Raw genomic sequence first — 56,634 nt, 5'->3', positions numbered from 1 at the left:
CCGGCAGCGGGCCCATCAACATTGTGGGAAGAACGGATCTGACCGGATTGGTACGCCCATACCATCACTGACCCAACCTTGATGCCCTCACCATGGCGTCTGCGCTGCGCCACTCTCAACAGGGTGACGACCCCGGAGTTCATTCCCCCGCCCAAATGCGCTGCGAGCGTTGAGCAAGCAAGGGCATTGAGATACCTCCACCACCCGACCACCACCCCATGGCAGCTCAATTTATTGATCTTGCCCGAGAAATCACCCACTCCCCCTTCCCTAACCGGCTCCGTTCGGTAACATGGTCATCAGGATCACCTCTCGTCGGAGTCGGCCATGTACCAGACCAGAGCCAAGCCACAGGTAACAAGCAGCAGACTGGAGGCTGGAATTCAGGGGCGGTAGCTTTGCCTGATGGAATAGGTAAGTGAATGGCGACATGAAACGAGTCACTCAATATGGGACTGTCTTGATTTCTTGCTGCGCGAAAAAAACTGAGCTAACAACAGTAAATCAACGAGTGAGTCACTAAATATTTTTTTAGGAAGGCAAGGGTGAAAGGGTGAAAGGGTGAAAGGGTGAAAGGGTGAAAGGGTGAAACTTGAAAAACAAACTCCGAGTAAAGCTACACCATATGCAAGATGTTATCAATTTATTTGATACCATAAGCCCAGCAGCGAAATTACCCGCAATATGCTACCAGAACACCCGTTATATTCGTTGGTCTGAGTTTGATGATATGGTTGTATATGAGCTTGATTTTGAACCTTATCTATCTATAGCTGAACTATGTGATATGTATTATTTTACCCTACACAAAAGTCAACAACGCTTGTATCTTACCCATTGTAACGATGCGGGCCACCCTCCACCGCGATGGGAAGCCCGTCCCATCACATTGTCACAACTGATAGATGTTGAGTTGATGACATATCTCATGCGGGATCACGCCTATCAATTAGGGCTGAGGATCAACTTCGATTTAGACTATCAAATTTAGGCTGTTGAGTAGAAACCATATACATGACTCTGGGCTATCAGAAGACATTCAATATAGTAATTTTCTTGTTTTTATTAAAAGCATACTTGCAAAGTGGGATTTTTCAGCCTGAAATAGGAATCGACACAAATACTTACTACACTAGGGAAATATAAATCTCGATGAAACAACTATGAGGGCCGGCGGAATGTTCCTGGAGGCTTGACTATCGGATAAGTAATGCCCTCGATCTAATCATTGTTATACGTAAAACTAATACGGACGTAGGAATTTATGGAACAAGACAATTTAGTTGATATAGTAGTTGAGTATTTCGAGAAAGTAGATGCAGGTGATCCTAGTTATCTTGACCTCTTCTCAGAGAATGTTGATTTTTTCTTTCCTAAATTTGGGCTGGCGAAAGGAAAGGATGCATTAGTTGAATTTGGTAATAGAATCGGTAGCTCGCTCACCAGCATCTGGCACGGCATAGATGGCTTTAAGATAACGACTGCTGGCAACACTGTGATTGTCGAGGGACAAGAGGGAGGAGTAATGAGTGATGGTACCTCTTGGCCGGACAATAATATCTCCATGGGTCGTTTTTGTAGCGTATTCGAATTTACAGGAAAGCTGATAAGTCGTATGTCCGTATATGTAGACCCTGACTTTCCAAGTAGAGATGTAGCAAGGATTGCTGTGTTGTCAGGGACAAATTAATAGCTGTTATGTGCTCGGAGTAGAAATGGAAAACATTCTAGATTTAGCAGTGGAAGAGCTGAAAGGAAAGTATGCACCTAATATCATCATTCTTTATGGTTCTTATGCACGCAATGAGGAAACCGAAACGAGTGATATCGACATAGCCTGTTTCTGTGATCACCCGAGCGAACAAAAAGATGCAAGGTTATTTCACGGTATTTATCTTGATGTCTGGATTTACCCAACCGATTTTCTAAACTCAATTCCCAAAGAAGCCCTTCGCTTCGGTGACGGAAAAGTCATTTATGATACACAAGATTTAGGGAGCAACTATTTAGCTCGCGTTAAGCAGAAGCTCGCAGATGGCAAACCGGCAACATCGGAGGTGGATAAGGCACACCTTCAACAGTGGGTGATAAAAATGCTGGAGCGTGCGCATGATAAAGACATAGATAGTCATTATCGTCGTACCTGGCTTCAACATGACCTTCTGGAGATATATTTTGACATACGTGACTTGTGGTATCTAGGTTCAAAGAAAAGCTTTCATTATTTACAGCAGCATGACCAGCCGACTTTCAATCTATTTGAGAAAATGTATAAAGAGCCGTTAAATATTGATCTGTTGGCCGCCTTGGCAAAGCAGGTTGCACGTATATAGCAATGTCCAAGAGCAATACATAGCGCGTAAGGTTTTCACTATGAGTTTGTTTAAACTCGGTTGCCACCGGCTGGTGCGTCAGTTTAAGAAAGCGCCTTCTGCCTCACCACAAAGTACCGCTTGCAAACGCCGTACCGGTACGCCAAGCCAGATAACCACCACACACAAGCAACCTCCGCAGAAAAAACCTATGGGCCAGCAGGCCCATAGGTTTTTTTAATGCTCGCCAACAAGATGACGACACTGCTGTGTCACCGTCCGATCTCCCTCTGCGCTGATGGGTCGCTGCAGTTGAGCAACCACATTTAAACCTATTGCTGCTTAATTTATTGATCTTGCTCAGAAAACGTCCCGCTTGCGCTTTTCACCTCAGCCCCGTTCGGTAACATAGCCGCTTGGCGGCCTCTCGCAGGAGTCAGCCATGAGCCAGACCAGTGCAATATCACAGGTAAAAGCAGCAGACTGGAGGCTGAAATTCAGGGGCGGTAGCGTTGTTTTTGCAGGTTGGCACAGAGCGTAGCCAAGCCCAATAGACGAGGACGGTCAGGCCAACCAGAGCGGGATAAACATGGATCGGGCCGATCGGGAAAACAAATGTGCAGATACGTTGCAAGGTAAACGTTGGGCTTCACTTCTTTCAGCACCAACCTACAATTTTTAGCCCAACATACGAGATAACTAAGCAACACCATTATTACGGTTATATAGGATAAAGAATTAATGAAAAGTATAAATATAATTTCTCTTGTGCAAGCATTCGATAGTCTTCAGTCTGACGAATATCATGCTTACAAAAAACATTACGACTTAGATATCAAACCTAATGAAGTTGAAGATCTCAGGCACTTCGTGATCAATATGTATCATGTGCTTCCTTATGTGAATATCTTTAACGATTTTTATGTTGGCTATAAAATTCAACATATAAGCAAAGAATTTGATCTACTAAGGTTTGGTGATAACTACATTTTGAATGTAGAGCTAAAAAATAGCAGCACAGAGGTTAAGGTTAAGAAACAGCTACTGAGAAATAAGTATTATCTAAGCCACATAAATAAAGTCGTACACAGCTTCACCTATATCACCCAAACAAACACCTTATATAAACTTGGTACTAACAATGACCTAGAAGTAGTTGATTTTAGTTTCTTAACACAATTGCTTACTAATCAAAACCTAATGAAAATTGACAATCCAGATGTATTGTTCAACCCTTCCGATTATTTAGTTTCCCCATTTAACTCCACTGAAAAGTTTGTTAACAATCAGTATTTCCTGACTGGTCAACAAGAGGACATAAGGGATCAAGCATTCAACATCATCAATACACACCAGCCTACTTTCATTTCAATTACTGGTGGTCCAGGAACAGGCAAGACACTGCTAACATATGATATTATAAAATGTGTGAGAGATCACAAAAGAACTTTGATTGTTCATTGCGGGAATTTAAATGAAGGGCATCATAGATTAAATCAGCTGGGTTGGCATGTGATACCAGTAAAGAACCTTAAACATCATAACTTAAACAATCTAGATTTGATTGTCATTGATGAAACTCAAAGAATATATGAGCATCAGTTTGATAAATTGGTTTCTGATGCCAAGGCAGCTAATACATCCTGTATATTTTCGTATGATAAACAGCAAACTTTGTCGTCAAAAGAATCTCGTCTAGATATTGAAGGGAAAATAAATTCCATTGGCAGTGTTTCCAAATTTAAGTTGTCAGACAAAATAAGAACTAACAAAGAAATTGCTGGATTTATTAAGTTATTATTCAACAGCCAACGAAATGATGTGGTTTTTTCTAATTGCGGCAATGTTGATTTTGACTATTTCACAGACTTGAACTCTGTAAAGAATTATATTCAGCTAATAGGTAATGATGGCTGGGAAGTGCTGAACCTAACACCATCGTTACATGTTACTGAACACCATGAGTCTTACTCTGACAGCCTAAACAAGTGCTCACATGCAGTAATTGGACAAGAATTTGACAATGTTGCCGTTGTTATCGATGAGTACTTTTCATATGACAACTCAGGATCATTGATATATCTATCTAGAACATACTACGACTCTGTTAAAATGTTATTTCAGAATATCACTCGAACAAGAAAAAGACTGAAGTTGATTATAATTGGAAATAAGCATGTATTAAATAGATGCTTGTCAGTTTTAAACTAAATCGAGAAAAGAAACTAACAGATAAATTAAGATACGCCCCCTACGATTGGCATTTTCAGCTCAAGGTTTAGTTTCGTGTTTAAGGCTGTTGCTTAGTATCACCATGGCATTTATCACACCTTAATACGTCGTTGTTTTAATAAGTGGTTTATATATGGGACAAATGAAAGCCTACATTGATTGGCATCGAATTATATATAATAAAGATCCTTTGGATGGTGATAAAGAGTCGGTCGAAAAATTTGTCGCCTGGAGAAAGAAATACAGCTTCAATGCTGCATACTGGAGATCGAAAGATCTCGATTCACCTGCGATCATCAAAGAATTTAAGCTGCACTCTCCATCGGCACAATTAATATTAGACATTAAGAACCAGAAAATATCACTAAGTTCCTTAACATGGCGAGAGTTCGAAGAAATGGTAGATGAGCTTCTTAAAAAACAAGGCTGGAATACCACTTTGGGGCGTGGAACAAAAGATGGCGGCATTGATATTTTCGCCGAGAAAATAGATCCAGCTATCGGCACTATAAAAACGATATGGCAAGCAAAGCATTTATCTGAAGGAAATAAGGTATCGTTAAAAGAAATTCGAGAACTATATGGCATAGTTGCTGAACATCGAGTGACAAAAGGAATTATTGTCACGTCAACTTTTTTGACAAGAGGTGCCATTGAGCGGGTAGAAAAAGATTGCTGCGTACTTGGTAAGTCAGAACGACCAGAAATACTCGACTGGATTGAAAAATACTAGAAGAAATAAACAAAGGAGCAAACGCCCCCTTGTTACTCAATATTCGACACGGACAATCGACCTCAGTCTATCAACCCTCTCTGCCGCAGAGCGGTCAGCAACTCATCCACCAGCACTTCCACCGGTTTACCTGCATTAAGCAGATGGATTTCCGGCTGCTCGGGGGCCTCGTAGGCAGAGTCGATACCGGTAAAGTTGCGGATCTCCCCCGCCCGTGCCTTCTTGTAGAGCCCCTTGGGATCGCGCTCTTCACAGACGGCGAGCGGCGCATCGACAAATACCTCAACGAACTCGTCCGGCCCCAAGAGGTTTCGCACCAGATCCCGCTCGGCACGGAACGGCGAGATAAAGGCGGTGAGCACGATAAGTCCCGCATCCACCATGAGTTTTGCCACTTCGCCGACCCGGCGGATATTCTCCTGGCGGGCCGCGTCATCGAAGCCGAGATCGCCGCACAGACCGTGGCGCACATTGTCCCCATCCAGCAGATAGGTGTGCTTGCCCTCGGCGGCCAGCGCCTGCTCCAGCGCCCCCGCCAGGGTGGATTTTCCCGCCCCCGACAGCCCGGTGAACCAGATCACCAGCGGTTTCTGCCCTTTCAATTCGGCCCGGCTCTGTTTGCTGACGGCATGCTGGTGCCACACGATATTACTCATCCTAACTCCTCGATCACTCAGGCTCATCAACATGGGGAAGGAACCAGCGAGCCCCCCACCCTCTCCCTGAGGGAGAGGGAATATTAGCCCCCTTCTCCCTCTCTTTTTTAGTCGGCGGGAGCAGGATTGGGGATGAGGGGACGCGCTTCATCGCGCCCTCTCCCGAGGGAGAGGGCGCTTGACTCTATTGCTTGCCGCTGTCGTTGCCGATGGCCAGCGCCTGCCAGTGCGGGAAGTGCTTGCGCACCAGGGCGTTGAGCTCGATTTCAAACTCACTGTATTGCCCTTTGACCGCCTTGGCCGCCAGCCCTTCCACTATCATGCCGGCCCCGACGGTGACGTTGCTCAACCGATCTATCAGGATGAAGCTGCCGGTGTCGCGGATCTCCCGGTATGGGTCGAACGCCACCGGATCGGTCAGGCTCAGCTCGCACAGGCCTATCTCATTGAGCTTGAGCTCATTCGCCGCCAGCTCGTCCAGCTTGTTGATCTCGATGCGATGACGGATGGCCTCCACCTGACCACGGGTCTTCTTGGTGGCCAGCTTGATGTCATAGACCCGGCCCGGTTGCAGGGACTCCTCCCCCATCCAGACGATGTGAGCCAGCACATTCTGGGTCACTTGGGGTTGCCTCGCGGCATCCACCAGCAGATCGCCGCGGCTGATGTCGATTTCATCGGCAAAGGTGACGGTAATGGCCTGACCCGGCAGGGCGTACTCCAGATCCCCGTCGAAGGTGACGATGCGGGTCACTGTGCTCTGCTTGCCGGACGGCAGCACAGCCAGCTTGTCGCCGACCCGCAGGATGCCGGCCGCGAGCGTGCCCGCGAAGCCGCGAAAATCCAGGTTGGGGCGGTTCACGTACTGCACCGGCAGGCGCACCGGATGACGCTCCAGTTCGCGCTCCACCCCGGCATTTTCCAGCAGGGAGAGCAGGGTTTCGCCCTGATACCAGGCCAGCTTGTCGCTTGGGTTGACCACGTTGTCACCGTCCAGCGCCGAGACAGGCACTATCTGTATGGTGTCGACGCTGAGCTTCTTGGCGAACTCGCGATAATCGGCACTGATGCGCTCGAACACCTCCTGGCTGAACTCCACCAGATCCATCTTGTTGACCGCCACCACGAACTGCTTGATGCCGAGCAGACTGGCGATAAAGCTGTGACGACGGGTCTGATCCAGCACCCCCTTGCGGGCATCGATCAATATGATGGCCAGATCGCAGGTGGAGGCGCCGGTGGCCATGTTGCGGGTGTACTGCTCGTGGCCCGGGGTATCCGAGATGATAAATTTGCGTTTCGCCGTCGAAAAATAGCGGTAAGCCACGTCTATGGTGATGCCCTGCTCGCGCTCGGCCTGCAGGCCGTCCACCAAGAGCGCCAGATCCAGCTTCTCGCCCGTGGTGCCAAGCTTCTGGCTGTCGGACTCCAGCGCCTTGAGCTGATCTTCATAGATCTGCTGGGAGTCGTGCAGCAATCGGCCAATGAGGGTGCTCTTGCCGTCGTCCACGCTGCCGCAGGTGAGAAAGCGCAGCAGGCTCTTGTGTTGCTGGGCGTGCAGGTAGGCTTCAATGCCCTGTTCGCTGATGGCGGTCTGAATGTGGTTGTTCATTTGCGATTCCTTAGAAATATCCCTGACGCTTCTTCTGCTCCATGGAGCCAGCCTGATCATGGTCAATCAGCCGTCCCTGCCGCTCGCTCGAGGTGGTGAGCAGCATCTCTTCGATGATCTCCGGCAGCGTGGTGGCATCGGATTCGATGGCGCCGGTCAACGGGTAGCAACCCAGGGTGCGGAAGCGCACCAGCTCCTGCTTCACTTCATCTTCAGGGCCTATGGGCATGCGCTCGTCATCCACCATGATCTTGATGCCGTTGCGCTCAACGACCGGACGCACGGCGGCAAAGTAGAGCGGCACTATGTCGATGTTCTCGAGATAGATGTATTGCCAGATATCGAGCTCGGTCCAGTTGGAGAGCGGGAACACCCGTATGCTCTCCCCCTTGTTGACCTGGCTGTTGTAGACGCGCCACAGCTCGGGACGCTGGTTTTTCGGATCCCAGCGGTGGGACTTGTCGCGGAAGGAGTAGACCCGCTCCTTGGCGCGGGACTTCTCCTCGTCGCGGCGGGCACCGCCGAAGGCGGCATCGAAGCCGTGCTGGTTGAGCGCCTGCTTGAGCCCTTCGGTCTTCATGATGTCGGTGTGCTTGCCGCTGCCGTGCACGAAGGGATTGATCCCCATGGCGAGGCCATCCGGGTTCTTGTGGACGATGAGATCCAGCCCGTACTTTTTGGCGGTCTCGTCGCGGAACTTGATCATCTCCTTGAACTTCCAGTCGGTGTCGACGTGCAGCAAGGGGAAGGGGATCTTGCCCGGATAGAAGGCCTTGCGGGCCAGGTGCAACATGACGGAGGAGTCCTTGCCGATGGAGTACATCATCACCGGGTTTTCAAATTCGGCAGCCACCTCGCGGATGATGTGGATGCTCTCGGCCTCCAGCTGCTGCAGATGTGTCAGTCTTTCACGGTCCATGTCGGGTCCTCGGTTCATTGCTAACGCGCCTGGTCAGGGCGCGGTGTTGGTTCAGGTCGGTGCCGCCATGGCAGCACCGTCAAATCGGTTCTTTGCTCTGCAGGCTCACGCCAGGTGCACCAGCTTGAGATCACTGCCATTCAGGTCGCCGGAGCGACCCGCCTCATCGCCACGCGTTTCACCAAACCAGGCCAGCCGGTCGCGCAGGGCAACCACCTCGCCGATGACGATGAGCGACGGGCTCACTGCCTGCTCGGCCAGCACGGCCAGGTCAGCCAGGGTGCCGGTAAGCACGCGCTGACGGGCCGTGGTGCCCCGCTCTATGATGGCGATGGGGGTGTGGCTACTGCGGCCATGGCTCACCAGCTGCTGCTGAATGTGGTCGGAGCGCATCAGCCCCATGTAGACGACCAGGGTCTGGTTGGTGGTGGCGAGCTGCTGCCAGTCGGGCTCCTTGCCCTCCTGCTGGCAGTGGCCAGTAATAAAGACGGCGCTCTGGGCATGGTCACGGTGGGTGAGCGGAATGCCGGCATAGGCGGTGGCACCGGCGGCGGCCGTGATGCCAGGCACCACAGAGAAGGGGATCCCCTCTGCCGCCAGCACCTCCAGCTCCTCACCGCCACGGCCGAACATGAAGGGATCGCCCCCCTTGAGCCGCACCACACGGTTGCCTGCGCGGGCATGCTCCACCAGCAGACGATTGGTCTCCTCCTGGGGCACGCTGTGGGCACCGGCCTTCTTGCCGACCGAGACCAGAGTCGCATCGCGGCGCACCAGCTCCAGGATCTCCGGGGAGACCAGCTGGTCATAGAGCACCACTTCCGCCTGCTGAATTTGTTGCAGCGCCTTGAGGGTCAAGAGGCCAGGATCGCCGGGCCCCGCCCCCACCAGCACCACCTCGCCCACCTCGGTCTGGGCCTTGTCGAGCCCTTCGTTCAGCCAAGTCTCGGCGTTCTGCCAGTCCTGCTTTTCGATGAGGCCGGCCAGGGTATTGGAGGCGAAGGCGCGCTCCCAGAAGCGGCGACGATCGGAGATGGAAGAGAGCACCCGCTTGGCCTTGTCACGTACCCGGCCGGAGAGTTCGGCCAGACCGCCGAGATGGCGGGGCAGCAGGCTCTCGAGCCGCTCGCGCAACAGGCGTACCAGCACGGGGGCCTTGCCACCGCTGGAGACGGCGACCATCAGGGGAGAGCGATCTATGATGGAGGGAAAGATAAAGCTGGATCGCTTGGGGTCATCCACCACATTGACGAACAGACCGAGCTGGTTGGCGCTCTGATAGACGAGGGCGTTGACCTCGAGATCATCGGTGGCGGCCACCACCAGGATCTGGCCGGTCAGATGAGCCGGGGTGAAACGTTCGACCAGATGGGTAAAACGGCCGGCAAATTCGGCGAATGCAGGTTCAAGTTCCGGGGAGACCAGGGTCAGCCTTGCGCCTGCTGCCAGCAGCAGGCGCGCCTTGCGCAGGGCCACCTCGCCCCCGCCGACCAGCAACACGGGGCGGCCTTCCAACCTGGCAAACATAGGTAAATAATCCATTTCGGCCCATCCCTTGGAACACGACTAATATGGGGCGACTATAGGCAGGGCTGCTTATCCCTCAAAATAATAAAAAATGCTTTTTAATGCGTTTTAGTAATTAGCAAAGCCGTATGATGACAAAGGCGAACGAACATCCTTGTGGTGCTCGGCGCCAGGCCATAGGCTAGTGAAAGTGTTTCATAAGGAGCTTAATAATGAATGAGTCATTGATTGTGCTGGGGATCTTCGTGTTCTTGGTGATCATCACCCTGAGTGCCGGGATCAAGATAGTGCCGCAGGGCTACAACTGGACAGTGGAGCGCTTCGGCCGCTACACCCGCACCCTCTCCCCCGGTCTCAACCTGCTGATCCCCTACGTGGACAGGGTCGGCCACAAGATCATCATGATGGAGCAGGTGCTGGATATCCCGGCGCAGGAGGTGATCTCCCGCGACAACGCCAACGTCACCATAGACGCCATCAGCTTCGTGCAGGTGGTCGATGCCCGCAAGGGGGCCTATGAGGTCAACGATCTCCCCAGCGCCATCCGCAATCTCACCATGACCAATATGCGGACCGTGCTCGGCGCCATGGAGCTGGACGAGATGCTCTCCCAGCGCGACACCATCAACGAGAAGCTGCTGCGCACCATGGATGCCGCCACCGCCCCCTGGGGCATCAAGGTGACCCGGATCGAGATCAAGGATGTACGCCCGCCGCTGGCGCTGGTGGAAGCCATGAACGCCCAGATGAAGGCAGAGCGCCAGAAACGGGCCGAGGTGCTGGAAGCCGAAGGGGTGCGCCAGTCCAAGATACTGAAAGCCGAAGGCGAGAAGCAGTCCCAGATCCTCAAGGCCGAGGGTGAGCGTCAGGCCGCCTTCCTCGCCGCCGAAGCGCGGGAGCGGGCCGCCGAGGCGGAAGCCAAGGCGACCCATATGGTCTCAAAAGCTATAGCGGAAGGGGATATGCAGGCCATCAACTACTTCGTGGCCCAGAAATACACCGAAGCGCTGGCCCGCATAGGTGAAGGCCCCAACAGCAAGATCATCATGATGCCGCTGGAAGCCGGCAGCCTGATTGGCTCGGTCGCCGGCATGGCCGAGCTGTTCAACAAGGACGGCAAGAGTAGCAAGTCATGACAGCCCTGTTCGAGGGGCTGACCCACTGGCACTGGCTGGGGCTCGGCTTCGTGCTGCTGGCCATAGAAGTGATGAGCTCGGTGGGTTTCCTGCTCTGGACCGGCATAGCCGCGCTGGAAGTCGGCCTGATCCTGCTGCTGTGGCCCTTCGGCTGGCAGGCGCAGTTGCTGCTGTTTGCGGTGCAATCCCTGCTCACCACCTGGGCCTGGTGGCGCTGGCAGCACCGGCAGGACAGCTCGGGTCAGGATGCCGCGGCCCCCATCAATGAGCGGATGCAGAGCTATCTGGGCCGTGAGTTGACCCTGCTGGATGATGTGGTGCAGGGAACAAGCCGGGTGCATCTGGATGACACCGTCTGGACGGTCCGCAGCCAAGTGCCGCTCACCGCGGGCAGCCGGGTCAAGGTGGTAGGGGCGGATTCTCACATCCTGCTGGTGGAACCCTTGCCCTGAGGCGAGCGAGTATCATCACGCACATCCGATAAAAAGGGCTCCACGGAGCCCTTTTTTCGTTGCCTTGCCGACCTGCGCCGGCGTGCCTAGAAGGCGTCGCTGTCGAGGGCGGTGCGCAGCAGATCCTTCCAGCTGATGATGCCGACCAGGGCGCCATTTTCCAGCACCGGCAGGCAGGAGACGTTCTTCTCCAGCATCATCTTGACCCCGTCGCGCACCGGCAGTTGGGGAGCTATGGTGACGGGGTGGCGACTCATGATCTGGTGGGCGCGCCGATTGAGGGTTTCGGTATCTCGGCTCATCTCGGCCTCGGAGTCGAGGTAAGGGCTGATGGCACGGAACAGATCCCGGTCCGAGATGACCCCCACCAGCTCCTCTTCCTCCAGCACCAGCAGGTGGCGAAAGTGGGCCTGCTCGAAGATATCCTTGATGACAGTGAGCCTGTCATCCATGGAAACGGTGGCGACCCGGGTCGTCATTATGTCCCTGATAAGCATGCTAACCTCCCCAACCCTGGCTGATTTCTCTGTTATGGCATGTTTTTGCCCCCCCAGCCAGTGGGAGCCCCCCACCTCAAGTGCAAATCTGCGCCATTTCACGTAAGATCCGCGCCAGTTTTTCTCCTCCATTTGAGCAAGCAGACCCCATCCATGATAGTTGCCAGTCAAATCGAACTGATCCGCGGCGGCCGCAAGCTGCTGGACAACGCCTCCGCCACCATACACCCGGGCCACAAGGTGGGCCTGGTGGGTAAAAACGGCTGTGGCAAGTCCACCTTTTTTGCACTGGTACGGGGCGAGCTGGCCATCGACAGCGGCAGCTTCAGCCTGCCCGCCGGCTGGCAGATCGCCGGCGTCGCCCAGGAGACGCCGGCCCTTGACTGCTCCGCGCTGGAGTACGTGATCGACGGCGACAAGGAGTTCCGCTCGCTGGAGGCCCAGCTGGCCCAGGCCGAGCAGGATGACAACGGCATCCTGGTGGCCGAGCTGCACGGCAGGCTCGACACCATAGGCGCCTACAGCATTCGGGCCCGCGCCGCCGAGCTGCTGCACGGTCTGGGCTTCAGCGACGATCAGCTCGCGTCACCCGTCAGGAGTTTCTCCGGTGGCTGGCGCATGCGCCTCAACCTGGCCCAGGCGCTGCTCTGCCGCTCCGATCTGCTGCTGCTCGATGAACCGACCAACCACCTGGATCTCGATGCCGTCATCTGGCTGGAGAAGTGGCTCAAGGGCTATCAGGGCACGCTGGTGCTGATTTCTCACGACCGCGACTTCCTCGATTCGGTCATCAGCCGCATCATCCACATCGAGAACGGCAAGCTGAACGAATACACAGGCGGCTACTCCGACTTCGAACTGCAGCGCGCCGAACAGCTGGCCCAGCAACAGTCCATGTACGAGAAGCAGCAGCGGGAGGTATCCCACATGCAGGCCTATGTGGACCGCTTCCGCTACAAGGCCTCCAAGGCCCGCCAGGCCCAGAGTCGCCTCAAAGCCATGGAGCGGATGGAGAAACTCCTGCCCGCCCACGCCGACTCCGAGTTCAGCTTCGAGTTTCGCGAGCCGTCGGCCCTGCCGACCCCGCTCATCGCCATGGAGAACCTCAGCGCCGGTTACGGCGACAAGGTGATCCTGGAGAAGATCAAGATGAACCTGGTGCCGGGTTCGCGCATCGGCCTGCTCGGTCGCAACGGCGCCGGCAAGTCCACCTTCATCAAGATGCTGTCGGGCTCCAATCCCCCCCTGTCGGGCAAGCTGGAGGTGAGCGCCGGGGTCAGCATAGGCTACTTCGCCCAGCATCAGCTGGAGACACTGCGCCTTGACGATACCCCGCTCGATCACCTGGCCCGCCTCGCGCCGGACAAGTCCGAGCAGGAGCTGCGCAACTATCTGGGCAGCTTTGGCTTCCACGGTGACAAGGCACTCGACAAGGTGGCCCCCTTCTCCGGCGGCGAGAAGGCGCGGCTGGTGCTGGCCCTCGTCACTTGGCAAAAGCCGAACCTGCTGCTGCTGGATGAACCGACCAACCACCTGGATCTGGAGATGCGCCACGCCCTGACCATGGCGCTGCAAGGCTTCGAGGGCGCCATGGTGGTGGTCTCCCACGACCGGCACCTGCTGCGCACCACCACGGATGACTTCTATCTGGTGCACGGAGGCCGGGTCGAAGCCTTCGACGGCGATCTGGACGACTACCACAAGTGGCTCGGCGAGCAGGAGAAAGAGGCCAACGCCAAGCCAAGCGACGGCATCATCTCCGCCAACTCGGCGCTGGCGCGCAAGGATCAGAAGCGGCGCGAGGCGGAGTTCCGGCAAGCGACCCGGCCCCTGCGCCAGAAGCTGGAGAAGCTCGAAGCCAGCATGGAAAAACTGCAGACCCGGCTGGCCGCGGTGGAAGAACAGCTGGCCGATCCCGCCATCTACGAAGAGAGTGCCAAGAACAAGCTCTCCGAACTGCTCAAGTCCCAGGGCCCCATCAAGGAGGAGCTGGAAGGGGTGGAGCTGGAGTGGATGAGCCTCTCAGAGGAGCTGGAAACCATGGAGCAGGCCTTCTTTGCGTGACGAACAGCTGATGGCGGCCGAGCGGGTCGCCGTGCACGAACTGCCGACGCCGCTGGGCTTCTGGCACTGGAGCGGCAAGGTCTATGGCGAGCGCAGCCAGGACTGGCTGACCGTGCAGACGCAGGGCGGCAACGTCAATCTGGCGCTCTTGCTGCACCGGCTGGATCAGACCGACATCCAGGTCGACCTGACCGATCTGCAACCTGCGCTGGTGCAGACCGAAGCGGTACTGACCCCCTGGCGTACCCTGCGCCAGAGCGCCAAGTCGCGGCTGGATGAGGAAGAGTATCAGGCCATGCTGGCCCACGAGCTGGAGCTGGAACGGCTGCAGCAGGGCGTCCTGCTGCAGACGCTGCGCAGCCTCACCCTGTTTCGGGGCAAGAGCCACAATTTGTTGAACTATCTATCGTTACTGGGGGCTCAGCAGGGCCCCCTCAGAGATCTAATATGCTGAGCTATCGCCACGCCTTTCACGCCGGCAACCACGCCGACGTGCTGAAACACGCCGTTCAGGCCCTGATCATCGAGTCCCTCAAGAAGAAGGAGAAACCCTTCATAGTGCTGGACACCCATGCCGGCGGCGGTCTCTACGACTTGCGCGGCGACTGGTCCCAGAAGAAGGCGGAATACGCCGACGGCATAGGCCGGCTGTGGGATGAACGGGCCCAGTGGTCTGCCATGGCCCCCTATCTCGGCGTCATCGAAGAGATGAACCCCGGTCAAGAAGGAAACGGTGGCGAGCTGCACTACTACCCCGGCTCCCCCGAGCTGTCACGCCGCCTCGCCCGCGAGCAGGACAAGCTGGCGCTGATGGAGCTGCACAACAACGAGGTGGAAGACCTGCGCGCCAACATGGGCTACGACCCTCGTGTCGCCGTCCACCACCGTGACGGTTTCGAGGGGCTGGTAGCCCTGCTGCCGCCGACCCCGCGTCGTGGACTGGTACTGATAGACCCGCCCTATGAGCTGAAGGAAGATTACTTCGCCGTGGTCGATACCCTGAAAAAGGCGCAGAAGCGCTGGGCGACCGGCATCTATGCGCTCTGGTATCCCATCCTGGGTCAGGAGGCGGACAAGTCTCGCGACATGCTCAAGGCGATCAAGCGGGAGAACTTCGGCAACGTCCTGGTGGCCGAGCTGGAAGTGGCCGGTCAGACCGCCGATTGGGGCATGAACGGCTCAGGCATGCTGATAGTGAGCCCCCCCTGGATGCTGGCCGAGCAGATCGAAGCCTTCTTGAAACCCTTGTGCGCCAAACTGGCCCAGGGCGCCGGTGCCCACTACAAGGTCGAGTGGCTGAACAAGGCCGAGGATTAATCCCGCGCCCACGCTGCAACCGAGCTTAAAAACAAAAAGCCCCATCATGGGGCTTTTTCTATTGGTGCGGCGGCCTGTGTTTGTGCGACAACCGGTACAGCCCTTATGCGCGGGCGGGCAGATCCTGTTTCAGCGCCAATATCAGCAAGGCCAATATGGCAAAGGGCGGTGCCAGGCAAAGCAGCACGCACAGGAAGGTGATGAGCACGGGATGCCGACTCTTGCGACGGGCCAGTCGCCAGGCAAGGACGCCGACGATGATCATCAGCAGCAAGATGAACTGCCCAAACAGGGTAGAGTTGATCGTCATGAAATCTCCTTTTTCATGGAAAAAGCCCAGTCTAGCGGTGTGACGGCCTTGGGCAAGGCCCCATCATGGTGGCAGATCCATCCCCCTTGATAGGTTCTCCCTATCCAACCATTAGATGAGAATAATTTTCATTTGATGTCATTCTGGCGGATACTGCTGTCATCACCAGAGGGAGCCACCATCATGAAAAAGACCATCAGCTTTGCCGCCCTGCACTTCATCGTGGCCTTTACCCTGGCTTACCTGCTGACCGGTGAGCTGCTCACCGCCAGCCTGATCGCCCTGATAGAGCCCGCCGTCAACACGGTCGCCTTCTACTTCCATGATCTCGGCTGGCACAAGTTCAAGCCCAGCCACAGCCTGCAGGCCAAGACCAGCAGCTTCGCCCTGGTGCACTTCTCCGTGGCCTTCGGGGTCGCCTACCTGCTGAGCGGCGAGCTGCTCACCGGCGGCGTGATGGCGACGATAGAGCCCGCCATCAACACAGTCGTCTTCTTCTTCCACGAGCGTCTGTGGCGCGCCCGCCAGCAACTGGCGCTGGCATAAGTCCGGGCCTGCACCGGATCAGCTCTGCCAACCGGGGCCGCCAAGTGTGAAAAAGCGCTCGGCGGCCCTGCAACATTGTGCTCTAGTAGCCGGGTATCCCACTCTTTTTACTGGAGTCTTTCCGATGAACAAGCTGCTGCTTGGCCCCCTTATCTTTGCCCCTCTGCTGGCCTGTGCCGCTACCCCTTCCTTCGACTGTGCCAAGGCCCACGGCGCCGCCGAACAACTTATCTGCGAGAATGCCGGGCTGGCGGCGCTGGATAACGAACTCGCGGCGCTCTACCCCAAGGCGATCGCCAATTTCTCCGCCGAACAGGCGAAGACGGAGAAGGCGATGCAGCGCGGCTGGATCAAGGGTCGCAACGAATGCTGGAAAGACAGGGATCCGCGTCAGTGCATCGACGCCAGCTACCAGATGCGCATCACCGAATTACAGGTGAAAGGTGGCCAGCTGACGGTGCCGACGCCAGTCGATTACCAGTGCGGCAACAAGGTCACCCTCTCCACCTACTTCTACAACGATGCCAAGCTGCCCGCCGCCGTGATCAACCTGAGCGAAGGGGATAGCCAGCAACAGGTGCTCGCCTATGAAGCCCCCAGCGCCAGCGGCGCACGCTATGAAGGGCAAAACCTCAGCCTCTTTACCAAGGGAGATGAGGCCAGCCTGGAGCGTTACGGCCAGCCGACGCTTAGCTGTACCGAGATCCCGACCAAGGGCAACTGACCGCCATACGGGGGCCGCCAGCAAGCGGCCCCCTTGCCGACCACAATCGCGCCCCGCTATGCCAGAGAGTGGCCTCAGCCATCCAGAGTCGTACACTCACTAGCGCTGCCTTTCGAAAACCCCTTGAACAGTTCCCCGCCATCTATCGACAAAGCCGCCTTATTTATTAATTTGTTGATCCTGCCCAGAGATCTTCCATCTCGTCCTTCCCCTCCACACCACGCCAGCTAACATACCCGATTGGCAACAAACGCCTCATCGGAGTCACCCATGAGCCCTGCCAACCCTCACCTCTTGGTCAAAAGCAGCATACTGGAGGCTGAAATTCAGGGGCGGTAGCCATGCCGGCATTTGCCATGGCCAACGCCACACAGATTTTCTATACAATCGTAATGGTTGCGCAAAAAGAAGAGGCCAAGCGAATACACTCAGCTTCAGAGGCAGGCAGGTAAATCATTTATTTAAAATGTCATTTATAAAGCCCTGAATCAAGGTGAAGTGGAGTTAGATAGAAAGCGGTACTAATGTGTTAGTATTGCCTTCTATCTAATCACTGTTAAATGGCCAAGGAAAGTCATGCAAAAATTATTAACATTATTAATAGCTGTATTAGGTTTTAGTGGAGTACACGCGTCTGAATTTCCACCGAACGTGGAGATGAATAGAAAAACAATTCAGACACTTATAGAAGCAGGCTCCAACCCAAGCAAGCCGCACCCTCTTGAACACCACTTCAACTGTTTTAGCTCAGAATCACTTAATGATCTTATGACTAAAGGTGAATCCCTTGGCTACCGCGTTGCCAATCTTGGAGATAACGTACATGAGGGAAACCGTTATTGGTATGGAGACTTAGTTAAAGATACTTCTTTGAATATCAAAGTCATTAACCAAGAAAATTCTTTAATGCTCAAACTTGCAAGTGAATTTAATGCTGACTATGACGGCTGGGGAACTCCAGTTGTTGAGTAATTTAGCAAGCCAATTAACTGCGCGCCTTCGGCGCCGGACGCAGCAAAGCTGCACCGATTATTTAAGCGTTAGCGGTAACTATGAGGTAGATTTATGATCTATCACTATTGTGATGAGTATGCTTTTAGGCAGATTATTAGCGCATAACTCGGCCACAAAAATCCGTGACACCACCATCTCGATAGCAGATTTTCCTGACACGGTGGGAGTCCTCTGTCAGTCACTGATTAATCATGCGTTATATTTAAATCTAACTGGAATAAGTAATGAAATTCTCATTAAATTGGAAGCAGCCATTGCTATCAATGAGCAAACGGTTCTTTATATTTATCACATTAATGTTTGCAGGGGGCGTTGCACTCTCCACATACAAAACGCAACTCAACATGGAGTTGGGTATCTGGCTCTTTTACCAATATCTGAAAATACTGCTGGCAGCCTTCATTGTATTGTTCGTGATGGCGCAAACATCCAGGTTGCTTTCAGTCGAATTGAGAAGTGAGGATGTGGTAGGTAGAAACCGATTTTTCCGAAAAGTATCCATACCATATACCGAGATGGTGGGGGTCAGCATGGGAAAACTGCTTATCGTCAATTGCATGGTCATTAGAACCAACAGCCTCAAGCGCATTTACGTCCCTTTTGAATTGGACGGTTTCCAAGATCTTTCGGATAAAATAGATGCCAAGTTAAAGCATCGAAAAGCATCAAGGAATAACTCGTAATCTCTGGCATTTTGCTCGGTGCCGATGCTTGTTTTCAGCCCGTAGGTTCGAATAGCGAAGCTTATTCTAACTATCGCGAATAAAACATCACACCAGTAGCCGGATAATAACCCCCCCCCTCCCAATGATAATTCCGCCGCGATCGTCTTATTACGCTTCACAAATCAGACCTGCAGAGGTAAAAATTGGGACTCCCACCTTTCTGATCGCCATGCTGCAGCCAACAGGTCGGCCCGGCAACCATCATGGGGGAGCCTATCCCTGTGCACGGCAGGCAATTGAACAGCAGGTATAAAAAACCGGAACTCAAGGGTTCCGGTTTTTTCATCAAGGCATCAGCCGCGGTAATCGCCCCGGGTGCGGCTTGATAACCGACCAGGGCAGTATGCTCCACTCGGTCAGCTCGCAGTTACGCTCGACACGGGGAAAAGAAGGATCCAGCACTATCCCCTTATCTGTCATATACCAAGAGGCATACTCCCAGACTGACGGATCTGCGTAATTGCACTCTTCCGGATCGGGAACCATCTCATTGGGGTAGAGCCGCTGAAACTCGTTTACGATCCAGGGGGCCAGATACTTCTCCCTGTACTCAGATGCTGCAGGGTCATACGACTGATTGTCGAACTTTACTGGCGTCCCACTACCAACCCAGAGCAGGTCTTCGAGTGTCAGCATCTCTCCGGTGGCAAGATTAATGTTTAATGGCGAATCACCAAAGTCAGGGTGTGCACCACCGCAAAAATAGCCGGTAAAGATACTAGCGCTGAGCAAGTTCGGACTGATGAAATGGGGCGTAACCGTCTGGTCGAATTCCCCACCCATAGAGGTACTCATACACTGAAAATAACTGGCGACCTCGCCCCACTGACGCTCTGCCAACACATGATTGAGTTTCCCAAGCTGCTCAGCAGGTAGCCCTGACGTAATGCGAAAATACGTAATTTTGCTTTGCGGCTCTTGCAGCCATTGCAAGATATAACCCTGGAATGACTCGCGCTTGCCCGGTTTTAGTGAAAGTCCTTCAAGTCGCATGAGTTCATAAAGATCACGCTTACGCCAGCTGACAAGAACCGGATCCTGTATATCAATGGCGCTGCTATCGACCACCTTCAATACCACAGAAATAGGCTTTTTCCCGACCCATGTTCCCTGAAGACCATTACCGGAGCGCTCGAGGAGCATGGCGATCTTTTCGGGTTCACTGTTATCCCACAATTCTGAGAGCTGCAGGGTCTTACCCTCCCACTTACCCGACAGGGGAATATCCTTTCGGTACTTGCGGTAAAAGTAACGCCCACTGACCGTATCATCTGATGACGTATCAAGGGTCATCACTACCGGCATACGTCCTACCTTGCCCTGATACACCTCACTGGCCTGCGCAACCATAGCTAGCAACAAACAGCCCAACCCCAGCCAAAACCTTGCTATCACCCTTCTCTCCTGTGTTGTGGCGATGACGTCCATCCTCACTCTGCCCACTCATCAGAGTGGGCATATTGAATTTTCTCTCGCAGAAATGGGCAATCAACAGATGAAAAAGGAACCATACGGTTCCGGCTTTCATCATGCCAACCCAAACACGAGCAAGACGAGCAATTAAGCCCGGTTTTTAACTTCTTTCAGACCGCAGAAAGGATCTTTGGTATCTAGAGCGTCTTCGATACGAATCTGTCGCTTGTAATGGCAAAAAAGCCCCGCATCGCGGGGCTTTTTGTTATGCAGGGTGGCCGGCTCAGTTGACGGCGACCGGCTCGCCCAGCGCATCCGGCGGGGTCTGGAACTCGCGCTCGGCTTCGTCGAAGCGATCCAGCATGGCCTTGGAGGGGGCCTTGTCCAGCAGGCTGAACACCAGGATCGCCAGGCCGGAGAAGAGGAAGCCAGGGATGATTTCATACAACCCCAGCCAGCCGAACTGCTTCCAGACGATGACGGTCAGGGCGCCGACCAGCATGCCCGCCAGGGCGCCATTGCGGGTCATGCGCGACCAGAGCACGGAGAGCAGCACCACGGGACCGAAGGCGGCACCAAAGCCGGCCCAGGCGTAGCTCACCAGCCCCAGCACCCGGTTCTCCGGGTTCATGGCAACGGCAATGGCGATGAGCGCAATCACCAGCACCATCATGCGACCGACCCACACCAGCTCTTTCTGGGAGGCGTTCTTGCGCAGGAAGGGCTTGTAGAGATCTTCCGTGATGGCGCTGGAACAGACCAGCAGCTGGCAACTGAGGGTACTCATCACGGCCGCCAGTATGGCGGAGAGCAGCACGCCGGCAATCCAGGGATTGAACAGTATCTTGGACAGCTCGATGAAGACCCGCTCCGGGTTGCCGGTGACGCCGGCGGCCTGCTCGGTGAAGGTGGAGAAGTAGGCCAGACCGAAGAAGCCGATGGCCACGGCGCCGCCGAGGCAGAGCACCATCCAGGTCATGCTGATGCGGCGGGCATTGGCCATGGAGTGGTGGGAATCCGCCGCCATGAAGCGCGCCAGTATGTGGGGCTGGCCGAAGTAGCCCAGGCCCCAGGCCATCAGCGAGATGATGGCGATGAAGTCCAGGTTCTTGAACATGTCGAGGTTGCTGGCGTTCTGCGCCGCCACCTGCACCATGGCGGTGTCTATGCCGCCCACCGCTATGATGACGAACACAGGGGTGAGGATCAGGGCGAAGATCATCAGGGTGGCCTGCACCGTATCGGTCCAGCTCACCGCGAGGAAGCCGCCGAAGAAGGTGTAGGTGATGGTGGCCGCGGCACCGACCCAGAGGGCGGTGTCATAGCTCATGCCGAAGGTGCTCTCGAACAGACGGGCACCGGCCACCACGCCGGAGGCGCAGTAGATGGTGAAGAACAGCAGGATCACCAGGGCGGAGAGGATGCGCAGCACCCGGCTCTTGTCCTCGAAGCGGTAGGTGAAGTAGTCCGGCAGGGTCAGGGCGTTGCGGTTCTTCTCGGTGTGAACCCGCAGCCGACCGGCGACCCAGCGCCAGTTGAGATAGGCCCCCAGGGTGAGGCCGATGGCGATCCAGCTCTCCGAGATGCCGCCAATGAAGACGGCGCCCGGCAGGCCCATCAAGAGCCAGCCGCTCATGTCGGAGGCCCCGGCGGAGAGGGCGGTCACCCAGCTCCCCATGCGGCGGCCGCCGAGTATGTAGTCATCAAAGTTGCGGGTGGCGCGATAGGCGATAAAGCCGATCAGCACCATCCCGAGGATATACACCAGAAAGGTGATAAGCATGGGTGTACTGGCTGTCATTCAAAACTCCGTTATGTGACGTGTGTACCCGTTCTGACGACGGGCTCTTCCTTAAAAAACCGCCCTAGCTTAATCAGCAGATCCCATGACCTCAACCACTTTTAACAAATAAAAAACACAATATAAACGTTTCATCTTTAACTAACGAACCACTCAAGGAGCAATCAGCCGGATTTTATCCTGACGCAGCAACCGCTTATCGGGTCGCCCTCCCCCCTGGCCCAGCCCGGCATGGCGGTAAAAAAAAGCCCCGGCCAGTGGCCGGGGCTAGAAACGATTGGCGCCAAGATCAACGATTGATCGCGATCGGCATGCCGCTGCGCTGTTCCAGCGCCTGCTTGACCAGCTGGGAATCGCTGTCGGCATGGGCGATGAAACGAGTCACGGCCGGGGTCATCGGCAGCGGCGCCGGCAGGCTGGAGTTGAACTCCTCCTGGCTGCGGGACAGCGGCTGATGCACTTCCAGATAACGGCGACCATCCGGCTCGACCGAGGCCTTGATCGGCTGGTTCACGAACTGCACGCGGGTGCCGACCGGTATCTTCTTGAACAGGTATTCGATGTCTTCGTTGCGCAGGCGCACGCAACCGTGGCTCACCCGCAGACCTATGCCGAACTGAGCATTGGTGCCGTGGATGGCGTACATCTTGCCGATGTAGAGCGCAAACAGCCCCATGGGGTTGTCCGGGCCGGCGGGCCAGACTGCCGGCAGGCTCTCGCCACGGGCGGCATATTCGGCATGCATCTTGGCGGTCGGGGTCCAGGTCGGGCCAGCCTTCTTGCGCTGCACGCTGGTCACCCAGTTTTCCGGGGTGTCGGTGCCGAGCTGGCCGATGCCGATGGGCAGCACTTCCACCACCTTCTTGCCTTTCGGGTAGTAGTAGAGGCGCATCTCGGCCACGTTCAGCACTAGCCCCTCGCGCGGGGCATCCGGCAGTATCAGCTGATGCGGCACTATGAGCTTCTCGCCGGCCTGCAGCAGCAGGGGATCCGCCTTGGGGTTGGCCTCGAGCATGTTGGTCAGACCCAGCTGGAATTTGGCGGCCGCGGCTTCCAGCGGCTGGCCATTTTCCTCTGCCGGCACCACGTATTCCAGATTTTCACCCACCAGACGGCTGTTGGCCGCAGGCAGGGCATATTCAACAGCAAGCACTGGCGCGGCGGCCAAGACGAGGCTGCAGCACAGAGCGGCCGCAGTATTGTGAAGGAGCTTCATAACTTTCCTGTAATGGATGACGTGGTTCAAGACTCTGGGCTGACCCGGGATCGGCTGGGCGGTCCGGGGGCTGAGAGAAGGCCGCCATTTTTCTCCTCTCTTGGCCAAAATTCAACAAGCAAATGGGGCGGCGACGCAGGATTTTATGCCCCCGCACGCCGCCGGGCGGTTTTAGCCGTTGCTGACGGATCCCCGTTGCCAGGTGCGCATATCGTAACCTGTGGGAGATTGGTGCAACCGCAGATGAAATTGCTCAATGATGGCAAAGATATGGTCGAAAATATCGGCCTGGATCCCTTCGTAATCGGCCCAGGCGGTGGTCGCTGTGAAGCAGTAAATCTCCAGCGGCAAACCGTCCGTAGTCGGCGCCAGCTGGCGCACCATCAGCGTCATGTCCTTGCGAATGCCGGGATGGGCCCGCAGGTAGGCGTCCAGATAGGCGCGCAGGGTACCCAGATTGGTGAGGTGACGCCCGTTGATGGGGCAGCTCAAGGCATCGCTGAGCTGCTGGTTGTAGACGCTCAGCTCCTGCTCCTTGCGGCTCAGATAGGGCGCCAGCAGCTGGGCCTGCTTGAGCTGCAACTGCTCCTCCGCGCTCAGGAAGCACACGCTGGTCATGTCGATGCTGACGCTGCGCTTGATGCGCCGGCCACCCGACTCTGTCATCCCCTGCCAGTTCTTGAAGGAGTCGGAGATGAGGGCATAGGTGGGAATGGTGGTGATGGTCTTGTCCCAGTTCGACACCTTGACGGTGGTGAGGCCTATGTCGGTCACCTCGCCGTCGGCGCCGTACTTGTCCATCTGCAGCCAGTCGCCGACGCTCAGCATGCGGTTGGCGGAGAGCTGAATGCCGGCCACCAGGCCGAGGATGGGATCCTTGAACACCAACATCAGCACGGCTGTCATGGCCCCCAGGCCGCTGAACAGGAACAGCGGTGACTTGCCGAGCAGCAGGGAGATCATCAGGATGCCGACCAGTATGCTGCCCACCAGCTTCACCCCCTGGAAGATGCCGCGCAGGGGCAGATCCCGCCCGAGCCGGGTATGGCGGCTCACCGACAGCATGCAGTCGAGCAGGGCGAACAGCGCCAGCAGCAGGAACAGCAGGATCCAGAACTGGGCCAGCATCTCGATCCACTGCAGGCTCTCGGATTTGCGCGGCAGCCAGATCTCGGCCTGACCGAGCAGCACGGCCCCCTGCAGCACGAAGGCGAGCCGGTAGAACAGGCGCTGTTGCAGCTGAGGCGGCAGCCACACCTGCTTGGTCTTGCCGAGGATGCCAACCAGCCGCACCAGCAGCACCCGGTGCAACAGCATGTGCAGCACCAGCGAAGTAAGGACGATAAAACCCAGGGCGATCACCAGTGCCATCAGGCTGCTGACTTCGATCCCCATGCCGGTCAGCCAGTGAAAAAACATCTCCTTCATCCCTACCTCCAATGCGTGAAACAGTCGTCAGGGTACGTATCTGCCACCCCATGTCAAATGACAAGCCGCTCAACCAGGGGTCGGAAACGACAACGCCCGGCACAGGCCGGGCGTTGATTCAGGGCGAGGTGGCGTTAGCCGACCAGGCTCAGGGCATCGCGGGCGATGACCAGCTCTTCGTTGGTGGGCATCACCAGCGCCAGGCGGCTGCCTTCGGCCGTGATGGGTCCCTCGCCACCGAGCACGGCGGCATTGTTCGCTTCTTTATCTACCTTGAAGCCGAACAGGGCCAGACGATCCAGCACCATCTCGCGCACCATGGCGGCGTTTTCACCGATACCGCCGGTGAACACCAGAGCGTCCAGACGACCCTCCATGGCGGCGGCATAGGCACCGACATACTTGGCCACCCGGTAGGTGAACACATCCAGCGCACGCTTGGCACCGGCGTCGGTCGCATAGTTGGTGGTGACATAGCGGCAGTCACTGCTCACCTCGGTCAGGCCCAGCAGACCGGACTCACGGGTGAGGGTGTGGTTGATCTCGTCCACGCTGTAACCGAGCTGGTCGTGCATGAAGAAGACCACCGCAGGGTCTATGTCGCCGCAACGGGTGCCCATCGCCAGCCCTTCCAGCGGGGTCAGGCCCATGGAGGTGTCAACGGACTCGCCGTTCTTGATGGCGCAGACGGAGGCACCGTTGCCCAGGTGGCAGTTGATGATGTTGAGCTCGGCCAGCGGCTTGCCCAGCGCCTTGGCGGCTTCTTCCGCGATGAAGCGGTGGGAGGTGCCGTGAGCGCCGTAACGACGGATGCCGTTCTCTTTGTAGAGCTTGTAGGGCAGCGCGTAGAGATAGGCTTCCTGCGGCAGGGTCTGATGGAAGGCGGTGTCGAACACGGCCACGTTCTTCTCGACCAGGGCCGGGAAGACCTTGAGCGCGGCACGGATGCCGATGAGGTGCGCCGGGTTGTGCAGGGGAGCGAACGGAATGGCGGCTTCGATGCCGGCGATCACGCCATCATCGATGCGAACAGAGCGGGAGAACTGCTCGCCACCGTGCACGATGCGATGGCCGATGGCCACCAGCTGCTCGGCCAGAGAGGGATCCTGGGGCAGGATGTGACCCACTATATGGTCGAGGGCAGCCTGGTGTGCGGCGCCCGCTCCCAGCATGGCTTCGCCCTTGACCCCGTGGAGTTTCCATTTGATACGTGCATCATCCAGATTGAAGCATTCGGCCAGGCCGGACAGCATGTCCTCACCTGTTTCGGCGTCCATTACGGCAAATTTCAGGGAAGAGCTACCGCAGTTAAGGATCAATACCAACTTGCTCATGTTCTACATCTTCCTGTGCTTCGGCTTTATGCCGACAGTGTCGTGTCATCCAGAAGTGGATGGGATTCCCCTGCCGGGGGCTTATGGTCGCAGGAAAGTGCGCCCAATTTTTCAATACGTTAAGTGCAAATCCGGATGATGTCGTGCACTCATCTTGGCCACACGTCGAATGCGGATCCTGATGATTCAGTGCACTCATCTTGGCCAGGCTGCGCCGGCGGTTACAGGCCGGCCAGCAGATCCCTGTGCACCTTGACCACCAGCTTCTTCACCTGAGCCGGCTGGTTGGGGGTACAGAGAGGGCGATGCAGTTCTCCCGGCCAGAAGATGGCGAAGTCGCCGGGCTGCAACGCCAGATAACTGGTCTGTTCGTCGTCGACGAACCAGAGATCGGGATGGGGATGATCGGCACCCTCATTGCCATAAGCATGAGGCCCGACCCCTATCCACTCTTCACCACGCAACAGCAGCTGGATATCCAGATACTGCTGATGGAACTCGCCACGGCGATCCGCGGCCGGCTCGGTCAGCTCTTCGCTCACCAGACAGAACAGCGTGAGGCCGTCGATCTCGCGCTTGCCGAGCGGCGCATTCAGCCACTGTTCCACGCTCTTCACCACCTCGGCCATGATGCTATCCAGCGGGGCGGGCAGCGGCGTGCGCTGCAGGGTATTCAGACTGCCGGTGATCATGGCGAGCGGATCCTTAGGTGTATTCAGGCGACATCTTTGCCGCAAAATGAAAAAGGACCCTGTTCAGGTCCTTGTGTCACACCGTCTGCAATCCGTGCAGACAGGAGTAGAGCATTTGCTCGTGCCGAGCGTGATGAGGCCACTGTTACACACTCATCCGCAGCTTGCCAAGAGGCGCAAGCGTATTCGCCCAGTGATCGTACCAGCTGAAACAATATTATTCACTACTCCATCGCCGCCGACTTTGACCAGACGCAAAAACGGGAGCATCTGCTCCCGTTTTTTTCGCACAACCGGTGTCATTCAAGCCTTGCGGGCGTTTTCCACCGGCTTGGCATACATGGCGCGCCAGATGGCCTTGTGCTCTTGTGGCACCTCTGACTGACGAGTCAGGAAGGCCGCCTGCTCTATGGTATTGGCCTTGCCGGACACATCTGCGGCCAGGTAGTTGCCCGGGAAGAGGCGATAGTTGCCCCAGATCGCCTTGTCGATCAGCGCCGCCAGTTCGTCCGGATCGCTGAAGCCTTCGGTGATGGGGGCGCCGAAGGAGACGTGTACCCGCCCCTTCTGGCCGACGATGCCGGCGACTATGCTCTCGATGTCCTCGAACTCGCCCTTCTCGTAGCTGCCGTTGACCGACTTCTCGTACAGCTCGCGCGCCTTGGCCTTGTCGGTGGGATCCAGCTCGTAGCTGATGCTGACCGGCACTATGTTGAGGCTGCGCATGTAGTCGACGAAGTCGATTTTCTGCTTCTTGCCGTCCACGTAGAACATCTTGAGGATGGCCGGATCCGTCTTGTCATCGCCATTCTTGGCGCGCCCTTCCTTCTGGGCGATCCAGATGGAGTGACCCTCGTGCACCGACTGGCCTATGTAGGCAGACAGCTCGCCGAGCATTTTCATCATCTCCCGCGGCCCCTTGGCGGAGCGCTTGACGATGAAGCTCTTGTTGAGCTTCATCAGCTCGGTGGCGCAGGGTTTGCGCAGCAGGTTGTCACCGATGGCGATGCGCACCGTATCGAAGCCGTGGGTATGCAGTCCCCAGTTGACGAACGCCGGATCCATGGCGATGTCCCTGTGGTTGGAGACAAACAGGTAGCCCTGCTCCTTCTTCAGATGCTCGATCCCCGAGAAGGTCACTCCCTTGGTGGAAGTGGCAATCATGCGGGACATGTAACGGGTCACGCCCATCTGTACCTGATGGATGGTGGTCACCTTGGACCACTTGTAGCGCAGGAACTGGCGGATCAGCGGGCGTATGGCCCAGCCCAGCCAGCTCATCAGGGAGCCGAAACGATACTTGGCGATGGCGCCGACGAATTCATCATCCCGGATCAGCCGTTCTATGGCTGCCGGCACTTCTTCATCGCGGTAGGGGCGAATGTCCGCGAATCTATCTACTTCTGTCACAGTGTCTGCCTTGCATGTAAGGAGTCGCGGCCAGCGCGCGCTGGCCGGGAAATTCAGGGCGCAATTTTACACGCTTTTATGCCAAGGGGTATGTGATGTGCGTAGATAGTGAGATCTGACCAGTGAAATGAACAAATGGCCCCGTTCGGGCCATCTTTTTACTCTTCCACCGTGAACAATATCATCATGCCGGTGTCCTTGTGCTCCAGCAGGGCTGCGCCAGGCTCACCGCCGCCTCGGCGTGGATGGAGGTGGTGTCGTAGAGCGGCATCGCGGCCCGGGCATCCTCCACCATCTGCCTCATACGCTTGCCCTCAGGCCAGCGCAAGGCTCACCGCCGCCTCGGCGTGGATGGCGGTGGTGTCGTAGAGCGGCACCGCGGCCCGGGCATCCTCCACCATCTGGCTCACCCGCTTGCCATCAGGCCAACGCCAGGGTGACCGCCGCCTCGGCATGGATGGCGGTGGTGTCGTAGAGCGGCACTGCGGCCTCGGCATCCCCCACCAGCAGCGCAATCTCGGTGCAGCCCAGGATCACCGCCTGGGCGCCCGCCTCGGCCAGCCCGGCTATGATGGCCAGATACTCGGCCCGCGATGCGTCGCGAATGTCGCCAAGGCAGAGCTCGTCATAGATGATGCGGTGCACCCGCTCCCGCTGCGCCTCACCGGGCACCAGCACCTCCAGCCCGAACTTGTCCTGCAGCCGCCCCTTGTAGAAATCCTGCTCCATGGTGAAGCGGGTACCGAGCAGCCCGACCCTTTGTATCCCGTCAACTTGCAGGCGACGGGCGGTAGCATCGGCGATATGGAGCAGCGGAATATCGATGGCGGCCTCAATCTCGGGCGCCACCTTGTGCATGGTGTTGGTGCCGATCAGCAAGAAATCGGCGCCGCCGGCCTGGATGGCCCGCGCTTCTGCCGCCAGCAGGCGGGCGGTGGCGGGCCAGTCGCCGACGTGCTGCAACCGCTCTATCTCGGCAAAGTCGACGCTGCTCAGCAGCACCCGCGCCGAGTGCAGGCCGCCGAGCCGCGCCCGCACGCCCCGGTTGAGCGCCTGATAGTAGCTGACGGTGGACTCCCAGCTCATGCCACCCAGCAGACCGATACATTTCATGGGACCTCCTTGTACAAACCGAACAGAGGGCGCCGCTCACCACGTCGCCAATGGAATAAAAAAGGCCCCGCAGGGCCAACAAGACAGCCGGTAAAGGCCCGGGCTCAAGGTCAGGCCCGGACTAAATCCAGATCATCAGCACGCAGGCCGCCGTGGCGATCCCCATGCCCAGATTGAAACGACGCCAGCCACGGGCGGTGTGGATGATGCGGCGCACCTGGGCACCGAACAGCACCCAGAAGGCACCGGTATAGAGGCCGGTCACGAAGAAGATGCCGAGCACCCAGATAGCGGAGGGCCAGTAGGCCTCTCCCGCCAGGGTGAAGCCGCTGATGGCGGAGAGCGCCATCATCCAGGCCTTGGGGTTGAGCAGTTGCAGCATGGCGCCCTGATGGGCCGGGATGAGCGGCCGGTTGCCCTCGGCCGGGCCGCTGGCGGTCGCCACCTTCCAGGCCAGCCAGAGCAGGTAGGCCGAGCCGATCAGCTTGAGACCGTCGTGCAGCAGCGGCACCTTTTCAAACATGACGCCAAGTCCCAGCGCCGTGGCCAGGATCATCAGATTGATCCCCCCGACTACCCCCACCAGCAGGGGAAGGGTGCGGCGAAAGCCCTGCGCCGCCCCGGCACTGGTGAGCAGCATGTTGTTGGGGCCCGGCGTACCGCAGGTGATGAGGGCAAAGCCCGCCAGGGGAAACAACCAGTTCAGATCCATCTCAACCTCTTGGTGATACAAACGCCGGCTCGGCGGCAAGCCTTCTAATATGCAGAGCCAGCCCCGCGGCGACAAGTCAGAAATGGCTCTTTCTTGCCCGCCAGCGCGGTGCGGCTCAATACCAGAGCATGACTACACAGAGCGCCGTCAGCACACCGAGGGAGCCGTTGAGGCGCCGCCAGCCCCGATCCGTGCAGATCCAGTTGCTCAGCTGATGGCCGAACAAGACCCAGACAAAGCAGACCGGCAGGGCCACCAGCACAAACATGGTCATCACGGCGAGCTGGCTCGGCCAGTAGCTGACCCCGGTCAGGCTGAACAGACTGATGGCGGAGATGCCCATCATCCAGGCCTTGGGATTGAGAAACTGGAATCCCAGCCCTTCCAGCAGGGTCAGCGGACGGGCGCGTCTGGCCGGATCACCGGGGGCACCGGCCACGGCGATGCGCCATGCCAGCAGCAACAGATAGAGGCTGCCGAAGATCTGCAGCCCCAGCCGCAGCAGGGGCCAGCGCTCGAACAGAGGATAGAGCCCCAGCGCCAGCACAAGTTGCAGCACGGGTTGACCCACAGCCACGCCCATCAGGTGCGGCAGGGTGCGGCGCACCCCGAAGTTGGCGCCAGAGGCGGTCAGCATGAGGTTGTTGGGGCCCGGCGTGCCACAGGTGAGCACGGCGAAACCAAACAGGGTGGCATACCATTCTATCGTCATCATTGACTCCTGAACTGCACACATTGTATCGATACAATGTGCCATTCTTGATTGTTATTGGGTGTAAATTCACGCTATATTGCGAACAAATTTGGATCAATGGATTTATTGTCACCATGACAATCTGGACCCCGGACCTGGCCCCCTTCGACGGCCCCCTCTATCTCAAGCTGGTGAAGGCCATAGAGCAGGCCATTCAGGATGGCTCCCTGCCGCCCCAGACCCGGCTGCCTACCCACAGGGCGCTGGCGGATCGGCTGGGGGTCACGGTCGGCACAATCACCCGCGCCTATGGGGAGGCGGAACGACGCGGCCTGCTGGCCGCCAAGGTGGGACACGGTACCTGGGTCAAGGGCGCGGGCATGGATCCGGCCAACGAGTGGGTGATCCGCAAGGAGGAGGGGCACCGCATCGAGCTGTGGCAGAACCTGCCGGTGCAGCTGGACAGGGCCGCCATCATACGTCCCATGCTGGGGGAGCTGGCCGACGGGGATCTCAATGCCCTGCTCGGCTACGACAAGGAGGCGGGCCAGCCCGGCCAGCGCCAGCTCTTCATCGACTGGCTGGCCGAGCAGGGGGTGCACGGCAGCGAGGAGCGCCTGCTGTTCAGCCACGGCGCCCAGCACGGCATCATGCTCTCCCTGCTGGCCACCGGTTGCGTGGGAGAGACCATTTTGTGCGAAGGGCTCAGCTACCCCGGCATGCTGGGCAATGCCCGCCAGCTGAAGAATCAGGTGGTGGGACTGGCGATGGATGAGGAGGGGTTGCTGCCCGCCGCGCTGGAGGCCGCCTGCCGCACGCGGCGAGCCAAGCTGCTCTACCTCACCCCCACGCTGCAAAATCCCACCACCGCCATCATGAGCCAGGCGCGGCGCGAGGCCGTCGTCGCCATCGCCCGCCGCCACGATCTGCTGATCATCGAGGATGACGTCAACGGCCTGCTGCCCAGTATCCCGGTGGCGCCCCTGATCAACCTGGCGCCGGAGCGGGTCATCTATCTCGGCAGCTTGGCCAAGATCGCCTGTGGCGGCCTGCGGGTCGGCTTCGTGCTGGCGCCGCCCGCCCTGCGCAACGCCTTCGCCCAGGCGATGCGACTGTCGAGCTGGATGGTGAGTCCGCTCTTGATCGAGCTGGCCTGCAAGCTGGTGAGCCAGCGCCAGATCATGCCATTGGTCGAGCAGCAGCGGCAGATCCTGGCACGTCGCGGCGAGCTGCTGCGCCACCTGTTGCCGGGAGCCCGCTGGCAGGCGGGATCCATGCATGCCTGGCTGCCGCTGCCGGAGCCCTGGCGCAGCCAGGCGTTCGCCGAGGCGGCCAACGCCCTTGACGTCGGGGTGGCGAGCGGGGAACACTTCGCCGCCGGCCAGTTCGCCGCGCCGCAAGGGGTACGGCTGAGCCTGAGCCAACCGGCCACGGATGCCCGCGTCGCCGAGGGGCTGGAGCGGCTGGCGCAGCTGCTGCGGGGCTCACCGCCCCCCAATCCCCTGCTATAGTCAGCCACTGTTTGGCCCAATACGCCCAGATCCGCGCGCTCGAAGGAGAGCCCATGTACCCGACCCGCGTCTCACTCCTGCTTCTCACCCTGCTGCTGGGGGGCTGCGCCTCGCCCGGTCATCACCAGCTGGGCGCGGCACTGACCGGGCTGGAAGGGGAGCTGCAGCGGCTGGAGGAGGAGCTGGCGGCCATGAACGGCCTCCATTACCAGAAGGCGATAGACGCGCCGCTCAGTCTGCGCCGCGCGCTGGCCACCCCAGCCCAGACGCAAGAGGGCCTGCAGCCGGTGCAGCGCCAGCTGCAGGATGGGCCGCTGCTCAATTACCACTACCGGCTGCCAGATGGCATGGCGACCCTGCCCATCGACAACCCCTGCCTGCGTTACGAATTCGAGCTGCGCCACCTGGGTCGCCTCGGCCAGCTTGCCCTCAGCTGGCAGGGCCGCGACGGCCAGGGTTTCCACCTGATCCGCCAGAACGACTGCCCCTTCTCCGCCAAAGGCCCGGGTCTGCAGTAGGCCAGGCAGCTGCCCCTATGGTCAGTTGAAAGGCTTGGCCACATCTTGTAGCTTGCCCCCATCCCGTTCCCCCTGCCCCTGGCCGGAGATCTCCCCCATGAAACTGCCCCCCCTGTGGCTGGCGCTGTGCAGCCTGCCCGTGCTGGCCTGCGGCCCGGATGGCTGCGAAACGCCGCTCACCCTGCAACTGACCGCCGCCCAGTGCCACCTGAACGGGCTGCCGTTTCTCTCCCCCGATAACGACACCCGCACCAATCTGGCCCTGCTGCTGGCCGATGAGCAGGCCTTCTCACTGCCCGACGGGGCCCTGCCCCTGCCCTTCACGGTCGATGCGCTGATAAGCCCGGCCGTCGGCGACACTGGGCCCGCCGGGCCGGATCCCCTGCCGGCACTGGCCGCCGGTCTCGGCATCGAGGAGAGCACCACCCAGGCAGCTCTGGAGCGTGCCGCCGGCTGGAGCGAGGGGCGCTGCATCAGCAACAATCCCGTCTCGGCCGAAGCCTTCCTGCAGGCACTGGCGCAGACGCCGGCACTCACCGCCAGCGATCGCAGCCAGCTGGCAAGCCAGCGGCTGGCCATGCTGGGTCAGTGCGGTCAGCCGCAGGATGCGGATCAGGGCACGGCTCAAGACCAAAGCAAGCCAGCGCCGCTGTCGCCCGCAGCCCAGGGTTTCGCCGACTACCTGACCGCCAGCCAACACTTCTATCAGGGGGAGTTCGCACAGGCCGACGCCCTGTTTGCCGCCCTCGCCGGGCAGGACCAGCCCTGGCTGAAGGAGACGGCCGATTACATGCGGATCCGGGTCGCCCTCAACCTGTCCCAGCAAAGCGCCTTCGACGACTGGGGCACTCTGGATCGCAACCAGATTGACAAGGCCGCCGTGCAACGCAGCGAGCAGCTCATCGGCGACTACCGCGCCCGCTATCCAAAGGGGCGCTATCTGGATTCCGCCACCGGGCTGCTGCGTCGGCTGGCCTGGTTCAAGGGAGACAAGGAGCTGCTGGCGAGTCACTATCTGCAGGCGAGCCAACGGCAAAGCGCGCCGGATCTGGTCAACGAGATCGATCTCAAGCTGCTGATGCAGCCCGGCTTCACCGGCTCGGCGGCCATGCCCATGCTGACCCTGGTGCAGGATCTGCGCCGGCTGCGGATCCATGACAGTTGGGATGAGTGGCAGCCGCTGCAAGCCGCCGAGCTGACGCAGCAGACCTCCCAGTTTGCCAGCAACCTGGCCTGGCTCGCCTATCTGCAGCAGGCCGAGCGTTACTACCTCGCCAAGGACTATGACGCCGTGGTGGCGGCCGCCCCCGCGCTCGGCGCAGGCCCTCTGGATAACCTGGCCTTCAGTCAGCAGGTGTTGAAGGGGATGGCGCTGGCAGCCCGGCAAGCGTGGCCCGCCGCCGAACAACAGTGGCGCGCCCTGCTCGCCAACCAGCCGACCCCCTTGCAGGATCAGCTGTTGCAGCTGGCCCTGGCCATGACGCTGGAACGGGCCGGTCAGCTGGAGCAGATCTTCGCCAAGGAGAGCCCCATCAAGAGCGATCACTACCGCATTCCGCTGCTGGAATATGTGGCACCCGCGCCTCTGCTGCGCCGCATGGCCCTGGATGAACAGGCCTCCGACACCCTGCGCCAGCGCGCCAGTTACACCCTGAGCTACAAGCAGCTGACCCATGGCGACTACCGGGGCTTCCTGCAGGATCTGGCGGGCCGCCCCGCCACGGCGCCGTTCGACTGGCAAGGCAGCCAGGATTACCAGTGCCCGGCCCTGACCTCGGTGATCACCACCCTGGCCGACAATCCCAGGTCGCCCAAGGCGCTCAACTGCCTGGGCGAGTTCTTCCTGGCGCAGGGGCTGGACTGGGATCCCCTGCTGTCGCGCCCCGGGGCCGATACCCTGGCGGGCAGCCCGGATCTGTTTGCCGGCAAGCAGAGCAGCCGCCTCGACTGGTATCAGAGGGTCATTGCCAATCCCAAGGCCGCCAGGGAAGAGAAGGCCTACGCCCTCTATCGTGCCATCAACTGCTACGCCCCGAGCGGCAGCAACGGCTGTGGCAGTCAGCAGGTGTCCGTCAACCAGCGCAAGGCCTGGTTCAACACCCTCAAGCAGCAACACGGGACCAGCCAGTGGGCAAAGCAGCTCAAATATTACTGGTGATGCTGGCCCTGCTCGGCACGGATGCCGGGGCCGCCGTCGAGGCGAGACAGTATCGGCAGTTCTGGCTGTGGGCCGGGGTCAGACCCCAGCCCGTGCTGCAACAGGCCGAGCGGCTCTATCTGCATCAGGGCGAGATAGGCCCCCTGGACTCGGCCCTGCCCCTGCGTTTTCAGGGGCAGGGCATAGCGCCGAGCAAGCTGCCCGTCGGCGAGCTGTGGCTCGCCTATCGGGTGGAGCGGCTCGACTGGGATGCCAGGCTGCTGCAGAACCTCGAAAACCAGCTGGCAGCCTGGCAGCGAAAGGGCAATGAGGTACGCGGCATCCAGATAGATTTCGATGCCCGCACCCATCGGCTGGCCGATTATGGCCAGTTCCTGCGCCAGCTGCGACGCCAGCTGCCCGCCCGCTACGCCATCAGCATCACTGGCCTGCTGGACTGGACCCGTACCGGCGACATAGGGGAGCTGAACGCGCTGGCCGGGGTGATCGACGAGATGGTGGTACAGACTTATCGGGGTCGCAGGACGGAACCCGGCTACGCCCGCTATCTGCAGGCACTGCACCGGCTGACCCTGCCGTTCAAGCTGGGACTGGCCCAGGGGGGAGAGTGGGATCCCGCCTGGGAAACGAGATTGGCGCAGACCCCCGCCTATGGGGGGGTTGTGGTCTTTCTCATCAATCCTCCACTATCTTGACCGGAGGAGGGATTGACCCGGGCTCGTGGCTGGGCGATAACATTAGCTCTTTTTGAATCCGGTTGCGTGCCATACTTCCTCGTACTGTGATCCCGCAAAGGAGTGCCAAGGATGCAGATCCTGTTGATCGAAGACGATGCCATGCTCAGCTCGGCCCTCTCCAAGGGGTTGAATGAGCACGGTATTGCGCCATCCCAACTGATCCACTGCAAAGAGCTCACCACCCTGCCCACCCTGCTGCGTCAGCAGTCGTTCGATGCCGTCATCTGCCGCCAGTATCGCCATCAGGCTCGCGAAGGGATCCGCCTGCTGCAGGAGGCGCACTATCTGGGCTTGCTCGAACCGGGCTGTGTGCTGCTGCTGCTGGATGAGGATCATGATCTGCTCCAGTATCCCCCCTCGGATCTCTACTTCCCGCTGCACCTGCCCATGCCGTTCACCGCAGAGCAGCTGACGCTCTGCCTGCGCGATCTGGTGCTGCTGACCGGGCTGACCCGCCCCCTGCCCGCCCCGATGAAGCTGAGGGAGTGGCATATCGGCTGCGCCCTGTGTGAAGACCTGCTCTATCAGCAACAGAAGCACAGGGAGCTGGGCCCGCTGCTGGACAGGGTCAAGGGCTACATGTTGCTGCAGCAGCAGGACCACTTCCACGCCACCCAGCACTATGCCATGTGCACCACGGAACACGACGCCTGGTGGCCGCGCAAGGGCCTGATCCACTCACTGCTGGGATTGAACAAGCTGGACAGCGCGCGCAAGGATCTGGCCCGCAATCAGGAACGGCTGCCACCCAGCATACAGCTGGAGCTGATGCTGGCCTGCCTGCTGCACGAGTCACAATGGGAATCCGCCTGGGAGGTGCTCAACCAGTTGCTGCACAAGCAACCCTGGCAGCCCGAGTGGCGCCAGGCCGCCATCCTCTTGGCCCTGCTGCTCAAAGACGAAGGGAAGGCGCTCGAACAGGCCAACGCCCTCAGCCTGCGCTTCTTTTCCGAACACAAGTTCCGGATATCCATCGAGAATTTCATTCTGAACGCCAGTCTGGCGGTGATCTGGCACTACCCCACGGCGGCCCGGATCAGCGCGTTGCAGCAGGAGTATCAGTACCTCAGTCAGGCCGTGACCCTGCGCGCCCATGAGGATGCCTTGCTGCAGGCCCTGATGCTGAGCCTGGATTACCGCTTCGACGAGGCCCTGGTGCTGCTGGCAAGACACCCGCCGGAGGCGGCGCGGGACACACACCTCAACCAGCTGCTCGGTTTTGCCGTCAGCCAGTTCTGCGGCCTGCCCCACCACGCCCAGCGCTACCTGACGCAGCTCAGCCAGTATCAGGCCAGGGTGGCACCGTCCCCCCTGCTCCAGCAGCTGTTCAAGCAGGTGGTCACAGACCAGATGCAACAGCTGGAGCGCCGTGAACAGCGGCTGACCTATCTGCGCCAGGAGCGGCAGAGAGCGACAGTGGCCGGCCAGCATCAGCTCGCCGTACAGTACGCCCTGACCCTGCAGGAGGAGTTTCCGGCGCTGCCCGGCGATGCCTGGCAACTGCTGGAGTTGCTGCAACTGTGCTGGCCCGCCGGCATGCCGGCCCCCAAGGTGGCGCTGCTGGTTGACCGGCTGGAGCGGCGTCTGACCCACAGCGCCTCCTTCATGGAACACCATGCGGCGGCGTACCAGAAGACGCTGCTGCACATCAGGTCACACCTGAACCCCAGATTGCCCACCACGCCGCCCAACTGAGCCCGGCACAGGTCGGGCTTCGCTATCAGACGCCCAAGCAGAGCCCGGCACGGCCGGCCCCTGCTAGCAGGCACCCAGGCAGAGCCCGGCTTACAACAAACCCCGCACCAGGATACCGGCGATCAGCAGCGGCGCCACCAGACGCCAGCACCAGAGCAGGCCGAAGCGCAGCAGCGGGGAGAGGCCGGCGGGCAATATGCTGTCTCCCAGTCGCCAGCCCAGCAGCAGGGTCAGCACCAGGCCGAACAGCGGCATCATCAGGTTGGAGGTGAGGTAGTCCAGCAGATCGAAAATCGTCTTGCCAAACAGGGTCAGCTCGCTCCAGGGACCGAACGACAGGCTGACCGGGATGCCGGAGGCCATGATCAGCAAGGTCAGCACCCGGCAGGCGCCACGGCGGGACCAGCCCCACTCCTCGGTGGTGAAGCGCACCAGATGCTCCAGCATGGAGATGGAGGAGGAGAGCGCCGCCACCAGCAACAACAGGAAGAACACCACCCCCAGCCCCTGACCAAACGGCAGATGGCTGAACACGGCGGGCATGGTCATGAAGGTGAGCCCTGGCCCGGCAGTCGGATCAATACCCGTGGACGCCAGCGCCGGGAAGATCATCAAGCCCGCCAGCACAGAGATGAGGCTCGCCAGCGTCACCACCCAGACCCCGGAGCGCAGCACCCCCTCGCTGCTTGGCAGGTAGGCGCCATAGGTGGTGTGCACCCCAAGGCCGATGGAGAGGGAGAAGAAGGCCAGCCCCAGCGCATCCAGCACGCTCTGGCCGGTCAGCATGGAGAAGTCCGGCAGCAGCAATTGACGCACCCCGGCCATGGAGCCGGGCATGGAGAGCCCCACCGCCACCAGCAGCAACATCATGATGAACAGGGCCGGCATCATCCAGCGCAGCGCCCGCTCCACTCCCTTCTGAATGCCGCCCTGCACGAACCACCAGGTCAGTCCGGCGAACACCAGATGGGTCAGCACCGGCCACCAGGGGTCACTGACATAGCCGTTGAACAGGGCGGTCAGCGCCGAACCCTCGCTCAGGTTGAGCTTGCCCGCCACCGCCAGCGCCGCATAGCCCACGGTCCAGCCGCCGACCACGCTGTAGAAGCTGTAGATGAAGAAGCCGCACAGTATTCCCATGTAGCCCATCCAGCGCCAGTTAGGCCCAACCAGCTTGTTGAAGGCGCCGAGCACCCCGCGCTGGCTGCGGCTGCCGAGCAGCGTCTCACCCACCAGCACGGCCACCCCCAGGGTGAAGCTGAACAGCAGGAACACCAGCAGGAAGGCGCCGCCGCCATTGGTGGCCGTCACATAGGGAAACTTCCAGATGGCGCCGAGGCCGATGGCCGTGCCGGCCGCCGCCAACACATGACCGAGACGGGAAGACCACTGAACCTGGCTCATACAACCTCCGGGGAAGACAACATCGAATCGATACTCCATGGCTGACAACACAATACGTAACAACAAAAAAGGCCGCCTGGTGGCGACCTTTGCAATGAACATTCAGACAAACTGCGCGTGCAAGGTCACCTCTCTTGCGAGCTAAAAAATCGGCCGGACAGCGCGAAAATCGGTGACATGGATGGAGTGACCTGAACGCCAAAAAGGAGCCACAGCCTAAACCATGGAAAGAAAAATTGACACATAGTTGATAAAAATTTTTCAATCTGGCTGAAAAATCGGCGCAGCCCGCTCTCCATGCAGGAAAAATGCGCACCGCGCCTCGCTCGGCCAATCCATTGAACGATAATAGTCTTAGCCTTTGTGGGCACATGAGCCGCCGAAACAGGGGGCAACACGCCCCTCCCCCGCGTTGCGGGCAGGCCAGTGCCCCTGATCAGCATGGATGCACAGACGTGACGCACCGGACCGGATACCGCATGAAATGGACGCTTCTCCCCTTGCTACTGCTGGGCAGCCTGACCCTGTCGGCGCAACCCGCCCTGACCCTGCTCAGCCATGAGCTGCCCCCCTTCACCCAGTCCCGTGATGGCCAGCTCGGCGGGCTGGCCGTTCGGCTGGTGCGGGAAGCCCAGCAGGAGATGGGGGTCAACTACCCCATCAAGCTCTATCCCTTGAAGCGGGCGCTGGCCCTGACCCGGGCCGAGCCGGGTTTTGCCATGTTCGTGGTGCTGCGCACGCCCCAGCGGGAAGCCCAGTTCAAGTGGGTGGGGCCGCTGTTTCTGAACCGGGTGCTGATCTACCAGGCCAGGGGCAGCCAGCCGCTGACCGACCTGGCCCAGCTGCGCCAGCTGGAGCGGGTCGGCGTCCTGCTCGGCAGTGCCGATGACGAGCGGCTGACCCATGAGGGCTATGCCAATCTGGTGCGCTACAAGACGGTCGAGGAGGCCGTCGAGCGGCTGGTGCTCGGCAAGATAGATGCCTTCCCGATGGGCGATCTGATCATGAGCGCCACCCTGGACCAGATGGGCTTATCCCCGCGCAGCGTGGTGAGATCAGAAGTGCTGCTGCACGAGTCCTGGCTCTACATCGCCTTCTCCAAAAGCGAGGATGACGCCGTGATCGCCCGCTGGCAGGCCGCCATCGACAAGGTCAAAGCCAGACATGGACAGGCGCAGCCGCCCGCCCAACCCTGAATCCTTTACACCAGCCCCCGCACCAGGCCCCCACTGATCCGCAGCGGTGCCAGCCAGCGATCACCAACCCCAGTTACACCAACCCCCACACCAGGCCCCCACTGATCCGCAGCGGTGCCAGCCAGCGATCCCCAGCCCCAGTTACACCAATCCCCGCACCAGGCCCCCACTGATCCGCAGCTGTGCCAGCCAGAAGTCGCCAACCCTAGTTACACTAATCCCCGCACCAGGATGCCGCCGATCAGCAAGGGCGCCAGCCAGCGCCAGCAGCCCATCACCAGGGTGCGCCAGTGCTGTGCCAATCCACGGGGCAGCGCCTGCTGACCCAGTTTCCAGCCCAGCAACAGGGTGAGCGCCAGCCCGAACATGGGCATCATCAGGTTGGAGGTGACAAAGTCGAGCAGCTCGAAGATGTTCTTGCCAAACAGGGTCACCTCCGCCCAGGGGCCGAACGACAGGCTGACCGGAATGCCGTTCACCATCACCAGCAGAGTAATCAGGCCGCAGGCCGCGCGACGCGACCAGCCAAAGCTCTCGCAGATAAAGCACTGCAGATGCTCCAGCAGCGAGATGGCCGAGGAGAGCGCAGCCACCACCAGCAGGGAGAAGAAGATCACCGCCAGCCCCTGGCCGAACGGCAACAGCTGGAATACGGCCGGCATGGTCATGAAGGTGAGCCCCGGTCCCGCGGCGGGATCTATGCCGGTCGCCGCCAGCACGGGGAATATCATCAAGCCCGCCAGCACGGCGATCAGGCTCGCCAGCAGCACCACCCAGAGGCTGGAGCGGCCGACCCCGTCGCTGGAAGGCAGGTAGGCGCCATAGGTGGTGTGAATGCCGAGGCCAATGGAGAGGGAGAAGAAGGCCAGCCCCATGGCATCGAGCACCCCGGACATGCCGAGCTTGCTGAAGTCCGGCATCAGGAAGTGGCGCACCCCGGCCATGGCGTTGGGCAGGGTGAGGCCGAAGGCCACCAGCAGCAGTATCATGATGAACAGGGCTGGCATCATCCAGCGCAGGGTGCGCTCCACCCCCTGCTGCACGCCGCCCTGCACGAACCACCAGGTGAGCCCGGCAAACAGCAGGTGGGTCAGCACGGGCCAGAGCGGATCGCCGACATAGTCGTTGAAACGGGCAGTCAGCGCGGCGCCATCCCCATGTTGCAGGCTACCCGCCAGCGCCATGCCGGTGTAACCCAGGGTCCAGCCCCCCACCACGCTGTAGAAGCTGAAGATGAGCAGGCTGCAGAGCAGCCCCATGGCCCCGACCCAGCGCCAGCGCTTGCCCATCAGGGCGCTAAACGCCCCCACCACACCACGGCGGCTCAGGCTGCCGAGCAGTGTCTCCCCCATCAGCACGGCCACCCCCAGGGTGAAGCTGAACAGCAAGAACACCAGCAGGAAGGCACCGCCACCGTTGGCGGCCGTCACATAGGGAAACTTCCAGATAGCGCCGAGACCGACGGCGGAGCCTGCGGCGGCCAGGATATAACCGAGCCGGGATGACCATTGGGACTGCTTCATAAGAACTCCAATACAGGTGCCCACCACCTGGGCCCGAAATGGCGCTCAGAGTACGGGTGGGGCCACGCAATCACAACGCCACTTATCTGGCTAAAAACCGATTTATTGGCATCATTACCTAATTAAATTAGATTTAACGCGCCATCGTGCCAACAAATAAAAACCGGAGCATTTTTGCTCCGGTTCTGGCTGTCATGAGTGCGCGTTTTGGGACTAGATAACCCCCAGCTCCCGCAGCCTCTCCATCAGGTAGCTGTGGGCGGTGTGACGCTCGGAGAGCACCACGTCCGGCCGCGGGTGAAGGAACAGCGGCAGTGAGATACGGGACTTGCTGGCACTGCCGCCGGTCGGGTTGATGACGCGGTGGGTGGTGGAGGGGTAGTAGCCGCGAGAGGCCTCCTGCAGCATGTCACCTATGTTGATGATCAGGGTGCCAAAATCGCACGGCACGTCCATCCACTCCCCATCGGATCCCTTCACCTGCAGGCCCGGCTCGTTGGCGGCGGGCAGAATGGTCAGCAGGTTGATGTCTTCATGGGCGGCGGCGCGGATGGCACCCGGCGCCTCTGTGCCGTCGAACGGCGGATAGTGCAGCACCCGCAGCAGGGTCTTCTGGCTCTCTTCAATCATGGAGGAGAGCGGGCAGCTGTAGTGGGCGGCGATGTCGGCCGGGGTGTATTGCTCCACCCAGCCCAGCAGCTCGGCGGCGAGATCGTTGGCGAGGCGATAGTACTCCATCGCCTGCGCCTTCAGCTCTTCCGGCATCTGGCCCCAGGGATAAAGATGGAAGTACTCCTTGATGTCCTTCTGGCTGTGACCCTTGGCCACCTCGGACACGGAGGGCGGAAAGTAGCCATCCTGGGTCTCGCGGTTGAACAGGAAATCCTGCTTCTGTTCGCTCATGAAGAAGCGATACCAGTTGTCATAGATGGACTGCACCAGCTCTTTCGGGATGGGGTGGTGGGTCAGCACGCCAAAGCCGGTGGTACGCAGGGATTCGGTGAAGCGCTGCGCCGCATCGGGCGAGCGGTAATCGACGGTCAGGACTTTCATTATTTTTGTTACGCGCCAGTTAAAAGATGGCGCAGTTTACCTCGCCCATGACCACAAGGAAAGTGAGCCGCCCCTCCCGCCCCGGCCCGTCGCCAATAGTGACAAAAACGTCAGAAAACGACGCCAGCCAAGACCCGCGCTCATCCCTTGTCCTGACCCGGCATCCTCACTAGAATGCCCCCATCATCCATGCCGGAGCCCGTTTATGTCCCCCAAGATCCTGTTGCTGACCCTGCCTTTTCTGCTCGCCGGTTGCAGCTCGCTGTCGGAAGAGGAGTGCCGCGCCATGAGCTGGTACAACCTGGGCTATCAGGATGGGGAGCAGGGCAAGACACGTCAGGCGACCCGTGACTATGTGTCGACCTGTGGCGAATACGGCCTCAAGGTGGATAAAGCCGAGTGGCAGCGGGGCTATGCCAAGGGGCTGGAGCTCTACTGCATTCCCGAGCTCGCCTACAGCAAGGGCAAGTCAGGCGCCGAGTATCTGGGGGTCTGCCCCAACGATGCCAGCTTCCTCACCCAGTACGATCGCGGTCGCCAGGAATATCTGGTGGAGAAACAGCTCAGCGATCTCAAGAGCGACATGGAGCGGACAGAACGCGACATCGAGACGCTGGAGCGGCAGATCCGCAATGAGAACGACAGCAAGCAGCGCGACTACTACCGGGCCCAGCGCGAGCGCGCCATCCGCCATTACGAGGGGCTGCGCCGCGACTATAACCGGATCCGTTTCCCGGACCGGGTGATCCAGTTCTCCTTCGGCAATTAAGACTCAGGGCAGCCTCTTCCACCGAATACAACCGGAACTGCCTCCTGGGCCGGCTGACTCCCTTATCTTCCAGACATTGATGCAAAGGGGCCACCCTGGCTATTTTACAGCCAGGGTGGCCCCTTTCCTCTGGTCGCAGATCCTTACGACGGCAGCACCCAGCGCTGCAACGCCAGCGCTATGCCGTCTTCGTTGTGATCGGCAGTCACCAGGTCGGCATGAGCCTGGACATGGGTGGCGGCATTGCCCATGGCGACCGCCAGCCCTACCTGTTCGAACATGCTGATGTCGTTGTTGTTGTCACCAAACGCCACCACGTTTTCCATCGCTATTCCCTCGCTCTGGGCCCAGCGGGCCAGCCGGTTGCCCTTGCTGCAACCAGGTTGCACCAGCTCCACCGCATAGGGCGCCGCCCAGTCACGGGTAAAGGGCATGGCCTCGACCACCTCCCCCATGAACTGATGCAGGCGGGCGGGATCCTGGTTGAACAGCTCCAGCTTCCAGATCGGATTTTTCAGCCAGCTCGCCAGATCGTCCGCAGGCAGCAGAGATATCTTGAGATGATCCGGCTGATTGGCCGACCAGTGGCGCATCCGGGTAATGTGATCCTCACAGCCGATATAGCCGATCCCTTCGCTCAGGTGGAACAGGGCGCCCATCTGCTGCGCCTCGACCTGGGCCAACAGCTCGGTGAGCGGGGCCACCGCCAGCGGATCTCCCGCCAGGATCTTCTCCTGCACCGGATCATAGAGGTAGGCACCGTTGCTGCAGATGATGGGGGTGTCGAGGGCCAGCTCGTGATGGAAGGGACGAGCCGTCATGAAGTGGCGCCCCGTCACCAGCAGCACCTTGATGCCGTGGGCCCGCGCCTGGGCCAGCGCGGCCCGGGTGGCGGACGAGATCTTGTGATCCCGGGTCAGCAGGGTACCGTCCATATCTAACGCAATAGCCTGGTAACTACTCATATCACCTCCAACATCGGACACGAATACAAAGAGCCATACCGTCCCAGAGTCGGCGCCACGATGCAAGTCCGGCCCGCCATCCCGTCGCCGAACTGTGATCTCGTCAACCAGCTTCGGCCTGGACGTCGAGCCGTTCCCGCCGGTCCGCTGCCCGGCGCAGGCCATAGAAGCCGACGGCACAGATCAGACCGCACAACGCCGCCAGATAGAAGGGCCACTCTGTGCCCGCCAGCAGCACCAGACTGCCCACCAGCACGGCCAGGATCTCGCTGCCCACCGCCAGGCCTCGGTAGATCCCCATCGCCTGCCCCTGCTGCTCGGCATGGCTGCGGTTGGAGACCGCCACCGAGGTCGCCAGCTCCCCCAGGCTCATGCCGATGCCAGCGGGGATGAAGGTGAGTGCCAGACCCCACCAGTGGCCCGGCAGCACGAACATCAGCATGCCCGCCGCCATCAACAGATGACCGACTATCCCCAAGCTGCTGCCCCGCCAGTGGCGGGCGAGACGGGATCCCAGCCAGGATCCCAGCATCATGGGCACGCTCACCAGCACGGCCGCCTGCGCCAGCTGGACCGGACCCCAGGCCAGCCGCTCCACCAGCCAGACGTTGAAGTAGGTGAAATAGAGCTGCACGGCCCCGTAGCTGAACAGGGTCAGCACGAAGTAGGGCAGCAGGGCCGGTTGCAGCAACAGCTGACGGGAGGAGAACGCAGGCGCCTGCTGCTGGCTGGCAACCGGCGCCTGATTGGGCAACAGCCAGAGCACCAGCAGCAGGTTGACCAGGGTCATGACCACCGCCAGCCAGGCGGCCAGGCTGTAATCCCCCGATACCACGGCGGCATAACCGCCGATCATGGGGCCCAGCACCCAACCCAGATTCATGCCTATGTTGATCCAGGCGAAACTGCGCGCCTTGGTCTTGGTGGTGCTCATGTCCGCCGCCATGGCCTGCACTATGGCGATGTCGCCATTGAAGAAACCCTCCACCACCCGGCTCAGCAACAGCAGTGGCAGGGATCGCCAGGCGATCCCCAGCGCCATCATGGCATAACCGGCCAGCACGCCGACCAGACAGACCGTCAGTATCGGCTTGCGGCCGTGGCGGTCCGAGAGTCGCCCCAGCCAGGGGGCACCCACCAGTTGAAACAGCGGATAGAGCCCCATAATGACACCCAGCCACACCTTGCGACTCCAGTCCGACGCCTGTGGCGTCAACATGCCCTGCGCCGGATCCAGCATCAGCGGCGCCAGCACGGGCGAAGGCAGGCTGAACCCCGCCACCGCCAGTGTCACCGTCATCACCAATACCCAGAGGGTCGCCCGTCCCTTGATCCCATCCATGTCAGCCCCATTAAATAAAGTTATTGGTTTATTTATACTGAGCAAGGTGCATTATTAAGTAAAGTGAATTATTGATTTAAAGGAGACCGCTATCCATAATGAGCCCATGAACGCCAGTCGTGACAAGCTCCCGCGCCTGCTCGAGATGCGATGGATCCCCGGATCCAACGCCTGCCGATAGCGAGAGCCACTGAATGAACGCCAGCACCGACAAGATACCGTTTCTGCTCGAGATGCTATGGATCCCCCGGATCCACCGCCTGCCGATAACGAGAGCCGCCAAATGAACGCCAGCACCGACAAGATACTGTTTCTGCTCAAAAGCCACGGGCCTCAGAGCGCCGCCGAGCTGGGAGAGCAGTTGCAGATGACCTCCATGGGCGCCCGCCAGCATCTGATTTCGCTGGAAGCCGACGGCTGGGTGGGTTTCAGCGACGAGGCCCGTGGCCGGGGCCGCCCGGTGCGCCTGTGGCACCTGACAGATCAGGCCTGGCAGCGCTTCCCCGATACCCACAGCGAGCTGACGCTGCAGCTTATCGACAATATCCAGCAGTTGTTTGGCGAGGTCGGCATGGAGCGGCTGATCCAGCAACGGGAGCAGCAACAGCTGGGTCGTTATCAGGCACAGCTGACCCAGCTGGCGCTGGCCGACAGGCTGGCCGCCCTGAAAGAGCAGCGCACGCGAGAGGGCTATATGGCGGACATGCGCCAGGAGGAGGACGGCAGCTGGCTGTTGTGGGAGAGTCACTGCCCCATCTGCGCCGCGGCGCGGGCCTGCCGGGGATTTTGTCGCAGCGAGCTGGAGATGTTTCGCCAGTTGCTGGCGCCGGCCGGGGTGGAGCGGGAGCAATACCTGCTGGACGGGGATCACCGCTGTCTCTACCGCATCACGCCGCCGAATCCTTGATCGCCGAATGCCAGAAACAACAAAGCAGGCGCCGGGATGCCTGCTTTGTTGCCTTCGGGGAGGGGATGCTCTCGTTCCAGCCCGTCGTTTCCCGATAAGGTCGGACGGCTGATGGGGTTCTTGACCCGGTAAGGTCCTTCACCACAGAGACCGGGTTGGGTTTCTGTCTTGCCACCGGAAGATGCAACCATAGTATCCCTGCCGGCGCGGTGAGTGGTTGCGAAGTAGCATGTCTTTTCAGTTGTTTTTGCAATAGTTCACCCTTAATCTAGGAAAAGTGAATTAGTAATTGCAACGAGGAACGGAGAATGCTGAAACTTGATCGCATAGACAGGCATATTCTGGAGTTGATGCAGGAAAATGGCCGCATCAGCAACCTGGAGCTGGCCGAGCTGGTCGGGCTCTCCCCTTCCCCCTGCTCCCGCCGGGTCAAGGCGCTGGAGGATGCCGGTCTCATCGATACCCACGTCACCCTGCTCAACGCCCGCCAGCTGGGGCTCACCCTCACCGCCTACATTCATATCTCCATGGACAGACACACCCCAGAGCGGTTCGAGAATTTCGACAAGGCCATCAAGGAGCTGCCAGAGGTGCTGGAATGCGACCTCATCACCGGCAACGACGCCGACTACCAGCTCAAGGTGGTGGTACGGGACATGGAACACTACCAGCACTTCCTGCTGGACAAGCTGACCCACATTCCGGGGGTGACCGGGGTGCGTTCCAGCTTCGTGCTGCGTCGCATCAAGCACAAGACGGCGCTGCCGCTCAATCATCTGGGGTAGGGTCTGATGGCAGAGCGGCACGCCCTCTCTGCCATCACGACAAAACCGATAACAACAAAAAAAGAGGAGGCCTGGGCCTCCTCTTTTTCATTTTTGCTTGCTCGATGGCGCGTCTGTCAGACCGCAACCTGACTGACATCCTGCACCTGCAAGAGCCAGCCGGCCTGCTCCTGCTGGGGCTCGCCGCTGACCCGCAGCCGCTCGCCGGTTGGCACCCACTGCCCCTGGGGCAGGGCGACCAGCAGGCTCTCGCTGCCGTTGTCGAACAGCCAGCGATCTTCGCCCAGCGACTCGATCAGATAACCTTCCATCTCCACTCTGGACTCGGCTTGCCAGGATGGCGCAACGGAATCACGGCTCTCGATGAAATCCCCCTGAACACCAAAACTGGCCAGCCCCCACAGAATGGAGAGCCCGACCAAGGATGTTTGCATCTTGTCTCTCCTCTTTTGGAACTGTGGGGCCAGTATGGGAAGAGAAAACTGAGTGCACCATGAACAAGGTGGCAAAGTGCAGGCGAGATCGCGAAAAAAACCGGCCAACTGGCCGGTTGTGTCATTTTATGGCGTCTGGATCACACTATTTGGCGGCTTCCTCTGCCATCCGCTCGGCTCTTGGCTTATTCGTCCACATGGCAACACCGCGATGATCCGCGCAGATCCCCTCTTCGACCACGGCCCTGACCCGGGTACCGTCCTTGCAGATCGCCTGCCAGGCATCGGCATCGTCGATGGCCATCGAAGGGGCATGGGAACCGGAACTGCAGGCGGTCAGCAACAGGGCAAACAGGGGCAACAGGATTTTCATGGGGTGGATCCTCAGGCTGTATGGGTCGGCTGCACTCAGCGCCCCAGTTGCGCCGAGATGCGATCGCAGAGCTGCTTGAGCTGGGCCAGTTCAGCATCGGCCAGATCCACCTGATTGCGCAAGTTGTCCGCCAGGCAGCACTCCTTGACCTCCAGTTGCAGCTGGCGCCCCGCTTCGGTCAGGCCGATGCATTTTTGCCGCTCATCCTCGCTGGAGACGGTGCGGGTCAGCCAGCCCTTGCTCTCCAGTCGCTTGACGATGGGGGTCAGGGTCCCCGCATCCAGCCCTGTCTCCTGCCCTATCTCCTTGAGACTGACCTCGTCCCGCGCCCACAGCGACAGCATCACCAGGTACTGGGTGTAGGTGAGATCCAGCTTGTCCAGCAGCGGCCGGTAGGCCCGCATCACGGCATTGGAGGCGCTGTAGAGGGCAAAACAGACCTGCTTTTTCAATTCACTCATGGGGGCACCTCGCTGACAACTGGGGCCAGTATACCTCAGGAAAATTGGGGGTCGAATAATTTGTACACAAAACAGTTGTCAGCCTCCGCTTTCGGGATTAGTCTGAATTTAACTTGCACACAAAACAAATCCGAGACCCCGACATGAAGACACTCTATCGCACTCAAGCCATCGCCCAGGCTGGCCGCAACGGTGAGGTTCACACCCTGGACAACAGCCTGCAGCTGGCACTGGCCCTGCCGACCGCCCTCGGCGGCAACGGCAAGGGCAACAACCCGGAACAACTGCTGGCCGCCGGTTATGCCGCCTGCTTCTCCAACGCGCTGATCCACGTGGCCCAAAAACTCGGCACGCCCCTCTCCAGCGCCCCCGTCACCGCCGGCGTCGAATTGCTGGCGCTGGCCGATGGTCGCTTCAACTTCGCCATCACGCTGGACGTGGCGCTCGCCGCAGCGCAGCCTGAACAGACGGCGCAGGCCGAGCAGATAGTGCGGCTGGCCCATCAGACCTGCCCCTTCTCCAACGCCATGCGGGGCAATGTCGTCACCCGGTTGCTGCTCAACGGCGCCCCGCTGGATGAGACGGCGTGAACCCGTTCAGCCTCAACCCATTGGAAATAGCCATGCTGGCGACTCGCAGGTTGCCAACCCCCATAGAACTGGAGAAAAAACCATGAATCAGCTCAGCCATCAGATCCAGCTGCTGCGTCGCCCGGTCGGCCTGCCCAGCCTGGCCGATTTCACCCTGACCGAAGTTGCTCTGCCCGAGCTGCAAGAAGGAGAGGTGCGGGTCGCCAACCAGTGGCTGTCGGTGGACCCCTATATGCGCGGTCGCATGAGCGACGCCAAGAGCTATGTGCCCCCCTTCGCCCTGAACGGCCCGCTCGATGGCGGCGCCATCGGCGTGGTGGAGGCCTCACGCCATCCGGATTTCGCGGTGGGTGACCGGGTGATCAGCATGCTGGGCTGGCGCGACAGCTTTGTCGCCAATGGCACCCAGCTGACCCGCCTGCCCGACACCCGCTTGCCACCCCAACTCTTTCTCGGCGCCCTCGGCATGCCGGGCATGACCGCCTGGACCGGGCTCAACCGCATCGCCAGGCTGCAGGCCGGTGAAACCGTGCTGGTATCGGCCGCCTCCGGCGCCGTCGGCTCCATGGTGGTGCAGCTCGCCAAACGGGCGGGGGCCCGCGTCATCGGCTCCACCGGCTCGGCCGACAAGGTCGCCTATCTCAAGACGCTCGGTGCCGACGAGGTGATCAACTATCGCGAAATTCAGGATCTCGATGCCGAGCTGGCGCGGCTCGCCCCGGAAGGGATCCACGTCTACTTCGAGAACGTGGGGGGCGCAATGCTGGACGCAGCCCTCAACAACATGGCGGTGCACGGTCGCATCGTGATGTGCGGCCTCATCGAGCAGTACAACAGCAAGGACGAGGCGAGCGGCCCGCGCAACCTATCCCAGGTGATCCGCAAGCGCCTCACCATGCAGGGGCTCATCGTATTCGAACACTGGCAGCACTACGGCGAGTTTCTGGCCGAGGTGACTCCCGCCTTCGATGCCGGTGCACTGCAGGCCGAGGAGACCGTCTATCAGGGGCTGGCCAGCATGCCGCAGGCTTTCATCGGTCTGTTCGAGGGGCGCAACACAGGCAAGATGCTGGTCAAGCTGGACTGAGTCATCGGACTGGCGCCTCACGCCGCAGACTGCTTGCATGACGGGCCCATCCGCCCTAAGGTGGGCCCGTTTTTTATGGTCTGTCTCGTCTTTGCAAGGAGCTCATATGTCTACTCCCTATCCTCGCGTCGGTGTCGGCGTCATCTTGACCAACCGTCAGGGCCAGGTGCTGCTTGGCAAGCGCAAGGGCAGCCACGCCCCCTATTGGTCCATCGCCGGCGGCCATCTGGAACTGGGAGAGAGCTTCGAGTCGGCGGCGATCCGCGAAGTGGCCGAGGAGACGGGTTTTCGGATCAGCAATCCCAGCGTCATCGCCGTCACCAACAACCTGGAAACCTGGCGCGAGAGCGGGCTGCACTACATCTCTGTCACCCTGCTGGCCCAGGTAGAAGGAGAGCCGCAACTGCTGGAGCCGGAGAAGTGTGAAGGCTGGATCTGGTGCGATCCCCGCGACCTGCCGGAGCCTCACTTCGATGCCAGTCGCCAATCGATAGCCTGCTGGCTGGCCGGTCGTTGCTATCTGCCACAACCAGGCCAGCCGACGGAGTGATCATTGCCTGCCGGCTGACAAGGTACGGCTACCTGCCAGCAGCCCCCTGATTTGTCATAAAAAAGTCACCGCTTTGTCATATCATCGGGGTCGATGATGACAACGAGGGAGTGACGACGTGGGGCAGGTATTCATGCAATTTCTGTGGTTGGGCTGCATCAGCTTCGGCGGACCCGCCGCCCATATCGGCTATTTCCAGCGCACCTTCGTCGAACGGTTAGGCTGGCTGACCCAGGCCGAATTCGCCCAATTGCTTGCGCTGTGCCAGTTGCTGCCGGGCCCGGCCTCCAGCCAGCTCGGCTTCGCCATCGGCCGCCAGCGGGCAGGCCTGGGCGGGGCACTGGCTGCCTTCGCCGGCTTCACCCTCCCCTCCTTCCTGCTGTTGCTGGCCGCCGCCATCGGGGTGGGGCAACTCACGGCCAACGTCTGGCTCGATGCCGCCCTGCACGGCCTCAAGCTGCTGGCGCTGGTGGTGGTCGCGGATGCGGTACTCACCATGAGCCGCCAGTTCTGCAAGACGGCGCTGGCCCAGGGGATCATGGTGGCGACCGCCGCTGCGCTCTGGTGGCAACCCGGCCTGCTGACCCAGCTCGTCATGCTGGCAGGGGGCGCCCTGCTCTGTGCTCGCGTCGAGGCGCCGCAAGTACCAGGCCCACAACTCTCGCCCGCTCAACCAATGCCTCTGCGCCAACCCCACTGGCCTACCCTGCTGCTGTTTGCCCTGTTGTTTGTCAGTCTGCCGCTGCTGGCCACCGACACCGCCAGCCAGCTGGTTGCCGACTTCTACCGGGCAGGCAGCCTGGTGTTTGGCGGCGGCCACGTGGTGCTGCCCCTGCTGGCCGAGAGTGTGGGCCACGGCCTCAACCAGCAGCAGTTTCTGACCGGCTACAGTCTGGCCCAGCTGGTGCCCGGCCCCATGTTCACCCTGGCCAGCTATCTCGGCGCTCAGCTGCTGCCAGCCACACCGCTGGCGGGCGCCCTGCTGGCGACCCTGGCACTGTTCCTGCCCGGCTTTCTGCTGTTGTGGGCCCTGGGGCCCTGCTGGCAGAGCTGGCTGGCCCGCCCTCGGCTGGCAGGAGCCGTGACCGGCATCAACGCCGCCGTGGTGGGCCTGCTGCTGGCCGCGCTCTACCAGCCGGTATGGCAGAGCGCGGTACAGGTGCCGACCGATCTGGCGCTGGCCGCCGTCGGCTTCTATCTGCTGCGCGTCATCAGGCTGCCCATACTGGCGCTCGCCGCACTGCTGGTGGGGGCCGCCATGCTGCTGGCCTGAGCCAGATGCCGGGCCAGGCCAGGCCAGGCGCCATAAAAAACGGCGCCCCTGTTGGCAGGGGCGCCGTTTTTTCATGTTCAAGCTGGTTGCTCAGGCCTCGGGATCGAAATCCAGACTCAGGCTGTTGACGCAGTAACGCTGACCCGTCTCGGTCGGCCCGTCGGGAAAGACGTGACCCAGGTGGGAGCCGCACTGGCTGCAGGTGATCTCCACCCGTTTCATGCCGTGGCTGCTGTCCTCTGTGTAGGTCACAGTGCCCTCGATGGCCCGATCGAACGAAGGCCAGCCGCAGCCGGAGTCAAACTTGGCCTCTGAGTGAAACAGCACGCTCTTGCAGCAGACGCAGAGATAGTCGCCACTCTTGCGGTTGTGGAGCAGGGCGCCGCTGTAGGGCTGCTCGGTGCCTTTCTCCCAGCAGACGCGAAACTGTTCCGCACTCAGCTTGTTGCGCCACTGCTCAGGATTCTTGTTGCTCATATCGACTCCTTGCCATTTATCACGGCGCCCAGCATACCCAGCCAGGCCGCTTTGCTCTACCCCGCCAGCGGGAACTGTGATCCGGTTGGCAACACGGCAGCAACATCCGGCATGGCGACCACCCCCTCTTCGGCCAGCGCCACCGCCGTCAGGGCAACCCGCTCCAGCAACTTGAGGGAGTGGGCCCGGCCAACCGCCACCTGACGCTTGATGTCATCGGGCAGGAACGGCAGGCCGTCGTTGGTGGCCGTGTCTATGGTCTGGATCCACTCCAGCCCCTCCCCCGGCGGCGGCAGGCGGAACTGGATGTCGTAGTCGCTGGCGTTGAACAGCACGTACCAGCGCTCCCCCTCGCACAGCTGCATGCCGATATCCATGGCAAACGCCTGCCCCATGGGCGCGTGCCAATCCTGATCGGTGAGCTGATGACCATCCGGGTGATACCAGTTGACCTGATGGCAGCTGGTGGGCGCCCCGTTCCAGCTGTCATCACTCAGCTGCAGATTGGCGAAGACGGTCGATTCCGCCCGCAGCGCCATCATCTGCTGGGTGAAGGCGAGCAGCCGCTCGTCTTCCGGCCGCCACTGCCAGTTGACCCAGCTGATCTGGTTGTCCTGACAGTAGGCGTTGTTGTTGCCGAGCTGGCTGCGGCCCATCTCGTCCCCGGCCAGGAAGTGCGGCGTGCCCTGGGAGAGCAGCAGGGTGGCGATCAGGTTGCGCTTCTGCTGCTGGCGCAGGTTGTTCACTCTGGGATCGAGCGTCGGCCCCTCCACCCCGTGGTTGTTGGAGAGGTTGTTGCCGTGACCGTCCCGGTTGTCCTCACCATTGGCCTGGTTGTGACGCTGGTTGTAGGAGACCAGATCCTCCAGGGTGAAGCCGTCGTGATAGCAGAGATAGTTGACGCTGGTGTGGGGCGCACGCCAGTTCTTGGGGAAGAGATCCCGCGATCCCACCAACCGGGTGGCGAAGTCCCCCATCTTGCCGGCATCACCGCGCCAGAAGGCGCGTACCGTGTCGCGATAGCGGTCGTTGATCTCCAGCCACTGGCTCGGGAACTGACCGAGCCGATAGCCGAACGGCCCTATGTCCCAGGGCTCGGCGATGAGTTTCACTCGCGCCAGCACGGGATCCGCCATCATGGCCTTGAAGAAGGCCCCCATGGGATCGAACTCGCCTGCCTCCCGCGCTAGGGTCACCGCCAGATCGAAGCGGAAACCGTCCACCTGCATCTCGGTCACCCAGTAGCGCAGCGCATCCAGCACCAGCCGCAGGCTGTTGGGGTGATCCAGGTTGACGCTGTTGCCACAGCCGGTGACGTTGGCGTGACGGCCGTAGTCGGGACCGTGGGCACCCGCCTCGAAGGCGTAGTAACCCGCGTTGTCGAACCCCTTGAACGACAGCATGGGGCCGTCAAAACCGGATTCGGCGGTGTGGTTGTAGACCACGTCCAGTATCACCTCGAGCCCGGCCCTGTGCAGCTCGCGCACCATGGTCTTGAACTCGGTCACCGCCTCCCCCGCACCGTAACGCGGCTCGGGGGCGAAGAAGGCGATGGGGTTGTAGCCCCAGTAGTTGGTGAGCCCCAGTTGCTCCAGCCTGGGCTCGGACATGAAGGCCGCCACCGGCATCAGCTGCACCGAGGTGATGCCGAGGGACTTCAGATGCTCGAGGATGAGCGGGTGACAGATGCCGAGGTAGGTGCCGCGCAGCTCGCTCGGCACCCCCTGATGCTGGCGGGTGAAGCCCTTGATGTGGGTTTCGTAGATGACGGTACGCTCTGACGGGATGTCGGGCTTGCCTATCCCCTGCCAGTCGAAGGCGTCATCCACCACCACGGACTTGGCCACCATGGCCGCACTGTCCCCCTCATACAGCTTGTCGTCCCAATGGGTCGCCCGGCTGAGCGCCCTGGCATAGGGGTCGATCAGCAGCTTCTGCGGATCGAACAGCATCCCCTCCTGGGGCGTGCCATGTACCCGATAGCCATAACGCTGACCGGCCTTGACGCCGCGCACATGGCCGAAGCGATACTGGCCACGGCGGCCCGGCAGCACCAGCCGGGCCAGCTCCTGCTCCTGTTCGTCGAACAGGCAGAGCTCCACCTTGTCCGATTGCGGGGCCCAGACACAGAAGTGACAACCCGTCTCATCGAGCAGGGCACCCAGCGGGTGGTCCTGCCCCTTTTCCATTGCAAACATCAAGACTCCTGTTTGATGAACAAGGTCGCGAGCGGCGGCAGATCCAGCACTATGCTGTGCCCCATCCCCTGCCAGGGAGTCGGCTCGGCGACGAAGACCAGACCCACATCATAGTTGCTGCCCCAGTAATGCTCGCTGTCGGTATTGAGCACCACGCGATAGCGGCCGGCGGCCGGCACGCCGAGTCGATAGGCAAGACGCGGCACCGGGGTGAAGTTGCAGGCCACCATGACAGGGTTGGCCCCCTGCTTGTCGGCCCGCAGCCAGGCAAAAACGCTGTTGTCGGCATCGTTGTGATCCAGCCAGCGGAAGCCGGTCTGATCATAATCGGCCTGATACAAGGCAGGCTCATGACGGTAGAGGTGGTTGAGATCGCGGATCAGCCGCTGCTGGCCACCGTGCTTGGGGTACTGCAGCAGGTGCCAGGGCAGCTGGGCGTCGTGATTCCACTCGTTGCTCTGGGCTATCTCTGTGCCCATGAAGTTGAGCTTCTTGCCCGGATGGGCATACATGAAGCCCATGTAGGCGCGCAGGTTGGCCGATTGCTGCCACTCGTCGCCGGGCATCTTGTAGAGCATGGAGTGCTTGCCGTGCACCACCTCGTCGTGGGAGAGCGACAAAATGAAGTTCTCGTCATAGTGGTACACCATGGAGAAGGTCATGTCGTTGTGGTGATAACGGCGGTGAATAGGCTCTTTCTGCATGTAGGTGAGGGTGTCGTGCATCCAGCCCATATTCCACTTGAAGCCAAAGCCGAGGCCACCGAGGAAGGTGGGACGAGACACGCCGGCAAAGGCGGTGGACTCTTCGGCTATGGTCATGGCGTGGGGGTACTTGCCGTACACCTCTTCGTTGGTCCACTTCAAGAGGCTGATCGCCTCATAGTTGTGGTTGCCACCGTCGACGTTCGGCACCCACTCGCCGGCGTTGCGCGAGTAATCCAGATAGAGCATGGAGGCGACCGCATCCACCCGCAGGCCGTCGATATGGAACTTGTCGAGCCAGAACAGGGCGCTCGCCACCAGGAACTGGCGCACCGTATTGCGGCCGAAGTCATAGATGTAGGAGTTCCAGTCCGGGTGCCAGCCACGGCGCGGATCCTCGTACTCATAGAGCGGCGTGCCGTCGAAGCGGGCCAGCCCGTGGGCATCGGACGGGAAGTGAGCCGGCACCCAGTCCAGGATGACGCCTATGCCGGCCTGGTGGCACTGGTCGACGAAATATTTGAAGTCGTCGGCGCTGCCGTAACGACTGGTGGGAGAGAACATGCCCACCGGCTGATAACCCCAGGAGCCGCTGAACGGGTGTTCAGAGACCGGCAGCAGCTCTATGTGGGTGTACTCCATCTCCTTGATGTAGGCCACCAGATCCACCGCCAGCTCGCGCCAGCTCAGGCTGTCACCGTTGGGGTGGCGCTTCCAGGAGCCGACGTGCAGCTCGTAGATGGAGAGCGGCTGATCCCGCTTGTCATTCTGCTGGCTCTCGCGCCAGGCGGCATCCTGCCACTGGTACTGCTCGTGGTCATACACCACGGAGGCGAACGACGGATACTGCTCGCAATAGAAACCGACAGGGTCGCTCTTGTGGGGCAGCCGATGTCCGGCCGGATCTTTCAGTTCAAACTTGTAGCGATCCCCGGCCTTGAGGCCCGGCACAAACAGCACCCAGTGACCACACTGGCTGCGCTGCATGGGGTGACGACGGCCATCCCAGAAGTTGAAATCGCCGATCAGGCTCACCGCTGTGGCGCTCGGCGCATAGACGGCAAAACGCACCCCCTCCACGTGCACGCCAAGGTGCTCCACGCTGCGCAGTTGTGCGCCAAGCGTGTGGTAGATGTTTTCCGGCTGGGAGGTCAGTTCTGCCAGACCGGCCCAACCCGCATCCTGAAACTGGTAGGGGTCGACAAACTCGGCGTTGGCATCGGGATAGTCGGCAAGCAACTGGTAGGGAAAGGGATTCTTGCGGCGGGTGAAAACAGTTTCAAAAAGGCCCGATTCATCGGAGGGCGCCAGGGTGGCAACGATTTTGCCCGACTT

The 56,634-nt window shown here is 59.9% G+C and carries 54 protein-coding genes (1 of these 54 running past the window's edge); 27 read left to right on the top strand and 27 right to left on the bottom strand.

The window, feature by feature from the left end:
* Positions 1-592: 592 nt before the first annotated feature.
* The 5 genes from ACM3N8_RS15475 (at position 593) to ACM3N8_RS15455 (ending at position 5,277) form a co-directional block, all read left to right on the top strand.
* Positions 593-991, top strand: coding sequence for a hypothetical protein (locus ACM3N8_RS15475; protein WP_416016297.1), 399 nt, complete (start codon positions 593-595; stop codon positions 989-991).
* Positions 992-1,264: 273 nt separating this feature from the next.
* Positions 1,265-1,690, top strand: coding sequence for a nuclear transport factor 2 family protein (locus ACM3N8_RS15470; RefSeq protein WP_416016296.1), 426 nt, complete (start codon positions 1,265-1,267; stop codon positions 1,688-1,690).
* A 25-nt stretch (positions 1,691-1,715) separates the two neighbouring features.
* Complete coding sequence (locus tag ACM3N8_RS15465; protein WP_416016295.1) at positions 1,716-2,333, top strand: nucleotidyltransferase domain-containing protein; 618 nt, start codon at positions 1,716-1,718, stop codon at positions 2,331-2,333.
* A gap of 720 nt (positions 2,334-3,053) precedes the next feature.
* Positions 3,054-4,523 carry a DNA/RNA helicase domain-containing protein gene (locus ACM3N8_RS15460; protein ID WP_416016294.1) on the top strand — a complete coding sequence of 490 codons (1,470 nt, stop codon included), beginning with the start codon at positions 3,054-3,056 and terminating at the stop codon, positions 4,521-4,523.
* Positions 4,524-4,677: 154 nt separating this feature from the next.
* Positions 4,678-5,277 (top strand): restriction endonuclease, encoded by a 600-nt coding sequence (locus tag ACM3N8_RS15455; RefSeq protein ID WP_416016293.1) that lies wholly within the window; start codon positions 4,678-4,680, stop codon positions 5,275-5,277.
* 62 nt (positions 5,278-5,339) lie between these two features.
* Here ACM3N8_RS15455 and cysC read toward each other — a convergent pair whose 3' ends face one another.
* From cysC to cysG, 4 genes are all read right to left on the bottom strand, one after another.
* On the bottom strand, positions 5,340-5,933 hold the full coding sequence (cysC, locus tag ACM3N8_RS15450) for an adenylyl-sulfate kinase (protein WP_416016292.1): 594 nt from the start codon (positions 5,931-5,933) through the stop codon (positions 5,340-5,342).
* A gap of 184 nt (positions 5,934-6,117) precedes the next feature.
* Positions 6,118-7,545 (bottom strand): sulfate adenylyltransferase subunit CysN, encoded by a 1,428-nt coding sequence (gene cysN / locus ACM3N8_RS15445; protein ID WP_416016291.1) that lies wholly within the window; start codon positions 7,543-7,545, stop codon positions 6,118-6,120.
* Positions 7,546-7,555: 10 nt separating this feature from the next.
* Positions 7,556-8,482 carry a sulfate adenylyltransferase subunit CysD gene (gene cysD, locus ACM3N8_RS15440; protein ID WP_416016290.1) on the bottom strand — a complete coding sequence of 309 codons (927 nt, stop codon included), beginning with the start codon at positions 8,480-8,482 and terminating at the stop codon, positions 7,556-7,558.
* Between the two features lie 87 nt (positions 8,483-8,569).
* Positions 8,570-10,006: a siroheme synthase CysG gene (cysG, locus tag ACM3N8_RS15435; RefSeq protein WP_416016289.1), complete on the bottom strand. Its 1,437-nt coding sequence runs from the start codon at positions 10,004-10,006 to the stop codon at positions 8,570-8,572.
* Positions 10,007-10,203: 197 nt separating this feature from the next.
* Between cysG and ACM3N8_RS15430 the strand changes: the two genes are divergently transcribed.
* A complete protein-coding gene (locus ACM3N8_RS15430; protein ID WP_043138703.1) occupies positions 10,204-11,127 on the top strand; it encodes an SPFH domain-containing protein in 924 nt (307 codons plus the stop codon).
* Positions 11,124-11,579 (top strand): NfeD family protein, encoded by a 456-nt coding sequence (locus tag ACM3N8_RS15425; protein ID WP_043138701.1) that lies wholly within the window; start codon positions 11,124-11,126, stop codon positions 11,577-11,579. The genes ACM3N8_RS15430 and ACM3N8_RS15425 overlap by 4 nt, the downstream gene beginning before the upstream one ends.
* 86 nt (positions 11,580-11,665) lie before the next feature.
* Here ACM3N8_RS15425 and ACM3N8_RS15420 read toward each other — a convergent pair whose 3' ends face one another.
* On the bottom strand, positions 11,666-12,076 hold the full coding sequence (locus tag ACM3N8_RS15420; protein ID WP_043138697.1) for a CBS domain-containing protein: 411 nt from the start codon (positions 12,074-12,076) through the stop codon (positions 11,666-11,668).
* A 153-nt stretch (positions 12,077-12,229) separates the two neighbouring features.
* On the opposite strand from ACM3N8_RS15420, the gene ACM3N8_RS15415 reads away from it, so the two are divergent.
* The 3 genes from ACM3N8_RS15415 to ACM3N8_RS15405 are packed head-to-tail and all read left to right on the top strand — an operon-like array spanning position 12,230 to position 15,457.
* Complete coding sequence (locus tag ACM3N8_RS15415) at positions 12,230-14,140, top strand: ABC transporter ATP-binding protein (protein WP_103472497.1); 1,911 nt, start codon at positions 12,230-12,232, stop codon at positions 14,138-14,140.
* Positions 14,133-14,594: a DUF2390 domain-containing protein gene (locus ACM3N8_RS15410; RefSeq protein ID WP_416016288.1), complete on the top strand. Its 462-nt coding sequence runs from the start codon at positions 14,133-14,135 to the stop codon at positions 14,592-14,594. The genes ACM3N8_RS15415 and ACM3N8_RS15410 overlap by 8 nt, the downstream gene beginning before the upstream one ends.
* On the top strand, positions 14,588-15,457 hold the full coding sequence (locus ACM3N8_RS15405; protein ID WP_241280769.1) for a 23S rRNA (adenine(2030)-N(6))-methyltransferase RlmJ: 870 nt from the start codon (positions 14,588-14,590) through the stop codon (positions 15,455-15,457). Before ACM3N8_RS15410 ends, ACM3N8_RS15405 begins: the two co-directional genes overlap by 7 nt.
* Before the next feature lie 103 nt (positions 15,458-15,560).
* Here ACM3N8_RS15405 and ACM3N8_RS15400 read toward each other — a convergent pair whose 3' ends face one another.
* Positions 15,561-15,767: a hypothetical protein gene (locus tag ACM3N8_RS15400; RefSeq protein ID WP_241280767.1), complete on the bottom strand. Its 207-nt coding sequence runs from the start codon at positions 15,765-15,767 to the stop codon at positions 15,561-15,563.
* A gap of 183 nt (positions 15,768-15,950) precedes the next feature.
* On the opposite strand from ACM3N8_RS15400, the gene ACM3N8_RS15395 reads away from it, so the two are divergent.
* The 4 genes from ACM3N8_RS15395 to ACM3N8_RS15380 all read left to right on the top strand — a co-directional run bounded on the left by ACM3N8_RS15395 (position 15,951) and on the right by ACM3N8_RS15380 (position 18,734).
* Positions 15,951-16,313, top strand: a complete 363-nt coding sequence (locus ACM3N8_RS15395; protein ID WP_241280766.1) for a DUF2061 domain-containing protein — start codon at positions 15,951-15,953, stop codon at positions 16,311-16,313.
* Positions 16,314-16,437: 124 nt separating this feature from the next.
* On the top strand, positions 16,438-17,037 hold the full coding sequence (locus tag ACM3N8_RS15390; protein ID WP_290019447.1) for an MliC family protein: 600 nt from the start codon (positions 16,438-16,440) through the stop codon (positions 17,035-17,037).
* Positions 17,038-17,613: 576 nt separating this feature from the next.
* On the top strand, positions 17,614-18,009 hold the full coding sequence (locus ACM3N8_RS15385) for a ribonuclease E inhibitor RraB (protein WP_416016287.1): 396 nt from the start codon (positions 17,614-17,616) through the stop codon (positions 18,007-18,009).
* A gap of 266 nt (positions 18,010-18,275) precedes the next feature.
* The gene (locus tag ACM3N8_RS15380; RefSeq protein WP_416016286.1) at positions 18,276-18,734 is read left to right on the top strand and encodes a hypothetical protein; all 459 of its coding nucleotides are present in this window, start codon (positions 18,276-18,278) and stop codon (positions 18,732-18,734) included.
* Positions 18,735-19,061: 327 nt separating this feature from the next.
* Here the strand turns inward: ACM3N8_RS15380 and ACM3N8_RS15375 are convergent, their stop codons facing one another.
* The 10 genes from ACM3N8_RS15375 to ACM3N8_RS15330 form a co-directional block, all read right to left on the bottom strand.
* Positions 19,062-20,204 carry a hypothetical protein gene (locus ACM3N8_RS15375; protein ID WP_416016285.1) on the bottom strand — a complete coding sequence of 381 codons (1,143 nt, stop codon included), beginning with the start codon at positions 20,202-20,204 and terminating at the stop codon, positions 19,062-19,064.
* A 268-nt stretch (positions 20,205-20,472) separates the two neighbouring features.
* Positions 20,473-21,990 carry a sodium/proline symporter PutP gene (putP, locus tag ACM3N8_RS15370; RefSeq protein ID WP_274453459.1) on the bottom strand — a complete coding sequence of 506 codons (1,518 nt, stop codon included), beginning with the start codon at positions 21,988-21,990 and terminating at the stop codon, positions 20,473-20,475.
* A gap of 289 nt (positions 21,991-22,279) precedes the next feature.
* Positions 22,280-23,206, bottom strand: coding sequence for a L,D-transpeptidase family protein (locus tag ACM3N8_RS15365; RefSeq protein ID WP_146047139.1), 927 nt, complete (start codon positions 23,204-23,206; stop codon positions 22,280-22,282).
* Between the two features lie 171 nt (positions 23,207-23,377).
* Complete coding sequence (locus ACM3N8_RS15360; protein ID WP_416016284.1) at positions 23,378-24,634, bottom strand: mechanosensitive ion channel family protein; 1,257 nt, start codon at positions 24,632-24,634, stop codon at positions 23,378-23,380.
* 134 nt (positions 24,635-24,768) lie between these two features.
* Positions 24,769-25,968 carry an acetate kinase gene (locus tag ACM3N8_RS15355; protein WP_043138665.1) on the bottom strand — a complete coding sequence of 400 codons (1,200 nt, stop codon included), beginning with the start codon at positions 25,966-25,968 and terminating at the stop codon, positions 24,769-24,771.
* Positions 25,969-26,189: 221 nt separating this feature from the next.
* Positions 26,190-26,660, bottom strand: a complete 471-nt coding sequence (locus ACM3N8_RS15350) for a YhcH/YjgK/YiaL family protein (protein ID WP_043138662.1) — start codon at positions 26,658-26,660, stop codon at positions 26,190-26,192.
* Between the two features lie 303 nt (positions 26,661-26,963).
* The gene (locus ACM3N8_RS15345; protein ID WP_043138660.1) at positions 26,964-28,070 is read right to left on the bottom strand and encodes a 1-acyl-sn-glycerol-3-phosphate acyltransferase; all 1,107 of its coding nucleotides are present in this window, start codon (positions 28,068-28,070) and stop codon (positions 26,964-26,966) included.
* 420 nt (positions 28,071-28,490) lie between these two features.
* Positions 28,491-29,183: an aspartate/glutamate racemase family protein gene (locus ACM3N8_RS15340; protein WP_103472508.1), complete on the bottom strand. Its 693-nt coding sequence runs from the start codon at positions 29,181-29,183 to the stop codon at positions 28,491-28,493.
* A 121-nt stretch (positions 29,184-29,304) separates the two neighbouring features.
* Positions 29,305-29,895 (bottom strand): LysE family translocator, encoded by a 591-nt coding sequence (locus tag ACM3N8_RS15335; protein WP_241280757.1) that lies wholly within the window; start codon positions 29,893-29,895, stop codon positions 29,305-29,307.
* A gap of 115 nt (positions 29,896-30,010) precedes the next feature.
* A complete protein-coding gene (locus ACM3N8_RS15330) occupies positions 30,011-30,607 on the bottom strand; it encodes a LysE family translocator (RefSeq protein WP_241280756.1) in 597 nt (198 codons plus the stop codon).
* 116 nt (positions 30,608-30,723) lie between these two features.
* Between ACM3N8_RS15330 and ACM3N8_RS15325 the strand changes: the two genes are divergently transcribed.
* The 5 genes from ACM3N8_RS15325 to ACM3N8_RS15305 all read left to right on the top strand — a co-directional run bounded on the left by ACM3N8_RS15325 (position 30,724) and on the right by ACM3N8_RS15305 (position 37,208).
* Entirely contained in the window at positions 30,724-32,100 is a 1,377-nt protein-coding gene (locus tag ACM3N8_RS15325) for a PLP-dependent aminotransferase family protein (RefSeq protein WP_290019436.1), read from the top strand.
* Positions 32,101-32,153: 53 nt separating this feature from the next.
* Entirely contained in the window at positions 32,154-32,618 is a 465-nt protein-coding gene (locus tag ACM3N8_RS15320) for a hypothetical protein (protein ID WP_416016283.1), read from the top strand.
* A gap of 97 nt (positions 32,619-32,715) precedes the next feature.
* Complete coding sequence (locus tag ACM3N8_RS15315; RefSeq protein WP_416016282.1) at positions 32,716-34,776, top strand: hypothetical protein; 2,061 nt, start codon at positions 32,716-32,718, stop codon at positions 34,774-34,776.
* Positions 34,746-35,471, top strand: a complete 726-nt coding sequence (locus tag ACM3N8_RS15310) for a DUF3142 domain-containing protein (protein ID WP_416016281.1) — start codon at positions 34,746-34,748, stop codon at positions 35,469-35,471. The genes ACM3N8_RS15315 and ACM3N8_RS15310 overlap by 31 nt, the downstream gene beginning before the upstream one ends.
* A gap of 111 nt (positions 35,472-35,582) precedes the next feature.
* Positions 35,583-37,208: a hypothetical protein gene (locus ACM3N8_RS15305; RefSeq protein WP_290066407.1), complete on the top strand. Its 1,626-nt coding sequence runs from the start codon at positions 35,583-35,585 to the stop codon at positions 37,206-37,208.
* Positions 37,209-37,298: 90 nt separating this feature from the next.
* Here ACM3N8_RS15305 and ACM3N8_RS15300 read toward each other — a convergent pair whose 3' ends face one another.
* Positions 37,299-38,612 (bottom strand): sodium-dependent transporter, encoded by a 1,314-nt coding sequence (locus ACM3N8_RS15300; RefSeq protein WP_043557400.1) that lies wholly within the window; start codon positions 38,610-38,612, stop codon positions 37,299-37,301.
* A 479-nt stretch (positions 38,613-39,091) separates the two neighbouring features.
* Between ACM3N8_RS15300 and ACM3N8_RS15295 the strand changes: the two genes are divergently transcribed.
* Entirely contained in the window at positions 39,092-39,808 is a 717-nt protein-coding gene (locus ACM3N8_RS15295) for a substrate-binding periplasmic protein (RefSeq protein WP_416016280.1), read from the top strand.
* Positions 39,809-40,017: 209 nt separating this feature from the next.
* Here ACM3N8_RS15295 and ACM3N8_RS15290 read toward each other — a convergent pair whose 3' ends face one another.
* Both ACM3N8_RS15290 and ACM3N8_RS15285 read right to left on the bottom strand, forming a co-directional pair.
* Entirely contained in the window at positions 40,018-41,331 is a 1,314-nt protein-coding gene (locus tag ACM3N8_RS15290) for a sodium-dependent transporter (RefSeq protein WP_098982379.1), read from the bottom strand.
* Positions 41,332-41,544: 213 nt separating this feature from the next.
* Positions 41,545-42,384: an isopenicillin N synthase family dioxygenase gene (locus tag ACM3N8_RS15285; protein ID WP_290019428.1), complete on the bottom strand. Its 840-nt coding sequence runs from the start codon at positions 42,382-42,384 to the stop codon at positions 41,545-41,547.
* 205 nt (positions 42,385-42,589) lie between these two features.
* Between ACM3N8_RS15285 and ACM3N8_RS15280 the strand changes: the two genes are divergently transcribed.
* Positions 42,590-43,153: a DUF2799 domain-containing protein gene (locus tag ACM3N8_RS15280; protein WP_290019427.1), complete on the top strand. Its 564-nt coding sequence runs from the start codon at positions 42,590-42,592 to the stop codon at positions 43,151-43,153.
* 143 nt (positions 43,154-43,296) lie between these two features.
* Here ACM3N8_RS15280 and ACM3N8_RS15275 read toward each other — a convergent pair whose 3' ends face one another.
* Together ACM3N8_RS15275 and ACM3N8_RS15270 are read right to left on the bottom strand one after the other, a co-directional pair.
* Complete coding sequence (locus tag ACM3N8_RS15275) at positions 43,297-44,118, bottom strand: Cof-type HAD-IIB family hydrolase (protein WP_274453447.1); 822 nt, start codon at positions 44,116-44,118, stop codon at positions 43,297-43,299.
* Between the two features lie 103 nt (positions 44,119-44,221).
* On the bottom strand, positions 44,222-45,460 hold the full coding sequence (locus tag ACM3N8_RS15270; protein WP_290019425.1) for an MFS transporter: 1,239 nt from the start codon (positions 45,458-45,460) through the stop codon (positions 44,222-44,224).
* 283 nt (positions 45,461-45,743) lie between these two features.
* Between ACM3N8_RS15270 and ACM3N8_RS15265 the strand changes: the two genes are divergently transcribed.
* The gene (locus ACM3N8_RS15265) at positions 45,744-46,367 is read left to right on the top strand and encodes a helix-turn-helix transcriptional regulator (protein ID WP_234577408.1); all 624 of its coding nucleotides are present in this window, start codon (positions 45,744-45,746) and stop codon (positions 46,365-46,367) included.
* Between the two features lie 308 nt (positions 46,368-46,675).
* Entirely contained in the window at positions 46,676-47,152 is a 477-nt protein-coding gene (locus ACM3N8_RS15260) for an Lrp/AsnC family transcriptional regulator (protein WP_005318665.1), read from the top strand.
* Between the two features lie 116 nt (positions 47,153-47,268).
* Here the strand turns inward: ACM3N8_RS15260 and ACM3N8_RS15255 are convergent, their stop codons facing one another.
* From ACM3N8_RS15255 to ACM3N8_RS15245, 3 genes are all read right to left on the bottom strand, one after another.
* Positions 47,269-47,586, bottom strand: coding sequence for a hypothetical protein (locus tag ACM3N8_RS15255; protein WP_042865582.1), 318 nt, complete (start codon positions 47,584-47,586; stop codon positions 47,269-47,271).
* Between the two features lie 145 nt (positions 47,587-47,731).
* On the bottom strand, positions 47,732-47,959 hold the full coding sequence (locus tag ACM3N8_RS15250; protein WP_098982366.1) for a hypothetical protein: 228 nt from the start codon (positions 47,957-47,959) through the stop codon (positions 47,732-47,734).
* A 35-nt stretch (positions 47,960-47,994) separates the two neighbouring features.
* Complete coding sequence (locus ACM3N8_RS15245) at positions 47,995-48,420, bottom strand: MarR family winged helix-turn-helix transcriptional regulator (protein ID WP_098982364.1); 426 nt, start codon at positions 48,418-48,420, stop codon at positions 47,995-47,997.
* Positions 48,421-48,563: 143 nt separating this feature from the next.
* Between ACM3N8_RS15245 and ACM3N8_RS15240 the strand changes: the two genes are divergently transcribed.
* The 4 genes from ACM3N8_RS15240 (at position 48,564) to chrA (ending at position 51,920) form a co-directional block, all read left to right on the top strand.
* The gene (locus ACM3N8_RS15240) at positions 48,564-49,010 is read left to right on the top strand and encodes an organic hydroperoxide resistance protein (protein ID WP_241280743.1); all 447 of its coding nucleotides are present in this window, start codon (positions 48,564-48,566) and stop codon (positions 49,008-49,010) included.
* Positions 49,011-49,092: 82 nt separating this feature from the next.
* Entirely contained in the window at positions 49,093-50,097 is a 1,005-nt protein-coding gene (locus ACM3N8_RS15235; RefSeq protein ID WP_290019423.1) for an NADP-dependent oxidoreductase, read from the top strand.
* 106 nt (positions 50,098-50,203) lie between these two features.
* Positions 50,204-50,647, top strand: coding sequence for a nucleotide triphosphate diphosphatase NUDT15 (locus ACM3N8_RS15230; protein ID WP_290019422.1), 444 nt, complete (start codon positions 50,204-50,206; stop codon positions 50,645-50,647).
* A gap of 118 nt (positions 50,648-50,765) precedes the next feature.
* On the top strand, positions 50,766-51,920 hold the full coding sequence (gene chrA, locus ACM3N8_RS15225; RefSeq protein WP_290019421.1) for a chromate efflux transporter: 1,155 nt from the start codon (positions 50,766-50,768) through the stop codon (positions 51,918-51,920).
* A 90-nt stretch (positions 51,921-52,010) separates the two neighbouring features.
* Here the strand turns inward: chrA and msrB are convergent, their stop codons facing one another.
* The 3 genes in view from msrB to glgB are tightly spaced (at most 56 nt apart) and all read right to left on the bottom strand, a layout consistent with a single transcriptional unit that may run on beyond the window.
* Positions 52,011-52,397, bottom strand: coding sequence for a peptide-methionine (R)-S-oxide reductase MsrB (gene msrB, locus ACM3N8_RS15220; RefSeq protein WP_241280738.1), 387 nt, complete (start codon positions 52,395-52,397; stop codon positions 52,011-52,013).
* Positions 52,398-52,453: 56 nt separating this feature from the next.
* Entirely contained in the window at positions 52,454-54,595 is a 2,142-nt protein-coding gene (gene glgX, locus ACM3N8_RS15215) for a glycogen debranching protein GlgX (RefSeq protein WP_290019420.1), read from the bottom strand.
* On the bottom strand, positions 54,595-56,634 hold the 3' portion of the coding sequence (gene glgB, locus ACM3N8_RS15210; RefSeq protein ID WP_290019418.1) for a 1,4-alpha-glucan branching protein GlgB. Its footprint extends 138 nt past the window's final position; only the last 2,040 of its 2,178 coding nucleotides appear in the window; the start codon falls outside the window, past its right edge — the gene reads right to left on this strand; the stop codon is at positions 54,595-54,597. Before glgB ends, glgX begins: the two co-directional genes overlap by 1 nt.

This window comes from Aeromonas sp. A04, assembly GCF_047780465.1.
GTDB classification, from domain to species: Bacteria; Pseudomonadota; Gammaproteobacteria; order Enterobacterales; family Aeromonadaceae; genus Aeromonas; species Aeromonas bestiarum.
Note: the sequence above shows the minus strand (reverse complement) of the source record. Positions and strands in the feature narration are given on the sequence as shown.

Coding starts and splice junctions, on each gene's coding strand:
- ACM3N8_RS15455 (WP_416016293.1), top strand. CDS start 4,678: ATGGGACAAATGAAAGCCTACATTGATTGGCATCGAATTATATATAAT.
- cysC (WP_416016292.1), bottom strand. CDS start 5,933: ATGAGTAATATCGTGTGGCACCAGCATGCCGTCAGCAAACAGAGCCGG.
- ACM3N8_RS15300 (WP_043557400.1), bottom strand. CDS start 38,612: ATGAGCCAGGTTCAGTGGTCTTCCCGTCTCGGTCATGTGTTGGCGGCG.
- ACM3N8_RS15285 (WP_290019428.1), bottom strand. CDS start 42,384: ATGAAAGTCCTGACCGTCGATTACCGCTCGCCCGATGCGGCGCAGCGC.
- ACM3N8_RS15460 (WP_416016294.1), top strand. CDS start 3,054: ATGAAAAGTATAAATATAATTTCTCTTGTGCAAGCATTCGATAGTCTT.
- ACM3N8_RS15425 (WP_043138701.1), top strand. CDS start 11,124: ATGACAGCCCTGTTCGAGGGGCTGACCCACTGGCACTGGCTGGGGCTC.
- ACM3N8_RS15250 (WP_098982366.1), bottom strand. CDS start 47,959: ATGAAAATCCTGTTGCCCCTGTTTGCCCTGTTGCTGACCGCCTGCAGT.
- ACM3N8_RS15315 (WP_416016282.1), top strand. CDS start 32,716: ATGAAACTGCCCCCCCTGTGGCTGGCGCTGTGCAGCCTGCCCGTGCTG.
- ACM3N8_RS15255 (WP_042865582.1), bottom strand. CDS start 47,586: ATGCAAACATCCTTGGTCGGGCTCTCCATTCTGTGGGGGCTGGCCAGT.
- ACM3N8_RS15305 (WP_290066407.1), top strand. CDS start 35,583: ATGCAGATCCTGTTGATCGAAGACGATGCCATGCTCAGCTCGGCCCTC.
- ACM3N8_RS15330 (WP_241280756.1), bottom strand. CDS start 30,607: ATGACGATAGAATGGTATGCCACCCTGTTTGGTTTCGCCGTGCTCACC.
- cysN (WP_416016291.1), bottom strand. CDS start 7,545: ATGAACAACCACATTCAGACCGCCATCAGCGAACAGGGCATTGAAGCC.
- cysD (WP_416016290.1), bottom strand. CDS start 8,482: ATGAACCGAGGACCCGACATGGACCGTGAAAGACTGACACATCTGCAG.
- putP (WP_274453459.1), bottom strand. CDS start 21,990: ATGACAGCCAGTACACCCATGCTTATCACCTTTCTGGTGTATATCCTC.
- cysG (WP_416016289.1), bottom strand. CDS start 10,006: ATGGATTATTTACCTATGTTTGCCAGGTTGGAAGGCCGCCCCGTGTTG.
- ACM3N8_RS15290 (WP_098982379.1), bottom strand. CDS start 41,331: ATGAAGCAGTCCCAATGGTCATCCCGGCTCGGTTATATCCTGGCCGCC.
- ACM3N8_RS15380 (WP_416016286.1), top strand. CDS start 18,276: ATGAAATTCTCATTAAATTGGAAGCAGCCATTGCTATCAATGAGCAAA.
- ACM3N8_RS15365 (WP_146047139.1), bottom strand. CDS start 23,206: ATGAAGCTCCTTCACAATACTGCGGCCGCTCTGTGCTGCAGCCTCGTC.
- ACM3N8_RS15275 (WP_274453447.1), bottom strand. CDS start 44,118: ATGAGTAGTTACCAGGCTATTGCGTTAGATATGGACGGTACCCTGCTG.
- ACM3N8_RS15265 (WP_234577408.1), top strand. CDS start 45,744: ATGAACGCCAGCACCGACAAGATACTGTTTCTGCTCAAAAGCCACGGG.
- ACM3N8_RS15240 (WP_241280743.1), top strand. CDS start 48,564: ATGAAGACACTCTATCGCACTCAAGCCATCGCCCAGGCTGGCCGCAAC.
- ACM3N8_RS15325 (WP_290019436.1), top strand. CDS start 30,724: ATGACAATCTGGACCCCGGACCTGGCCCCCTTCGACGGCCCCCTCTAT.
- ACM3N8_RS15390 (WP_290019447.1), top strand. CDS start 16,438: ATGAACAAGCTGCTGCTTGGCCCCCTTATCTTTGCCCCTCTGCTGGCC.
- ACM3N8_RS15355 (WP_043138665.1), bottom strand. CDS start 25,968: ATGAGCAAGTTGGTATTGATCCTTAACTGCGGTAGCTCTTCCCTGAAA.
- msrB (WP_241280738.1), bottom strand. CDS start 52,397: ATGAGCAACAAGAATCCTGAGCAGTGGCGCAACAAGCTGAGTGCGGAA.
- ACM3N8_RS15375 (WP_416016285.1), bottom strand. CDS start 20,204: ATGGACGTCATCGCCACAACACAGGAGAGAAGGGTGATAGCAAGGTTT.
- ACM3N8_RS15420 (WP_043138697.1), bottom strand. CDS start 12,076: ATGCTTATCAGGGACATAATGACGACCCGGGTCGCCACCGTTTCCATG.
- ACM3N8_RS15415 (WP_103472497.1), top strand. CDS start 12,230: ATGATAGTTGCCAGTCAAATCGAACTGATCCGCGGCGGCCGCAAGCTG.
- ACM3N8_RS15335 (WP_241280757.1), bottom strand. CDS start 29,895: ATGGATCTGAACTGGTTGTTTCCCCTGGCGGGCTTTGCCCTCATCACC.
- glgX (WP_290019420.1), bottom strand. CDS start 54,595: ATGTTTGCAATGGAAAAGGGGCAGGACCACCCGCTGGGTGCCCTGCTC.
- ACM3N8_RS15430 (WP_043138703.1), top strand. CDS start 10,204: ATGAATGAGTCATTGATTGTGCTGGGGATCTTCGTGTTCTTGGTGATC.
- ACM3N8_RS15395 (WP_241280766.1), top strand. CDS start 15,951: ATGAAAAAGACCATCAGCTTTGCCGCCCTGCACTTCATCGTGGCCTTT.
- ACM3N8_RS15360 (WP_416016284.1), bottom strand. CDS start 24,634: ATGAAGGAGATGTTTTTTCACTGGCTGACCGGCATGGGGATCGAAGTC.
- ACM3N8_RS15245 (WP_098982364.1), bottom strand. CDS start 48,420: ATGAGTGAATTGAAAAAGCAGGTCTGTTTTGCCCTCTACAGCGCCTCC.
- ACM3N8_RS15405 (WP_241280769.1), top strand. CDS start 14,588: ATGCTGAGCTATCGCCACGCCTTTCACGCCGGCAACCACGCCGACGTG.
- ACM3N8_RS15295 (WP_416016280.1), top strand. CDS start 39,092: ATGAAATGGACGCTTCTCCCCTTGCTACTGCTGGGCAGCCTGACCCTG.
- ACM3N8_RS15470 (WP_416016296.1), top strand. CDS start 1,265: ATGGAACAAGACAATTTAGTTGATATAGTAGTTGAGTATTTCGAGAAA.
- ACM3N8_RS15340 (WP_103472508.1), bottom strand. CDS start 29,183: ATGAAATGTATCGGTCTGCTGGGTGGCATGAGCTGGGAGTCCACCGTC.
- ACM3N8_RS15400 (WP_241280767.1), bottom strand. CDS start 15,767: ATGACGATCAACTCTACCCTGTTTGGGCAGTTCATCTTGCTGCTGATG.
- ACM3N8_RS15260 (WP_005318665.1), top strand. CDS start 46,676: ATGCTGAAACTTGATCGCATAGACAGGCATATTCTGGAGTTGATGCAG.
- ACM3N8_RS15350 (WP_043138662.1), bottom strand. CDS start 26,660: ATGATCACCGGCAGTCTGAATACCCTGCAGCGCACGCCGCTGCCCGCC.
- ACM3N8_RS15385 (WP_416016287.1), top strand. CDS start 17,614: ATGCAAAAATTATTAACATTATTAATAGCTGTATTAGGTTTTAGTGGA.
- ACM3N8_RS15320 (WP_416016283.1), top strand. CDS start 32,154: ATGTACCCGACCCGCGTCTCACTCCTGCTTCTCACCCTGCTGCTGGGG.
- ACM3N8_RS15465 (WP_416016295.1), top strand. CDS start 1,716: ATGGAAAACATTCTAGATTTAGCAGTGGAAGAGCTGAAAGGAAAGTAT.
- ACM3N8_RS15235 (WP_290019423.1), top strand. CDS start 49,093: ATGAATCAGCTCAGCCATCAGATCCAGCTGCTGCGTCGCCCGGTCGGC.
- ACM3N8_RS15280 (WP_290019427.1), top strand. CDS start 42,590: ATGTCCCCCAAGATCCTGTTGCTGACCCTGCCTTTTCTGCTCGCCGGT.
- ACM3N8_RS15230 (WP_290019422.1), top strand. CDS start 50,204: ATGTCTACTCCCTATCCTCGCGTCGGTGTCGGCGTCATCTTGACCAAC.
- ACM3N8_RS15270 (WP_290019425.1), bottom strand. CDS start 45,460: ATGGATGGGATCAAGGGACGGGCGACCCTCTGGGTATTGGTGATGACG.